Raw genomic sequence first — 43,015 nt, 5'->3', positions numbered from 1 at the left:
TCACGGGGCCGACATCGCCGGATCTGGGCGCCCGCCGCGTGCCGATGCCAACCGCACGGGTTCCGCTCGCCCGCGCGCCAGTGCCCGCCGCGACCCGCTAGTTGCTCACGGGGCCGACATCGCCGGATCTGGGCGCCCGCCGCGTGCCGATGCCAACCGCACGGGTTCCGCTCGCCCGCGCGCCAGTGCCCGCCGCGACCGCTAGTTGCTCACGGGGCCGGCACCACCGGATCTGGGCGCCCGCCGCCCGCCGCATGCCGACCGCACGGGTTCCACTCGCCCACGCGCCAGTGCCCGCCGCGACCCGCTAGTTGCTCACGGGGCCGACATCGCCGGATCTGGGCGCCCGCCGCATGCCGACCGCACGGGTTCCGCTCGCCCGCGCGCCAGTGCTCGCCGCGACCCGCTAGTTGCTCACGGGGCCGACATCGCCGGATCTGGGCGACGCCCTCAGACTGCCCCGGAACCAGCCCCGCGCCGACGACCCCGCACCCACCGCGGACCGGCTCGGCGTCCCCGGCGACGAGCCGCCGGACCGCGGCCCACACCTCGGCGCGGCCGTGCGGGTTCAGCAGCAGCCACGGCACCATCCCCGTGTGCAGTGCCCGCCGCGTGCCGACGCCGGCCGCATGCGTCCCGCTCGGCCGCGTGCCAGTGCTCGCCGCAACCCGCTCGCCGGCTTCAGACGCCCGCCGCGTGCGTCCCGCTCGCCCGCAAGCATGTGCGCGGGACCGGCACCGCCGGATCTGGGCGCCCGCCGCATGCCGACCGCGCCGGTTCCACTGGCCCGCGTGGCAGTGCTCGCCGCGAGCCGATCGGCCTGCCGGCGGCCCAGCGGGGTTGCGCACCGCCTATGCCCCGGTCGCGGTGATGCTTCCTTGCTCCACCCTCACCTGATCCACCGCGTCGAGGGCATCGTTCGGTGTTTCCACGCCGCCGCTGGTCGAAGCCGCAATCGACCACGTCCATGAAGCGCGGCGGCGGTCAGCGGAGGCGCCAGATGGTGGTGCGCATGGCGCACTGGTCTTCGAGCTTCACGCGGACCGGGACCTCGTACGTGGCGAGCGCTTCGAACAAGCGGGTGGGCAGGTAGCCGCGGCCGGGGTCGCCGACCAGGACCTCGGCGCCGCTGCGGCGCAGGAAGCCGAGGACCCGCTCGGCCACGGGGCCGCTGTAGAAGACGTCGCCGGCGACGATGACCTCAGCGTCGACCGGGACCGCCGACGTGATGATGTCGACGCCGTTGGCTCGGGCGTTGCGGGCGCAGGCCGCCAGGGCCGCCGGGTCGGTGTCGACGGCGGTGACCGTGCAGGCGCCGGCGCGGGCCGCGGCGATGCCGACCAGCCCCGAGCCGGCGCCCAGGTCCATGACGCTGCGGCCGGCCACGTACAGCGGCTGGTCCAGCAGGAAGCGGCCCAGGGCCATCCCGCCGGGCCACGCGAAGGACCAGAAGGGCGGCGGATCGTCGCTGCGGTACGAACCGCCGGTCGCGTCGAACAGGCCCGTGTCCTCGTCGGCCAGGTCGAGGGTGAGCTCGGGCAGCAGCGGAAGGATCATGCTGCCGCCGCCGGGAAGCGGTGGATGTTGGACTCGACCCAGGTCCGCAGGTGCGCGAGCGGCGCACAGGCGTCCCTGCCGAGCGGGGTCAGCTCGTACTCGACCCGCAGCGGCACCTCGGCGAACACCTTCCGGGTGATCAACCCGTGCTCCTCCAGCTTGCGCAGGGTGACGGTGAGGACTTTCGGGCTGATGCCCTGCAGTCGGGTCCGTAGGCTACCGAAGCGCCGCGGCCCGTCCTCCAGCGCGCCGAGGGCGAGCGCGCTCCACTTGTTCGCGAGCAGGTCGAGCATGTCGCGGCACGGGCAGCAGGCCGCGTAGACGTCGTCGGGCACGCGGCAACAGTACCCAACGGAAACTCATCACCCTTGCGGGTAACTAGGGCGCTCTGGATAGCGTCGCCGGCATGAGTACGAACATGCGAGCCGTGATCAGCACGGCCGACGGCCTCAAGGACGTCGAACTGCCCAGGCCCACACCCGGTCCGCGGGATCTGCTCGTACAGGTGAAGGCGGTCTCGGTCAATCCGGTGGACTACAAGGTCCGCAAGAGCGGCGGGGACAGGGTGCTCGGCTGGGACGCGGCCGGCGTGGTCGTGGCCGTGGGTGACGAGGTGACGCTCTTCGCGCCGGGCGACGAGGTGTACTACGCGGGCAGCATCGACCGCCCGGGCAGCAACTCGGCGCTGCACCTGGTCGACGAGCGGATCGTGGGGCGCAAGCCGCGCTCGCTGGACTTCGCGTCGGCGGCCGCACTGCCGCTGACGACGATCACGGCCTGGGAGACGCTGTTCGACCGGTTCCGGCTGTCGGAGGAGTCGACGGGCACGCTGCTGGTGCTCGGCGCCGCGGGCGGGGTCGGCTCGATGATGATCCAGCTGGCGAGGGCGCTGACCGGCCTGACCGTGATCGGCACCGCGTCACGTGACGAGTCTCGCAGCTGGGCCCTGTCGCTCGGCGCGCACGACGTCGTACACCATGACAACCTCCCCTCAGAGGTGGACTACATCTTCTCGCCGAGCACGGGCCGGCCCGGCCTGATCGAGCGGTTCGCCGAGATCCTCCGGCCCGGCGGCGCGATCACCGCGATCGACGAGCCCGAAGGGCTGGACCTGCTGCCGCTCAAGGCGAAGAGCATCACCTTCCACTGGGAGCTGATGTTCACCCGGCCGCTGTTCCAGACCCCGGACATGATCGCCCAGCACGAGCTGCTGAACCGGGTCGCCTCGCTGGTCGACGCCGGCACCATCCGCTCCACGCTGACGACCCGCCTGGACGGCCTGAACGCGGCGTCGCTCACACGCGCCCACGAGATGGTGGAAAGCGGACATATGGTCGGCAAGGTAGTGGTGGCTGAGCCGCTAGAGTGATGGCATCTCCCCATCCCCCGTGGGAAGGATCATCGTGGACTGGCCACCGTTCCTCGAGTTCAGCGTGCCCGTCTCGCTGGCCGTCTGGGTCGCCGTGCTGGCGGTGACCCTTTGGCGCTCCCGGCCCCGGCTGCCCGAGCCCGGTCCGGCGCGCACCGACCTGCCTGGCCAGGAGCCGCCGGCGGTGGTCAGCCTGATGGTCAACCGGGGGCGCTCCGACGAGGACGCGATCGACAGCACGCTGCTCGACCTGGCCGCGCGGGGCTTCCTGGAGCTGCGCGAGACCGGCGACGACCCGGTGCAGACGACGGCCCGCCTGCGCAAGGGTGACGGGCGGAGTTTGACACCGTACGAGCAGCAGATCCTCGACCGGGTCCACCGCTTGTCGGTCAACGGGGAGACGACGCTGACCAGCCTGGCGTTCGACAGCTGGACAGAGGCCCGCAAGTGGCGCCGCACCTTCTACCGCGCCGTGGTGGCGGAGGCCCGCACGCGCGGCCTCTCCAGCCCCCGCCTGACCCCGAGGACCCGCCGCACCCTGCTCCTCGCCGCGATCCTGCCGGCGGTCCTGATGTTCGTCACCTGGTGGTGGGTCGACAGCGAACTCAGCGCCAAGGTCCCCGACCAGGTCACCGGCGCGATCATCGGCGCCGCCGCGGTCTACCTGGCGCAGTACTTCGTGGTCGACTTCAACTGGGCCGACCAGACCACCCCCGAGGGCGTGGCAGCGACGGAGAGCTGGCTCGGCCTTCGCGAACACCTGACAACCATCGAGGGCGTGGCGGACCTGGCCCCGGCCGACGTCGCTTCCTGGGGCCGCGAGATGGCGTACGCCTCAGCCCTGGGCGCCCTCTCCGCGGACAAGGCCCTGGTCCGCCTCACCCCCGGAGCCCGCTCGCGCTGATCCTGCCCTGATTCTGCTCTGATCCTGCCCTGATTCTGCTCGCGCTGAGCCCGCTCGCGCCGCCCTGGAGCCTGCTCGCCCTACTCCGGAGCCCGCTCGCACTGACACACCCGCGGCCCGCCCGCACTGCCCAGGAACGGCTCGCGCTGTCCCGGAGCCTGGTCACTCTGCCCAGTGGCGCGCTCGCCCTGACACCTGCTGCCCGCTCGCCTTGCCCCGGAGCCGCTCACGCGCTGAGCCCACTCGCCCTGCCCAGGAACGGCTCACGTTGACACCTGAGGCCCGCCCGCGCTGACATGCCCCCCTCACGAACGGCCTCACACCGCCAACGCGAACAGCGCCTCAACCCCCGGCGTCCTGCCTGCTTGACGGACGGCCTCACTTGACGGACGGCCTCATTGGCGACGTGACCAGCGGCCCGGACCAGCCGGCACCGGCAAGCCGATCGCACACCGTAGACCGGCCCGCCCCGTCACGACCAGCCCTGCAGCACCGCCACCCGTGCCCGCGGGTCGCTAGTGCCCCCCACCGGCAGGCACGTCAGCGACCACGGACAGCCTCGCTACGACGCAACCAGCGACCCAGCCGAGAACCTGGCGCCAGCCTTCTTCACGGATGGCCTCGCTCCGGCGATGCAATCAGCGACGCGACCAAGGACGCGGCGCCCGTTCCCCTCACGGACGACGGGTCAGCCGGTGGAGGACGAAGAGTCGTCGAAGGACGTGACCGGCGTCACGGACGACCAAGGACACGGCGCCCGCTCCCCTCACGGACGACCTCGTGCTGGCGACGCGAACGGCGATCGCCCCGAGGACCCGGCGTCCTGGCCTGCTCATGGCCGCCTCGCGGCACCATTGCCGCGCTGCGGGTTGCTGCTGCCCCTCGCCGACGGCACGGCGGCGCCCACGGATGGCGGCGTCGGCGACGATGGCCTCGGCGACCACGGATGGCCGCGCCGCGACGCAACCAGGCGACACCGGCCGAGGACGCGGCGCCTGGTCCTTCACAGAGGCCGAGGACGCGGCGCCCGTGCTCCCCCTCACGGGGACGCGGCGCCCGTGCTCCCCCTCACGGGGACGCGGCGCCCGTGCTTCCCCTCACGGACGGCCCTCGTGCTGGCTGGCGACGCGAACAGAGGCCCGGGCCGCGAACACAGGCCTGGCCGCGACATGAGGCCCGTGCGCGAACAGAGGCCCGTGCTGGCGACGTGGCGGACGACGCCACGACAGAGGTCTCGAGCGCACCTACCGCTGGCAGATCGTGAAGGCTCCGGCGGCGGCGTCCTGCATACCTAACGCTACACCCCGCGAAAAAATTGATCTTTGCATCGTGAGCGTGCCATCACCTTCCGTAACGACAGGGTCAGGTGGCGTTGCCGCGCAGGAGCATGGTCAGGAACTCGGCGTTGGACTGTGTCTTGGTGAGACGGTCCAGCAGCTGCTCGGTCGCGCCGCCGTTGGACGCGGCCAGGGCCTTGCGCAGGCGGGAGACCGCCAGGAGCTCGTCGGGGTGCAGGATGACGTCGTCGCGGCGGGTGCTGGAGGCGTCGATGTCGATCGCGGGGAAGACGCGGCGGTCGGCGAGCTTGCGGTCGAGCTTCAGCTCGGCGTTGCCGGTGCCCTTGAACTCCTCGAAGATGACCGTGTCGCCGGTCGAGCCGGTCTCGACCAGCGCGGACGCGATGATCGTGAGGGACCCGCCGTTCTCGATGTTGCGGGCTGCGCCCAGCAGGCGCTTCGGCGGGTAGAGCGCGTTGGCGTCGATGCCGCCGGTGAGGATGCGGCCGGAGGCAGGGGCGGAGTTGTTGTACGCGCGACCCAGCCGGGTGATCGAGTCGAGCAGGAGCACCACGTCGTGGCCCAGCTCCACGAGGCGCTTGGCGCGCTCGGCGGCGAGTTCGGCGATGCCGGTGTGCTCCGACGGCGGCCGGTCGAACGTCGAGGCGATGACCTCGCCCTGCACGGACCGCTGCATCTCGGTGACCTCTTCGGGCCGCTCGTCGATGAGCAGGACCATGAGGTGAACTTCGGGGTTGTTCTGCGCGATCGCGTTGGCGATCGACTGCAGGACCATCGTCTTGCCGGCCTTGGGCGGCGACACGATGAGCGCGCGCTGGCCCTTGCCGATCGGCATGACCAGGTCGATGAGCCGGTTGGTGAGCTGCCGTGGTCCGGTCTCCAGCCGCAGCCGCTCCTGCGGGAAGAGCGCGGTCAGCTTGCTGAACTCGGGCCTACTGCGGGCCCATTCGGGGTCGTTGCCGTGGACGGTGTCGAGCCTGGTGAGCGTCGACCCGTTGGCGCTGCCGGTGATCGCGTCGCCGTGGCGCAGTCCGTACCGGCGGACCATCGCCGCTGGAATGGAGACGTCGTCAGGGCCTGGGCTGTAGCTGTCGACCCGCAGGACCATCTTGTCGCGGACGATGTCGGCGATGCCGGCGACGTCCCGCGCCTCGCCCGACTCGGGCGGTTGGGGCTGACCTCCGGGCCGGCTGTGATCCCGGTTGCGCTGTGCCGCTCTGGTACGGCGAGGCTTCGTTGCGTAATTTTGCTTGGCGGATCGATCCAACACTTCGGTTGGGGCCATGGGCGTCCTCCTCAGGACTGGCGTGTGAGGTGGCTTGTGTCCCTGAGAACACTGGCCGAAACGCGTGTGATCTTGGCTTCCTGCGAGAGGGCGTGACACGCGTTTGAGAAAGGTGGTCCCCGGGCGACAGACTGCCGACTTCCGCGGGACTGGCTTGACCGTAGCTCGTCAAGCCCTCCAGGGCAAGTATCTTTCCGTAGTCGACACGCTACCTTCCGGCAACCGGCCAGGGGACCAAGCCGCACCATCCCGGCGAAACGCTGTGTGAAGTCAGGAAGCACAGCAGCCGGGGGTCGCCATGAACAGCACGTTTGACACGGTCCGCGCCGAGGCCCTCTTCGCCTCCGCCCTGCAGGCCTCACAGGAGCCGTCGCCGGTCCAGATCCGCTCGGCGGTCACCGCCACCCTGCGCCGCTTCGGCATCAAGGGCTGCGCCGCCCGCGTGGCCGGCGAGTTCGGCGAGTACCCGGAGACCGCCGCCGCCCGCATGAACTGGGCGCTGAACATGATCAGCACTGCCTACCAGGAGCTGGCCGCCCGCGAATTCGCGTACGCCGGCTGACCTGCGAAGCGTTTCCGATCACCGCTGAGCGGTAACACTGCGATTGTGGACCTGCGCCTGACCGTCGACCTGCCGCGCGACCTCGATCGCATGAACACCCTGAGGCACGTCTTGGACGGCGCGCTCGCCGGCCTCGGCGTCGACGAGCAGAAGCGCACCGACATCGGCCTGATCGTGTCCGAGACCTGGGCCAACGTGATCACCCATGTCCGGGTGGGCGTCGCCTTCCAGGTCCGCGCTACTGTCAATGAAGAGGTGTGCGTGATTGAGGTCACGTCGCCGCCGGATGCCCCTGACGCACTCCTGCCATCGCAACCGTCCCTCCAGGTCGTATCGAGCCTGGCCGACACGGTCGACGTCGGCGGCGACGGCCTGCTGCTCAGGGTGGTGAAGCATCTGTGACCGCATTCGCCGCACTGGCCTCCCCCGCAGCCGACGGCGCGGTCATCGTGACCGCCACCGGCGAGCTCGACATGACGAGCGCACCCACCCTCATCGAGTCACTGCGCGACGCCATCCGCGCGTACGCGCCTTCCCGGGTCGATCTCGACCTCACCGGCGTGCCCTTCATGGACTCGACCGGCATTCAGGTGCTCGTCGCCGCCCAGAAGGACGTCGACGGGGACCTGCGCATCATCGGCACCAGCCCCGCAGTGCACCGGCTACTGCAGCTCACCGGCCTACTGGAGACGTTCGGACTCACCGATTAGCAACCGAACTCGACCATTCCGACACCCGGTCAAGAGTTAGCTGGACCACAGCAGGGAGCAACAGAGCAGGAGGTCACCACCATGGAGTCGACGTTCGAAGCGGTCCGCGCTGAAGCACTCTTCGCCTCCACGCTGCAGATGTCCCAGGTTCCTGAGGATGCTGACGTTCGCGCGGCGGTGACGGTCACGCTCCGGCGGATCGGTGTGCAGGGCTGCCTCGCGACGGTCGCCACAGAGTTCGGTGATCACCCGGAGACGGCCTCACCCAGGATGAACTGGGCGCTGCGGATGATCCGGCACGCTTACGCCCACTCGTGCACCCCAGAGGTCTTCGCCCGACCGACCGCGCTGGCCTGAGGTTGCCTGAAACTTTCATCACACCAACCGCAAAGCCCCCGCCGGATGTACCGGACGGGGGCTTGCATACTCCTTCGGCCGTGAAGCGGGTCTCGGCCTACGACTAAGGGTGTGTCAGACCGGACGGATGTTGTCGGCCTGCGGACCCTTCTGGCCCTGAGTGATCTCGAACTCGACCTTCTGACCCTCGGTCAGCTCGCGGTAGCCGGTGGCCTGGATCGCCGAGTAGTGCGCGAACACATCGGGTCCACCGTTGTCCTGCGAGATGAAGCCGTAGCCCTTCTCCGAGTTGAACCACTTCACCGTGCCTGATGCCACGTGTAACTCCTTAGCGACGACACCCCGACCCGCACCTCACGGATCAATGTTGAATCAGGTGCACGCCACGGGTGAGACGGTAGCTTGCGCGCTGCAAAAACGCAGCCCCGGTATCGGCATACGGACCTGATCGACTACCGAATTGAAATGCACAACCATTCCTTCTGTACACACAGCGTATTGAGACGTTCAACAGTCAGTGATAATTCGGCCTGTCTACCTCTTCTGGGAGCGCCCATCTCGCATTTGGCGCATCGCTCTAGTACAGTCGGCCTCGGTCGCCTCGTCCGAACGGACGATTTAGGGCTCCGTCCAGCAGCGGCGGAACCGGCCCTCCGGCTGACCGCGCAGGTCTTGCACCGGCACTCAAACAACGGGTGTCGAGAGCGATTCCCGACCGGCGCCGGCTTCAGTGCGCTCAGCGCCTGCCCGGCACGGTGACGCAACCCCTTCCCGCACGGCTATGACGACCGTGCCGTCACCGCAGTTCCGGTCAAACGCCCCGAAAGGTCCTCCCGATGACGATCTCTGTCTCCACCGCCGCCGTGTCCGCGCCGTCCGTCCCCGCCTCCCGGGACGTCAGCCGCGCCATCGCCAAGAGCCACGAGACCCCGACCGAGAGCAGCAGCACGCGGGCCAACGACGCCCAGGCCAAGGCCCTGCTGTCGCTGCTCGGCGACCTGCCCGCCGGCGCTGACCGCGACCGCGTCCGGGCCCGCCTCATCGAGCTGTACATCCCCCTCGCCGAGTACCTCGCCCGGCGCTTCCGCAACCGCGGCGAGCAGTTCGACGACCTCGTCCAGGTCGCCAACCTCGGCCTCATCAAGTCGGTCGACGGCTACGACCCGAGCCGCGGCGCCGCCTTCACCAGCTACGCCATCCCGATGATCGTCGGCGAGCTCAAGCGCCACTTCCGCGACAAGGGCTGGGACGTCCGCGTGCCCCGCCGCCTGCAGGAGCTGCGCCTGGAGATCTCGAAGGTCTCCGGCGACCTCGCCCAGGACCTGGGCCGCTCCCCCACGGTCGCGGACCTCGCCGCCCGCCTCAACGTCAGCGAGGAGGAGATCATCGAGGGCCTGGACTGTGGGCAGGCGTACCGCGCGCTCTCACTGGACGCCCCCGCCGGCGACAACGCCGACACCGGCGCCACCGGCCTCGGCGACCTGCTCGGCGGCGAGGACCCCGACATGGTCAACGTCGAGAACCGCGAGGCCCTGCGCCCCATCCTGGCCAAGCTGCCCGAGCGCGAGCAGAAGATCATCGCGATGCGCTTCCACGGCAACCTGACCCAGTCGCAGATCGCCGCCCAGCTCGGCATCTCGCAGATGCACGTGTCCCGCCTCCTCGCGGGCGCGCTGCGCACCCTCCGGTCCGAACTGACCGCCGTCGCCGAGTAGCCGCCCCCGTCCACAAACGCCCAGCGGCCCGGAGGAATGCAACGTCGCATCCCTCCGGGCCGTCTCATGTACTGACGCTGGCCAATGCATCGATCCGCCGCACACGATGTCGGTATTGGCCGGGAATCGCGATAAAGTTCGGCACTCACCATGGCCGCTCTCGACCGACGCCACGGGCTCAGGAGGGTCCGAACGCCCCAACGAGCGCGACTCGGCGACAAGCGGACCCGCCACCGCGAGGAGCGGCGCGGCGGGTTTCGCGGACGCGGCGGCCTCGGTCGACGGCGTCCAGCCCGGGACGACCCTGGCGCGCTCCGGGCGGGCGCAGGCGCGGCGACGTCCAAACGCCCCGGCGCGCCACGACAGCACGGCCAGCGCGCCGATGCGGGGCACAGCGGCGCAGCACGGCGGCGGACTACAGCGGTTGAGCGGGGCACAGCGGCACGGCCAGCTCGCTCCAGTGGCACGGCGGCGCGGCGGAGGGCCACAGCACGGCCAGAGCGGCACAGCGGGGCAACGGTCGGGTGCGCTACAGCGGTGCGGCGGGTTCTGTGGACAGGCGCGGCGACGTCCAAACGCCCCGGCGCGCCACGACAGCACGGCCAGGCGCCAATGCGGGGCACGGCAGCGCAGCACGGCGGCGGACTACAGCAATTGAGCGCGCCACAGCACGGCAAGAGCGGCGCAGCGGGGCAGCGGGGCAGCGGCTGGGTGCGCTACAGCGGTGCGGCGGGTTCTGTGGACCCGGCGGGTTCGGTTGACGGCGTCTGGCCTGGGACGACCGCGGCGGGATCCGGGTGCGGGGTGGACCTGATCTCGCCGGCGAGCAGGACGAGCCAGATGGCACCGTTGGTGCCGCCGATGACCCAGTCCTCGGTCATGATGGTCGGGACGGCGGCGACCGCGGCCACGGTGAACCAGAGCGCGGGGTGGCGGGCGTCGGGGCGGCGCAGGACGACCGACTGCCAGAGGCCGCGCAGGGCGTGCCAGAGCAGCAGGGCCACGCCGATGAGGAAGCCGATCGCGCCGAGGACGCCGCCGCGGCGGAAGGCGCCGACCGCGGCGTTGTCGGTGTTCAGGTCGCGGCGTGGGCCTTCCTTGGGGGCGCCGTCGTCGACACGGTGGACGACGGCGCGGGAGGTGTGGGCGTCGCCGAAGGTCTTCTCCGCCCAGCCGGCGTGCTGCCAGTCGACCCAGACCTGGCGCCACGTGTCGGTGCGCCCGCTGGTGACGTCGTTGCCGCCGGCGGTGAACCGGTCGCGGAAGAGGAAGTCGTTGCCGCCGCCGATGGTGAAGACGGCCACCAGGACCAGGAACGGCATCGCCACCGCGAGGAGGGCGGGGCGGCCCCAGCGGTCCAGGTCGCCGTCCTGCCCGCCGGTCGTGGTCTCGCTCCGGCGCTCCTCAGAGGGCTGGGCATCGGCGGCCCGGCCGGTCCGGCCGGCGTGGCTCTTCCGGCCCGTCCAGTGGCGGAGCAGTACACCTGCCGCAAACGCGAACGCAGCGGCTGTGGCGAACACGAAGCCGGTGCGGGAGTCGCTGATCGAGAGGACCAGTGCGGCGACGGCCGCGACGCCGACGCGCTGCCAGGCGGCGAACGCGCGGTCGAACCCGACCCGCGCGGCGGCGATCACCACGAGGCCGGCGAGGGAGTTCGGGTGGTAGAAGAGGCCCGGACCGCCCCAGAAGCGGTTGCGCATCATGCGGGCCGAGGCGCTGTCGGGGATGGCGTGGAACTCGTCGAAGAGGCTGCCGGCGCCGAAGTACAGCAGCGCGCCGATGCCGACGAGGATCGCGGCGGCCATGCCGATGGACAGGTCGCGCGAGCGGTCGCGACCGGCGGTGGCCCCGAGGCGCGAGCGGTCGTGACTGGCGGTGGCCCCGAGGCGCGAGCGGTCGTGACTGGCGGTGGCCCCGAGGCGCGAGCGGTCGCGCCTGGTGGTGGCCACGACGGCGAGGACCGCGAGCGTGAAGACGCCGAGGTACGCCAGCCGCTGCGCCGCCACGGTCAGGTGCCCGGCGCGCAGGACGAACAGGGCGCCGAGCACGCCGAAGACCCAGTAGGACAGGCCGAGCCAGGCGCCGCCGAGGCCCGGCAGCTCCCGCAGGGTGCGCAGCCACGGCCGGCCCCAGACGGCGAAGACCACGACCTCGACGAACAGCACGGCCCAGATGACGATCGGGTGCTGGGTGGACGTCCAGGTGAGGATGCCGGCGAGCGTGAAGAGCCCGCCGGTGACCGCGCCACGCAGCGTGACGCCGCGCAGGCTGGCCGCGAGGCCGACGACGCCGAGCGCGATGACCGCGGCCGCGAAGGCCTCCGCCGACTCGCTGACGCTGCCGGTGCGGCCGTGCTCCACGATCGCCGCGAGGACCGCCAGGATCAGGCCGGCGACGGCGCTCGCGGCGATCGCGGCGCGTCTGCTCATCGGGCGCTGGCCTGCAGCTGCTTCTTGCCCTTGCGCCGGTTGCGGCTCAGGAAGAAGTCGCGCACGACCCGCCGCGGGCCGGCTGGGACCAGCCAGACCTGCAGGAAGGTCACGTAGTCGGTCATGCTGGGCTTGCCGTGCCGGCGGGCCTCGCCGAGCAGGTCGAAGAAGACCCGCGGGCTGCGGCTGGCGGCGGCCATCGAGCCGACCACGCTCATCGCGAGCGCCGCGTAGGCCCGGGGCGTGACCCGCGGGCGGGTCTCGCGCAGCCAGACCAGCGACTGCTTCCACGGTGCGTCGAAGCTGATCCTTGGGCGGTTCTCGTCGGCGTACCAGATGACGAGGGGCTCCTCGGCGTAGATCAGGTCGACGCCTTCCTCCTGCAGGCTGCGCAGCGTCCAGTCGAGCTCCTGCAGGCGGCGCAGCCCGTCGGCGAACGGCACCTTCCGCAGCAGTGCCGTCGGCGCCATGATCGTGGAGGTCTGGATGAACCCGTCGCCGTGGAAGAGCCCGTGCCGCACGGCCAGGTATTCGCTGATCGGCTCGCCGGGCGCCGGGACGCGGCGCGGCATGATCAGCTCGGCGCGCGGGGTGCGCATGTAGAGGCGGCTGCCCACGATCGGCAGCGGCACCCCGGACGCCTTCGCCCGGGACAGCTGGGTCTCCAGCTTCTCCGGCAGCCACTCGTCGTCGTCGTCGAGGAACGCGACCCACTCGGCAGCGGCGACGTCGACGCCGTGGTTGCGCGCCGCGGGCGCGCCGCCGGACGTCTCCCGCTCGACCCAGCGGACCCGCTCGTCGCCGATCTCGCGGAGGGCTGCAACCGTCGCGGCGTCGGGCCCGTCAATGATGACGACGACCTCGATCTCCTGCAGCGTCTGGGCCAGTGCGCTGCGCACGGCCCGGACGACCAGCTCGGGCCGGTTGCGCGTCGGAATGACAACGCTCACCACGGGTGTTTGCACGATGACCAATCCGTCTCGGCGATCCTTAAGGGTTCGCTGGCGTAGCGTACACGAGCTGCACTTTTGCCGGATACTTCGCGGCGAGCACGCGCGCTGCCTCGATGTTCGACGGTGCCGCCGGATCACCGAAGGCTACCGGCAGCGGCTGCCCGGCCCGCACCGCGGGGCGGCTCGGGTGATCCGTATCCACAACGAGCAGGCTGGCCGCCGGGTCGTGCAGGAAGAACCGCACCGGCACCGGGCTCTCGGCGACGAGACGGTCCAGGTCGGCCATCGTGCCGCCCTTGCCGCCGGGGTACAGCAGGCCGGACCACGCCGGGAAGTTCCGGTACTGGCCCTGCAGGGCGGCGGCACCGAGCGTGCCGGACCAGTTACGCCAGGGCGTGCTCATGAGGTTGACGTTCACCGCGCCACCGCCGTCGGGGAACATCCTGGCGATCAGCAGCGCGTCGCGGGCCGCCTCCGGAGAGCCACGGTCCTTGCCGAGCGCCAGCTTCACGCCCGGCGCGACCGGCGTGGTGTGCCACTGGCCGCCGGCAACCGCCATGAACAGCGCGACGGGCACGGCGACCGCGGCGGTGGTCCTGAAGCGGAGCCTGGCCAGCCCGCCGAGGGTGCACAGCGCGACGACGATCAGCAGGTGCAGGAGCTTGTCGAAGTAGTAGACCGTCGTGCCGAGGGTGGCGATCTGGTACGTGCCGAGCCCGGCCGCCATCACGCCGGCGGTGGCGAGCGCGAACCCGGCTGCCCGCAGGCGTGGGCTGCGTCTTGCAAGAACGGCGGCGGCGGCCAGGACCACCAGCAGGGCTGTCGCGGGCCGGTCGACGACCCGGGCGGTGCCGTTGAGCAGCAGCTGGCTGCCGTTGGAGGCGCGCGCCGCGGTCAGCGGGCCGATCGCGGCGAGCCCGGCGACGGCGACCGCGGCCGGCCACGCCCACCAGTGCCGCCACAGCCGGGCGCGGAGGGCCCACAGGGCGGCGATGATCCCCGCGTACGGCAGGAACAGCGGATACGTGAACGAGACGCCGACCAGCAGCAGCGCGACCGTCACGGTCTGCTCGCCGCGGCGGGTCAGCGGGCGGGCGACCAGGCCGGTGAGGACGGCGGCGCAGGTGAGGCCGGCGAGCTCGTTGGGGTAGCCGCGGGACAGCACGGTCACCGGGTCGCCGAGGACCAGCCAGGCGGCCACGAGCGCGAGGGCCGGCAGCAGGCGGGCGGTGCTCGCGCCCGGGCCGGCGATCCGGCGGGCCGCCCACAGCACCGCGAGGGCGAGCAGCAGGTACGTGCCGACGAGCAGCCACACCATGACGTCGACGGCGGTCGCGGGGGCGGCGTTGTGCCCCGACGAGCGCACGAAGCGGTCCAGGACGGCGTAGCTGAAGTGCAGGCCCTGGGGGTAGTTGGCGATGCCGTGCAGCTCGCCGTCGGGCACGAACGGGCGCAGCACCTCCGGTCGCATGAACAGGTAGCCGCCGGTGCGTCCGATGACGTCGAACAGCAGGAAGTGGCGGGCGATGTCCTCACCGGCGAGCGGGAGGCCGAGGCGCCCGCCGAGGTCGCGGACGGCGTACGGGACGAGCGCCACCACCGACACGGCGGCGACCGCGACGGCGAGCAGCACATCTTTCCGCATCGGGGGCATTTCGGGCATCCGGTCCGTGGCCGCCGCCACCAGTACCAGCACCGACAACGCCACGCCGGCGATCAATGTCGGGTGCAGATGGCCGGGCCACAGCGTGATCGCGATCCCGAAGACGCAGGCCGCGCCGAACAGCTGGCTACCGGCCGTCACCACCCGGTCGAGCAGGCTCGTCGCGCCCCGCTGGATCGCCGCCGTGCCCGCCAGGACCAGCACCGGCAGGACGAAATCCAGGTGCAGCGGGTGGGTCACCAACGGGACGAGCCAGGCGAGGGCCAGCCCCGCGGCCGTCACCACCGACTTCCGGATCACCAATACGCTCCGTATCGATCGGGGCCACCGGCGATGCAACGTCGCCGCCGGGAGGTGACGATATCGCGTTGGTTAGGTACGGTGCAGAAGGCTTCCGGGGGCCGGCCTTCATGACGGAAGGTGATTGCCGAGTACGGGGAGTGGCGGGCGTTGGCGAAAGGCGTGGCGCGGCGGAAGGGTCGCGGCCGGCGGGATCCACTGTGGGCGCGGATCCTCGTGATCGCCGGCGCGCTACTGATGATCGTCTCTGGCACGACGTTCGTGCTGAAGGACGCCGTCTTCGGCTATGCGACCCGCAGCGTCAACAAGGAAGACCTGCTGCCGGCCGACCAGGGCAAGCACGCGTCGGTCAACGGCGCGAAGAACATCCTGCTGATCGGCATCGACCCGCGGCCCAACCAGGACCCGACGGAGCCGATCCGCTCCGACTCGATCCTGATCCTGCACATCCCGGCCAGCCACGACATGGCGTTCCTGATCTCCATCCCGCGTGACACGTGGGTCGCGATCCCGAAGTACAGCAACGGCAAGCGCACGTACAACGGCGGCAAGTCGAAGATCAACGGCGCGTTCGCCGAGGGTGGCTACGGTCTCACCGGCAAGGACGCGCGCAAGCACGGCACCACGCTGCTCGCCGCCACGATCAAGCAGAACTGGGGCGTCACGTTCGACGCGGCGGCGATCGTCGACTTCGTCGGCTTCCAGGACGTCGTGCGGGTCCTCGGCGGCGTCGACATGTACGTCGACCAGCGCACCGTCTCCGTGCACATCGGCCACGACGCCAAGGGCAACACGAAGGTCCCGTTCGAGCAGAAGGACGACCCCAACGGCGGCACCATCCTGATCCCGATCAAGGGGGTCACGCCGAAGGTGTACGAGGTCGGCTACCAGCACCTGGCCGCATGGGAGGCGCTCGACTTCGTCCGGCAGCGCGAGACCCTGCCGAAGAGCGACTACGACCGCCAGCGCCACCAGCAGCAGTTCATCAAAGCGCTGCTGAAGAAGATCGCCAGCAAAGAGGTCATCGGCAACCCCAGCACCCTCAACAAGGTCCTCGAGGTCATCGGCCGCGCCATGACCATCGACACCGGCAGCATCGGCCTCGACGACTGGATCTTCGCGATGCGCAACATCGACGGCGACCGCATGCTGACACTGAAGACCAACGACGGCGGCTTCCACGCGTCCCCGGAGAACGCGGGCGCCGAGGCCCTCGACCAGACGACCCTGGACCTGCTGAGCGCTGTGCGTACCAAGACGGTGCCGGCCTTCGTCGCCGCCAACCCGAGCATCGTCAGCTCCAGCAGCTGACCCACCGCACTCTGGCCGCCAGCGCTCTCCCCGCTTGACGCGTCCGACGCTGCCGCGCCCGCCAGCCTGGCGCCCGCCAGCCTGGCGCCCGCCAGCCTGGCGTCCGTCAGCCTGGCGTCCGCCAGCCTGGTGATCCAAGGACCGAACTGGTCGCGGTGGCGACCGGAACCGTCCTTCGATCAAGCCAGCACGGCGCCGACCGAGCGGGACCAGGCGGCGGCGGTCTGCGCCGGAGTGGACGCCGACACCGACCGGCCCACGCCCATACGGCCAACCCCTGCCCCAGCCGACGAACGGGCCACCCCCTCTGCCACATCCGCCGGTCCGACGTCCAGCAGCGTGGTGATCCAAGGACCGAACTGGTCGCCATCACGACCAGAACCATCCTTCGATCAAGCCAGCACAGCGCCGACCGAGCAAGACCAGGCGGCGGCGGTTCGCGCCGGAACGGACGCCGACACCGACCGGCCCACGCCCATACGGCCAACCCCTGCCCCAGCCGACGAACGGGCCACCCCCTCTGCCACATCCGCCGGTCCGACGTCCAGCAGCGTGGTGATCCAAGGACCGAACTGGTCGCCATCACGACCAGAACCATCCTTCGATCAAGCCAGCACAGCGCCGACCGAGCGGGACCAGGCGGCGCCGGTCTGCGCCGGAGCGGACGCCGAGGCAGACCGACCCGTGCCCGTGCGGCCCGCCCCTGCGCCAGCCGGCGGGCTGGCCGCCCCTCCGCGACATCCACCGGTCTGATGTCCGTCGGCGTGGTGATCGAAGGACCGAATTGGTCGCCATGACGGCCGGAGCCGTCCTTCGATCACGCCGCTCGAAGGTCCGCATTGCCCGTGAACTGACGCCCGGGCCCGAGGCCGCATCCGCCGCTGCGGCATCCGCCGGCCCGGTGTCCAGCGGCGTGGTGATCCAAGGACCAGATTGGTCGCCATCACGACCGGAACCGTCCTTGGATCACGCCAGCACAGCGCCGACCGAGCAAGACCAGGCGGCGTCGGTTCGCGCCGGAACGGAAGCCGACACCGACCGGCCCACGCCCATACGGCCCGCCCCTGCGCCAGCCGGCGGGCGGGCCGCTGCGGCATCCGCCGGCCCGGTGTCCAGCAGCGTGGTGATCCAAGGACCGGAATGGTCGCCATGACGGCCGGAACCGTCCTTCGATCACGCCGCCCGAAGGTCGCATTGCCCGTGAACTGACGCCGAGGCCCGAGGCCGCATCCGCCGCTGCGGCATCCGCCGGTCCGACGTCCAGCGGCGTGGTGATCCAAGGACCAGATTGGTCGCCATCACGACCGCAGCCGTCCTTCGATCACGCCAGCACGGCGCCGACCGAGCGGACCAGGCTTCGACGGTTCGCGCCGGAAGCCGACGCCGACGCCGATCGGCCCACGCCCGCGCGGCCCGCCCCTGCGCCAGCCGGCGGGCGGGCCCCTGCCACGTCCACCGGCCCGACGTCCAGCAGCGTGGTGATCCAAGGACCGGAATGGTCGCCATGACGACCGGAACCGTCCTTCGATCACGCCGCCCGAAGCGTCCGCATTGCCCGTGAACTGGCGCCGAGGCCCGAGGCCGCATCCGCCGCTGCGGCATCCGCCGGTCCGACGTCCAGCGGCGTGGTGATCCAAGGATCGGAGTGGGCGGCATGGCGACCGGAGTTGGCCTTCGATCAAGCCGGCTGGGGTCGGCGTTGTGGGAGGGGACGGCCCGGGGCTGGGGCAGGTGGGTTACTGGCGGCGGACGATGACGTAGGCGACGTCGCCCTGGTGGTGGACTTCGGCGTTCTGCCAGGTGGGTGAGGTGTAGAACTCGCAGGGGCGGACCGGTTTGACGCAGAGCATGGCGTCGATGGTGGTGTTCGGCGCGGCGGGCAGGTTCGGCTGGAGCGACTGCAGCGACACGATCTCGGTGCCGGGCAGCAGGATCCACCAGGGGTACTCCCACGTGTTGTAGCCCTGCGCGAGGCCGACCCGGCGGGCGCCCGACGCGCGGACCGCGGCGGCGGCCCACTCGTAGTCGCGCTGCCACTGCGGTTCGCGGAGGAAGCGCTGCTCCAGCTGGGAGGTCGTGAAGATCGAGCCTGGGCCGACGAGGCGGCGGGGCCAGCCGTAGGCGACCGTGAAGCCGCCCGCCGCGACCCCGGCCACCAGCGCGCCGGTCGTCACCCAACTGAGAAGGCGGCGGCCGGTCAGCGAGGCGATCCAGAGGCCGGCGAGCGGAGCGCCGAGGACGAGCAGGAAGACGATGAGCCGGTTGCCCCAGGGCTGCCACTTCACGGTGACGACGTACGCGAGCAGCGCCAGCCAGAACACGCCGGCATACAGCCTGGTCCCGTTGCGGAAGGCCAGGAGCAGCGCGCCGAGCAGGATCAGCACGCCCTGTGCGGGCAGCGACACGCGGTCCTCGTCCGGTGGCCACGACGTGTACGGATACTGCTCGTTCCAGTACGTGATGTCCCGCGCCTGCGGGTCGACGCCGAGGACGCCGGCGATGCCGATGATGCCGGCCGACAGCGCGTGGTTGAGCGGTCCGATCGGCGTCTGGAGCGCCGTCTCCGCGATGCGCAGGCCGTTCACGAGGACCGACGCCGGGTCGTGCCGCTGCATGGAGATGGACTCGCGCAGGTGTGCGGGGCCGAGCGGGTTGTCGTAGGTCTCCTGTACCCGCAGCAGCGACGGCCCTGCGAGCAGCAGCATCAGCCCGCCGGTCGCCAGGGCCGCCAGCAGGCCGCGCCACCATCGCAGGCGCAGCTGCGCGACGATCCAGACGAGGAGCAGGAGCCCGGCGCCGAGCAGTCCGGTCGCCTTCGTCAGCAGCGTCAGCCCGGCGGCGACGCCGATGAGCAGGGTGTCGAGCGCGCCGGAGCGGGACCGCAGGCCGTCGAGGGTGAAGGTGGCGACGCAGGCGACCCACAGCGCGACGACGAGGTCGGTCTGGGTGCTGGTCGCCTCCAGCACGATCATCGGGGTGGTGCCGACGATGAGCGCGGTGACCAGCTGCGCCCGGGTGCCGCCGCCGAGCTGCCCGGCGATGCGGGACGCGGCGAGGACGACGCCGACGCCGGCGGCGAGCTGGACCAGGTTGTAGAAGCCGTCGCCGCCGGTGAGCAGGCGCAGGTGCAGCAGCAGGTACTCCGCGCCCGGCGCCATCGCGAGCTGCCGGTCGATGATCGTCGGGTAGAAGCCGACGTGGCCCTGCTGCACCCAGTGCTCGATCTTCGGCAGGTGGTAGGTCTGCGAGTCGTAGTTGTTGGGCGGCGCGACGAGCGCGACGAGCAGGTCGAGCAGGAAGAGCCCGCCGAGCACGACGACGATGAGCCGCTCGACCAGCGCGAGGCCGGCCCACCGGTCGCGCACGGAGCGCCACGAAGTGGCAAATGCTGATATTTCCGGTTTAGCGGGCGCGGAGCGCCTGATAAACCGGAAAGAGCGGAAAGAGCGGAAAGAGCGGAAAGAGCGGAAAGAGCGGAAAGAGCGGAAAGAGCGGCGCAACCGGAAGAAGAAGAGAACCCGCAAGAAGATCGGCAACCGGAAGGGAAGCCGGAAGGCGGAGGTCGGACGGGCACCGCGGATCGCCGCGAACGCGACCACCGCGAGCGCGACCAGCCAGGTGATGATGACAGCGGGCCGGTGCAGCATGTGAAACAACGACAGCGCCTCGACGGCCAGGCAGACGGCGGCGCCGACGAGGACCGCGGCCCGCAGCAGCGCGAGCCGCACGCCGCCCCCGAGGCGCAGGCACAGCCACGCGACGGCGACGAAAGTGAGCAGCGGCACCACGATCACCGGGTCAAGCTACCCGACGACCGCGGCGCCGCCGCGGGGTGAGAAACCCCTAGAGCCGCTCGACCGACGGGCCGTGGCAGCGGGCCCGGGTGTCGAAGATGTAGCTCGCGTGCCGTTCGACCATGTCGTAGTCGAAGTCGTCGTGGTCGGTGAGCAGCACGACGGCGTCGGCGGCGGCCAGCTCGGCCGGGGTCAGGTCGACCAGCGTCACGCCGCAGACGTTGCCGGTGTCGCGCTGCGCGGCGTGCGGCTCGACGGCGTGCACCTCGGCGCCCTGGGCGACGAGCAGTTCGGCGACGGCGCGGGCCGGTGACTCGCGCAGGTCGCCGACGTTGCTCTTGTACGCGAGGCCCAGCAACAGGATCCGGCTGCCCCTGACGGGCTTGTACCGGTCGTTGAGGCCGGCGGCGAGGCGCTGCACGACGTAGCGGGGCATGCCCTCGTTGACGTCGTTGGCCAGCTCGATGAACCGGAAGCGCTGCCCGACCTCGCGCTTGACCTGCCACGACAGGTACGACGGGTCAATCGGCAGGCAGTGCCCGCCGACGCCGGGGCCGGGGTCGAACGCCATGAACCCGAACGGTTTGGTCGCGGCCGCGCCGATCGCCTCGCGGACGTCGACGCCGAGCTGGTTGGCGACGATGGCGAGCTCGTTGACCAGCGCGATGTTGATGTGGCGGAACGTGTTCTCGAAGAGCTTCGTCAGCTCGGCCGTCCGCGGCGCGGAGACCGGCACCAGCCGCTGCACGAACCGCTGGTAGAAGCGGGCCGTGGCGGCCAGGGATGCCTCGTCGATGCCGGAGACCAGCTTCGGTGTGTTGTCCAGGTGCCAGGTGGGGTTGCCCGGGTCGATGCGTTCGGGGCTGTACCCGAGGAAGAAGTCGTCGGGCGCGCTGAGCCCGGAGGCGTGCTCCAGCAGCGGCCGCAGGACGGTCTCGGTGGTCCCCGGGTAGGTGGTGGACTCGAGGATGACTGTGCAGCCGGGCCGCAGGTGCGGTGCGAGCTGCAGCGCGGCCTGCTCGATGTGGCTGATGTCGGGCACGCCGTCGGTGAGGGGGGTCGGCACGGTGATCGCACACGTGTCGAAGCCGGCGGCGTCCGCGTAGTCCTCGGTCGGGTGGTACCGGCCGGTCTCCAGCGCCCACGCGAGCAGGTCGTCCGGGACGTCCTCGACGAAGGAGATGCCGGCACCGAGGGACTTGACCCGGTCGGTGTCGACGTCGAGCCCGACGACGTCGTCGCCCGCCTCGACCGCTCGGATGGCGAGCGGAAGGCCGACGTAGCCCTGCCCGATGATGACTGTTTTGCCCATGATCATCCTAAGGGTGGGAACACTCGACCCGCCGGCCGAAACGAGGCCGACGGGTCGAACGGATTTGCAAGTGAGTTGGAGTTGTCAGGAGGTGCGCCGGCGGCGCATGACGAAGCCGCTGCCCGCCAGCGCGGTCAGGCCGAGCAGGCCCGCCAGCAGGTCGGCACCCTGCGCGTCGTGGGTCTTCGTGGTGCCACCGGCGAGGTCGGTGGACGAAGACGTGGACGCAGCGGATGCGTCGGACGCGTCGGACGCGTCGGTCAGGCTCGTCTCGTTGGCCGACAGCCGGAACGGGCTCCAGCCGCCGAAGAACGGGCCGAAGAAGCCGGCCGGCCGGTCGCCGCCGTCCCACTTGTCACCCCCGCCGTTGTTGCGCACGCCGTTGCCGAGCGGCGTGCCGGCGAAGAAGTCGTCGCCACCGAAGCTGTAGTTGCCGCGCCAGGCGAGCACCCGCACGGTGACGGTCGCCGTTTGCTTGGACTTCTTGCCGGTGACCTTGATGGTGGCGTAGCCGGGCGAGGTGAGCCGGACGTTCGCCTCGAACTTGCCGTCGTCGTCGGTGCGGCGGTCGCCGCTCACGCGGGCCGGGAACGGGCCGTCGAAGCCACCGGAGTGCCGGGTGATGCGGTACTTGACATTGATCGAGATCGGCTCGCCGGGAAGGAACCGCTTCCCCGCGATGCAGACCACGCCGCCGGTGCTCACAGAGGCCGAGCTCACCCTGAGGACCGGCTCGGGAGCCGGATAGGCAGCAGCGGCCGCTGCTCCACCACCGTGTTCGGCGTGGGCGGCGGTCGGTGCTCCCAGCACTGCCGCCGCGACGATTGCCCCCGCGAGGGCGGTCAGTGCGGATCTTGTTCGGGGTCGCATAAACCTCACCGTAGACTTCACATCACCCCGATATGGGCATTTTTCATCATTTGCCGCATCTCTCCGCGAATTGCAACCGAAGCGTCCAGGGCGCGATGCCCGGGGTCGTCACGAGGCGGGGCGTGAACGCGGCCGTGGGCGACGGCAGCGGGCCCGTGATGAGGTTCAGCGCGAGCGTGCTGCTCTGCCCCGGCTTCAGGTCGACGGTGAAGACCGCGACGGTCCGGCCCAGCTCGAAGCCGCTGCCGTAGTCGACGGGCGCACCGTCCTGCGTGGCGTCCACGGGCGCGCCGCCGGTCGGCAGGTACACCATGACGTTGGTCCGGACCGTGTAGTCGCCGGCCAGCCCCAGCCCCAGCACGCTGCGCGGCAGCCCGCTCGCCGGCGCCGTCGAGCCGAGCTTCACGGTGAGCCGCAGGTGCCGCGAGCCGTCCTCCAGGCACTCCCCCGCGCTCAGTTCGGCCTCGCGGGTCAGGTAGTAGCCGAGCTTCGCACCGGTGCCGTCGTTGAGGAACACCCCGACCGTCGGCCGGGCGCCGTCGTCGGCGGGCAGCGTGCCGGCGAAGACGGTCGCGGCGATCTCCGCCTGCTCCTCGGGGTGCGCGCTCCACGCGAGGAGCCGCCGCTCGTCCGCGGCCTTCCGCAGCGCCGGCACCAGCTTCTCCGGCGCTGTCAGGGCGCCGGTGAGCTTGTCGAAGACGGCCTTGGCGGCGCCGGCGAAGAAGGCGTCCTGCGACTTCGTGTCGGCGATCGTCAGGTACACCTCCGACAGCAGCCGCCGGACCGCGGTCGGCGCGGTGAGCGGGGGGCCGACCGCGACGTCGACCGGGCCGGTCGCCTGCAGCAGGTAGGCGAGCGCGACCGGGTCCGTCGCGAGGACACCGTCGACCGTGCGGCCGGAGCGCAGCCGGTACATCTCGCGGTACAGGGCCGCCGCGGTCGGGAAGTCCGGGGTGAGGTTCACGTCGGCGGGGAACCGGCCGAGGCGGTCGGTGTGCAGGTTCTCCTGGTCCTCGTCCAGCGGCAGCACGGGCGTGGCGAACTCGCGGATGTCGGTGGCCGCGGCGCCCTGCTGCACGATGGAGATCGCGCCCTTGTCGACCTGCAGCACCACGAACGCGCCCGGCATCCCGCCGGTGGCCCGCACCTCGGCGAGGTTCTGGAAGAGCACCAGGTAGGTCCGGGGCGCGGTGGCGCCGAGCATGGCCGGCAGCAGGCGCGCCGCCCGGGCGACCGGTGCCAGCAGCGGGGCGACCCGGCGCAGCGCCTCGTCGAGCCGGTCGACGGCGGCGCGGACCCGCCCGTCCAACCCGCCGCGGTCGAGGGCGGCAAGCCGGGCCTGCGCCGCTCGTACCAGCGAATCCGCCGCCGCGAGGCGAGGCGCGGCACCGGTGACCGCGGCGAGGCCGTCACGCCCGGCGAGCGTCGACTGCAGCCCGCCGGCGGCGTCCAGCATCGGCGGCAGCACGCGGGTGGCGAGGTCGTCGACGATCCGCGCGACCGCGGCGACCGCCGTCAGGTCGTCGCCGGCCATCGGCGCCGAGCGGCCCACGCCCCACGTCAGTCCGGAGGTGTCGGACCGGGCCGCCGCCGTCTGCCGGCGCAGGTCGGCGGTGGTGCGCCGGGCGGCGGCGAGGTCACCGGCGCGCAGCGCGGTCTCCAGCGAGCCGACCAGGGAGGCCGCGCGCCGCAGGTGCCCGGCGGCGGACTCGGCGACGATCAGCAGCCGCACCCCGGCGCCGGCGAGCAGCAGCAGCACGACCGCCGCGGCGAGCACCGCCTTGCGCCGCCGGGTGCGCAGCAGCGTCGTGAGGTGGGCACGGACACCGGTGATCTCAGTCGAGCTGCCGTGCACCGCCGACGACCTCCTTGACCTTCTCTGGTTGGGTGATGACGCGCAGCGCGCGGTAGAAGTCGGCGCGGCGCCGGCCGAGGGTGTCGGCGGCGTAGTTGCGGGCCCGGGCGAGGTTGCGCGCCGACGTGGCGGCGAGCGCCTCCGGGTCGGCGACCAGCGCGGTGATGGCGTAGGCGAGGGCGACCGGGTCGTCGGGCGGCACCAGGTGCGCCCGGTCGAGCAGCTCGGGGGTGCCGCCGACGGTGGTGCCGACGGCGGGCAGCGCCCTGGCCATCGCCTCGATCAGCGCCCGGGGCAGCCCCTCGGTGCGCGACGGCAGCACGAAGAGGTCGGCGTCGTCGAGGAACAGCCGCACCGCCGCGCCGGGCGGGACGGCGCCGGCGAACGCGACCCGCCCGCCGACGCGCCGCTCCCGCACGAGCCGTTCCAGGTCGCGGCGGCAGCGCCCGTCGCCGAGGTGCACCAGGTGCGCCTCCAGGCCGGCCTTCACCAGCAGCGGCAGCGCCTCGATGAGGGTGTCGATCCCCTTGTACGGCTGCTCGAGCGAGCCGACGGAGATCAGCCGGACCGCGACCTTGGGTGAGCCCTCGCCCCGGGGCCTGTCGACGAACGCGGCCTCGTCGAGCTGGATGCTGGAGTACGCGGCGGTCACCGCGCCGGGCCCGGCCGGGTAGCGCGACTGCAGCGCCCGCTCGGTGACGTAGGCGACGGCGACGGCGCTGCGGCACTGCGCCCGCAGCCGGGCGGTGAACCAGGCGCGCAGCAGCGGGCGCAGCGGGTGGCGGATCACGCCGGGCGCGAACACGTCGTGGGGGTCGCCGACGACCTCCAACCCGAACGGCCGGCCCGCACGGCGCAGCACGCGGTGCAGCAGCGTCCCGATCGCGGACGGCACCCGCAGCAGGACGGCGTCGCCGGGCTCGACGGCGGTGCGGACGGCGGCCCGCACGGCGCGCAGGCGCCGCAGGTACTGCAGCGGGCCGACGTAGTAGGGCACCGGGTGCACGGTGACGTGCTCACCGTCGACGCGCTCGGCGTCCGGCGGGCGGCCGGCGCTGTCGGCGACCCTGGCCACGACCCGGACCTCGTCGAAGACGGCGAGGTAGCGCTGCCAGAAGTCGTACGCGGCACCGGTCGTGCTCCACACCCGCCCGTCGGGGGTACGCAGGTACCGCTGTTCACAGCTCACGACGACACGCATACGGGCACCGCCTTCGGTTCCTCACTGGTCGGTTCCTCCACCCGGACCGAGACCAGGCGGAGCGCGCCGTAGAACAGCAGCCCGTACACGCAGGTCTTGAGCAGGCTGCCGCTCTCGCCGCGGAAGCCGTACATCCACGCGACGGTGAAGAGCACGCTGGCGTACGCGTAGACCGGCGCCCGGTCGAGGCGGTTGATCAGCAGCCGGTGCACGACGGTGAGCCCGGCGAACAGCACCGGAATCCCCCACAGCCCGAAGTTGAGGTACGCCTCGCCGGTGAGGGAGAACCCGTACCCGGAGGCGCTGCCGGGCGCGTACCGGTCGACGAGCCACTGCGCCAGCGCCGGCTGCGCGTGCCCGGGCAGGAGGTTGACGAGCGCGTGCAGGTAGGTGGCGCCGCGCGCGAACGGCTCGACCGACGGCACGTGCGTCATCACCCACGTGTCGACGAAGAGCACCGAGCCCTGGTTGAGCACCTGCGAGGTGTCCGCGGGGCCGTCGCCGCGCAGGCTGAAGATCAGGGTCGCGCCGAGCAGCAGCAGCGCCCCGTAGCCGACCGGCCGGGCGAACGAGCCGCCGCGGGTCAGTTCGCGGTGCAGGATGAGGCTGAAGAGCACGAAGACGAAGTCGCGCTCGCCGGTGCTGAGGCAGTAGGCGACGTAGACGGCGAAGTTCAGCCGGTACGTGAAGCGCCCGGCGCCGCTGCCGTCGGCCATGTAGTACAGCGCGCAGGCGAACATCTCGAACAGCAGGTAGTCGTAGTGGCCGGGCCCGGCGACGTCGATGCGGTCGAGCTTGGTGCCGGCGAGGAAGCTGGTGCCGCCGAGCACGAGGACGGTCGTCGCGTAGAGCGTGAGCAGGGCGAGGACGACGGGCAGCAGCGGGAAGCGGTGGGTGGTCACGGGCGCGGTGATGCCGTCGCGCTGGCGCACCAGCAGGCCGGCGGCCAGCAGCCCGGCGAAGGCGAGCAGCAGGCCCAGCGCCGCCCGGCCGATCAGGGCGGTGTTGGTGCCGAAGTAGATCGTCCCGCCGAGCAGGTAGCTGACGACGGGCCCGAAGCCGAAGAGGAAGAAGTACGCGGCGACGTAGGCGAGCACGTCGCGGACCCCGCCGACGAGCAGCAGCACCGGGAGCGCCAGCCCGGCGAGCAGCACCGCGTACCAGGGATCAAAGGTCACGCCGCAGCAGCTCCCACTTGAGGCCGGCGTGGACGGCGGCGGCAGCGACGGTCGCCCAGGCGGCGCCGGCGATGCCGTAGCGGGGCACGAGCGCGAGCGCGGCGAGGACGGCGGCGACGAGGACGGCGGCGTTCACGGCGAGCTGGCCGGTGAATCGGCGCACCGCGGACAGGGCCGCGTCGAGGACGAAGCAGCTCGCGGCGACGGCGGTGGCGATGGTGAGGACGGTGAGGGTGCCGGCCTCGTCGGCGTACTCCTCGCCGTAGACGGCGCGCAGCACCTTCGCGCCGAAGAGCTCCGCGGCCCAGACGGCGACGACCCCGGCGACGGTGATGCCGATGAGCGACTGCCGCACGAGCGCGGCGAAGCGTTCCCGGGCGCCGGCGGCGCGCAGCTCGACGAGGCGCGGCAGGAGGGTCTGCGCGACGGCGGAGACGAGCAGGTTGCCGGTGAGGACGAGGTAGCCGGCGGCGGCGAACGCGCCGAGGGCGGCCGCGCCGAGGCGGTCCTGCAGCGCGTACCGGGGGACGTTGGCGGTCAGGGAGGTGATCCCGGAGGCGAGGCCGAGCGGCAGCGCCGTCCACACGAGCGCCCCCGGCCCGGGCGGGCTGACCCGGTGCGTGTGCCGCTTCGGCGGGCCGGCCTTCAGGTTCGCCTTGACCGTGGCGTCCAGCAGCCGGGAGGCGAGCGGCGCGCAGAACCCGAGCCAGGCGATCAGCGAGCCCATCGCGGAGCCGGCGGCGGCCCAGGCGACGCTGCCGGTCGCGGCGAGCAGGACGCCGGTGAGCGCGATGGTGAGCACGCCGTTGGCGAGCTGGGCGACGGCGATGCCCCGCTGGTCGTGGTGGCGCTGCAGCAGGCCGAGGTAGATGTCGCCGACGCCGTCGAACGCCTTGGCCAGGCCGACGAGGATCACGACCGCCGGGGGCAGGTCGAAGGCCCACACGACGGCGCAGATCGCGGCCGTCGCGGCGGCCATCCCGGCGAGCCGGACCCGCAGGTACCGGCGGAACGGGTGCTCGTGGAAGGTGTCGGTGACCAGGACGGTGCGCAGCGACAGGTTCGCCAGCAGCACCACCGGGGCGCCGACGGCGAGGCCGAGGGCGTAGTCGCCGACCATGGACTCGGTGCCGAGCCGGGCGACGACGACCAGGACCAGCCACTGGCACAGGGCGTAGCCGGCGTTGCCGACCACCCCCCAGCCGACGTTGCCCGCGAACGACGGCCGGCGCCTGGCCGGCGCCGCGTGCCGGACCGGCGTCTTCGGTGATCGCAGCTGCGTCATCCCCGGACGACCCGTTCCAGCACGTCGGCGACGGCCGAGGCGGCCGGCCCCTCCGCGAACCGGGCGACCATCAGCTCCCGGCTCAGCGCTCCGCGGCGGCGCAGGGTGCCGGCGCGGAACTCCGCGTGCGCCTCGTGCAGCGCGGCGACGAGCGCGTCGACGTCGTCGCGGGGCACCAGCCAGCCGGACGCGGGGTCGACGGTCTCGGGCAGGGCGCCGGCGTCGGAGACGATGCTCGGCACGCCCATCGCGCCGGCCTCGCGGGCGGCGCCGTGGTTCTCCGACAGCGACGGGCTGACGCTGACGTCGGCGGCGGCGTAGCAGTCACGGACGTCGAGGGTGGACTCCTGCCAGTCGACGCCCGGGTCCTTGGCGACGCCGAAGCGGCTGATCAGCTGCCGCCGGTAGGTCTCGCCGGCGGCGTCGAACCCGCCGCCGAGCAGGATCAACCTGGAGTCGGGGGCGTCGCGGCGGAAGCGCCGCCACGCGGTGAGCAGGATGTCGTGGCCCTTGATGCCGCGGCCGCGGTGGGTGAGCCGCTTCGGCGGGTACACGTAGGCGACCATGCAGGCGGTGAACGTCGTGTCGCGGAGGCCGAACGCGGCCCGGCACGCGGCGCGGTAGGCGTCCGACGGCGGCGAGAAGTGCTCCATGTCGGTGCCGTAGTGGATCGGCACGACCCGCGAGTCCGGCATGCCGATGGCGCGGTAGAGGGTCGCGGTGTGCTCGCTGCCGCTGATGACGACCTCGTCGCGGCGGCACAGGACCCGCTCGACGGTGCGGATCAGCGGCGACTCGAGGAACAGCGGGCCGGGCACCATGTGCACGCGCCGGGCGGGCAGGCCGAGGCTGGCGATCCGGGCGGCGAGCGCGGACGCGTACAGGTGGTAGTGCAGCACGTCCGGGTCGAGCGCGCGCAGCTGCTCGCGCAGCCGCAGCAGCCCGGCGGCGGTGGCGGGCGTGGGGCGGAACCGGAAGTCGAACGCGGACTGCACGACGTCGATCCCCCGGTCGTGCAGCGCCTTGCGCAGCTGCCCCTCGCTGCCGGGCGGCAGCACCGCGACGACCTCGTGGCCGCGTCGGCGCAGCTCGTCGAGCTGCGGCACGGTCCACCGGCCGCCGTCGTCCGTCTTGATGATCATCGCGACCTTCACCGCGCCGGAACCCCTTTCACGGTCGCCTTCGGCTCGACGTCGCGGGTGACGCACGCGCCCGCGCCGACGGTGGCGCCCTCGCCGACCTGCAGGCCCTGCAGCACGCAGGCGGTCGTGCCGATCAGCACCTCGGGCCCGATCCGGCAGTCGCCGGAGATCGCCGCGAGGGGGTTGACCTGGACGAAGTCGGCGAGCTCGGTGTCGTGGCCGACGGTGCAGTTCTGGTTGAGGTGCACGTGCCGGCCGATGCGCACGTCGGTCGTGACGCGGGCGCCGGCGAACGCGACGAACCCCTCGCCGATGCACGCGTCCGGCCCGATCGTCGCGGCCGGGTGGATCAGGGTGGCCGCGGCGAGGCCGTGCAGCCGCAGCCGCTCGTCGAGCCGGGCCCGGATCCGCGGGTCGCCGATGCCGATCACGTAGCCGATCGAGGGGCGCTCGTCGCCGAGGCGGGTGCTGGGGCCGAGGAACGGCACGCCGAGCGCGGACACCCGGTCGAGGTTGCGCTGGGTCGGGTTGTCGTCGACGAAGCCGCGCACGGGCAGGCCGGCGGCCCGGGCGATGGTCAGGACCTCCCGGCCGTGGCCGCCGATGCCGACGATGACGAGGCCGTTCTTCACGACTGCCGCCCTTCCGGCACGGCGCGCAGCTCGTGGTTGGTCGCGGAGCCGGTCGCGGTGACGCCGTCGCGGCGCACGACCGTGCGGATCGTCGCGGCGAGGATCCACAGGTCCATCCGCAGCGTCCGGGCCTGCACGTAGTGCAGGTCGTGGGCGAACTTCTGCTCCCACGTGAGGTTGTTGCGGCCGAGGACCTGGGCCAGGCCGGTGATGCCGGGCCGCACGTCGTGCCGGTGCGCCTCCTGCTCGGTGTACCGGCCGAGGTACGCCACCGGCAGCGGGCGCGGGCCGACGAGGCTCATGTCGCCGCGGAAGACGTTCCACAGCGCGGGCAGCTCGTCGAGGCTGGTGGCGCGCAGGAAGCGGCCGGCGGCGGTGAGCCGCTCCGCGTCGCTGCCCGGGTCGAAGCCGCGCGGGGACGGGCGCATCGTGCGGAACTTGACGAACGTGAACGGCCGCCCGTGCAGGCCGGTCCGCTCCTGCCGGAACAGCACCGGCGACCCCATCGTGCAGCGGACGAAGACGGCGGTGGCGGCGATGACCGGGGCGAGGACGACCGTGGCGACGGCGGCGCCGGCGAGGTCCAGGGCGCGGTTCACAGGAACTCGTCGATCGCGTCGAAGACGCGCCGCTGGGCGGCGTCGCCGAGCTGCGAGCCGCTGGGCAGCGCCAGGCCGGTCGCGTAGAGGTGGTCGGCGGCGCCGGTCAGCCAGCTGCGGGCCTGGCGGTACACCGGCTGCTGATGCATCGGCTTCCACACCGGGCGCGTCTCGATGTCGTGCTCGGCGAGGTGCGCCCCGAGCGCCGCGGCGGACCAGCCGGACTCGCGCTCGTCGACCGTGACGACGGTCAGCCAGCAGTTGGATCCGTGCTCGCCGTCGCCGACGATCCGCACCCCGGGCACGCCGGCGAAGGTCTTGGCGTACCGCTCGCGCAGCTGCCGCCGCCGGGCCAGCATCCCGTCGAGGCGGGACAGCTGCGCGCGGCCGACCGCGGCGAGCAGGTTGCTGAGCCGGTAGTTGTAGCCGACGTCGGCGTGCTCGTAGTGCGGCACCGGCTGGCGGGCCTGGGTGGACAGGTAGCGGCAGCGCTCGGCGAGGGCCGCGTCGCCGGTGACGAGCATGCCGCCGCCGGACGTGGTGATGATCTTGTTGCCGTTGAACGACAGCGCGGCAGCCCGCCCGAAGGAGCCCGCCGGCCGCCCGTCCCGGGTCGCGCCGAGCGCTTCGGCCGCGTCCTCCAGCAGCGGTACGTCCAGTTCCTGCAACTTCTGGTGGTCGGCGCAGGCGCCGAAGAGATCCACCGGGATGACGGCGCCGACGTGCCTGCCTTCCCTGCGCAGGTCGGCGACCGCCTGTTCGGCGAGGGCGGCGTCGATGTTGCCGGTGTCGGGCTCGCTGTCGACGAAGACAGGCTCGGCGCCGGTGTAGACGACGGCGTTGGCGGTGGCCGCGAAGGTCAGCGTCGGCACGATCACCGTGTCGCCGGGCCCGACGCCCATCGCGAGCAGCGCCAGGTGCAGCGCGGCGGTGCCGGAGCTGACGCCGACGGCGTGCGCGGTGCCGCACCGCTGGGCGATCTCGGCCTCGAACGCGTCGAGATCCGGCCCGACGGGCGCGACCCAACCGGAGCGTAAGGCGTTGACGAGGTAGCGCTCCTCGGTGCCCGAGATGTCGGGCGCGGACAGGTAGATGCGTGAGTTCATCGGGGGCTTTCCATGCTGTTCGTCTGCCGGGCCAACCTGTGCCGTTCGGCCATGGCCGAGCGGCTGGCCCGGGCCGGTGGCCTGGACGCCGCGAGCGCCGGCACGCACGCGATGCCCGGCCTGGACATGCCGCCGGAGGCGAGGGCGGTGCTGCTGGAGCGGGGCGCGGATGCCGCGGGCTTCGCCAGCCGGCGGGTCGAGGCCAGGATGCTGGCCGGCGCCGACCTGGTGCTGACCGCGACGCGGGCGGAGCGGGCGCACTGCGTGACCCTCGCCCCGGCGACGGCGGCGAAGACGTTCACGCTGCGCCAGTTCGGCCGGTACCTGGCGGCACTGCCACCGGAGCCGACGACGCTGCGCGACATCGCCCGGGTGCGGGGGCGGCTGCGGGCCGGCTCACCGCTCGACGACGACCTGCCCGACCCGTTCGGCGGCCCGATCGAGGGGTTCCGCGTCTGCGCCGAGACGATTGCGGACATCATCACCCTCCTGGCCGACCGGCCGCGTCGAGATCCCGGGTGACCGGCGCCGGCTTGCCGGCGGTGGCCTTCAGCATCGGCGCGCCGGCCCTGGTGCCGTAGTAGGCGTAGGAGTAGGCGTCGTCGCCGCCGGACTTCGCGCCGTTGAGCACGCAGCCGAAGAGCCGGGCGGAGACCGCGTCGATGGCGAGGACCGCGGAGCGCACCTGGGTGACGGTGGTCTTGCCGGCCCGGGTGACCAGCACGGCACCGTCGGCGCGGCTGGCCACGACCGCGGCGTCGGTGACGACGAGCAGCGGTGAGGTGTCGACGACGACGTAGTCGAAGTCCTCGCCGGCGGCGGCGAGCAGGCGGGCCATCTGCTGCGAGCCGAGCAGTTCGCTCGGGTTCGGCGGGATCGAGCCGCTGGCGAGCACCCACAGGTCGCGGTCGCCCCACGGCTGCACGGCGGTGTCCAGGTCGACCTGGCCGACGAGCACGTTGGTGAGGCCGACGGCGCCCTCCAGGTCCAGGTACTCGGCCAGCTTCGGCCGCCGCACGTCGGCGTCGATCAGCAGGACCCGGTGCCCGTTCTCGGCGAGGACGATCGCGAGGTTGCAGGCGATCGTCGACTTGCCCTCGTCGGGCAGCGCGCTGGTCACGACGATGCAGCGGGCCCGCCGGTCGGGGTCGACGAACTGCAGGTTGGTGCGCAGGTGGCGCATCGCCTCGCCACGCGGCGACCAGGTGGCGTCCTCCAGCAGAAGCGGCTCCTGGCGGGCCCGCGGGTCGAGCGGCACGGTGGCCAGCACGGCCTTGCCGCCGGCCTGCCGCAGCGCGGCCGTGGTGCGGACGCTGCTGTCCAGGATCTCCCGCAGGACGGCGCCGGCGGCGCCGACGAGCAGCCCCATCAGCAGCGCGACGGCGAAGTTGCGGGCGGGCTGCGGCGACACGGGGTCGGTGCCGACGCGGGGGCCGGTCACCACATCGACGCGGACGGTCGGGCTGTCGCCACCCGGCGGGGTCTCCAGGACCGCGACGAGGGCGGCGAACTGCGTCGCGACGGACTCGGCGATGCGCAGGGCACGGTCGCTGCGGGTGTCCAGCACGGTGATGTCCAGCAGCACGGTGTCGGGCACGGTCCGCGCGCTGATGCGCTCCTTGACCCCGTCGGCGTTCAGGCCGACGCCCGGGTCCGCGGCGACGGCGCGGGCGAGGCGGTCGCTGGTGACGAGGTTGACGTAGGACCGGGCGCGCTGCTGCGAGAACAGGCCGCCCTGGTACGCGTCGGTCACGCCGCTGCTCGGGGTGCTGACGAAGAACGTCACCGAGGCGGCATACGTCGGCGCGGTGCGCGCGGTGATCACGACCGCGGCGACCAGGGCCAGGCAGGCGGTCGTGGCCACCAGCCACCAGCGTTTCCGGACCGCGCCGACATAGTCGCGCAGCTCCATACGCCATGACCTCCCGTGTTCGCTTCTTCACGAAGAGTGACATGTTGTCATGGCGGAAGAGGTGAAACGGTCTAATTTCCCCTATCCGGTTTTAGCGGGATCTCATCCATCAAATCGTGAAGAATGGTCGCAGTGTCGAAGGGGGAACCGATGGACGACCACAGACCCTCCGGGCGCAATGACATGCGGCCCTCCGGGCCCGTCGACATGAGGCCCTCCGGGCCCGTTGACATGCGGCCCTCCGGGCCTGTCGACTGGCCCGCCGACCTCTGCGCCTGGGCCGGTGGCCTGGCGCTGGCGTTCACGATCGGGCCGGACCGGCCGTCGCTGATCTCCGCCGGCGCCGCGATCGTCCTCGCCGCCGCGGCGCACACGGCGATCGCGTGGCCGGTCCACCTGTACCGGCGCCGCTACGGCCACGGGACGCTGCCCGAGCTGCGGGCGCTCGCGTTCACGGTCGCCGCGGCCGGCGGGCTGCTGTGGATCGCCGGCGTCGCCCCGGCGGCGGTCGCCGGGGTCGGCGCGATGGCCACCCTGCTGGCGATGGTCACCGGCCGTGCGGCCGGCCGGCTGCGGCGCGAGCGGCGGCTGCGGGTCACCCCCGCCGGGCAGGCCGTGCCGGTGCTCGTCTACGGCGCCGGCGCCGCCGGTCACCGGCTGCTGCGCTCGATGGCGCACGACCCGCACTGCCGCTACCGGCCGGTCGGCATCGTCGACGACGACCCAGCGAAGCAGAACCTGCGGGTCGAAGGCGTCGCCGTGCTCGGCGGGCGGGCGTCGCTCGCCGACGCGATCGCGCGGACCGGCGCCGAGGTCGTCATCTTCGCCATCCGGGCCGACGACGGCGCGCTGCTGCGCGACGTCCGGGCCGTGACGACCGCCGCCCGCCGCGACCTCAAGATCCTGCCGTCCATCGACGAGAGCCTTGACGGCCCCGTGGGCGTCGCGGAGATCCGCGACGTGCAGCTGTCGGACCTGCTCGGCCGCCGCCAGATCGACACCGACCTGGCCGCGATCGGCGACTACCTGGCCGGCCGGAGGGTCCTCGTGACCGGCGCCGGCGGCTCGATCGGCTCCGAGCTGTGCCGGCAGCTGCACCGCTTCGGGCCGGCCGAGCTGATGATGCTCGACCGCGACGAGTCGGCGCTGCACGCGGTGCAGCTGTCGATCCACGGCCGAGCCCTGCTGGACAGCCCCGAGCTGATCCTCGCCGACCTGCGCGACGCCGAGTCCATCGCCGCGGTCTTCGCCGAGCGCCGGCCGGAGGTGGTGTTCCACGCCGCCGCGCTCAAGCACCTCACGCTGCTGGAGCGGCACCCGGCCGAGGCCCTGCAGACCAACGTCCTCGGCACGCTCAACGTCCTGTCGGCGGCCGCCGCGGCGGGGGTCGAGCGCTTCGTGAACATCTCCACCGACAAGGCCGCGAACCCGATCAGCGTCCTGGGCTACACGAAGCGGATCACCGAACGGCTCACCGCGCACCGCTCGACCGTCGCGGCCGGCACGTATCTCAACGTCCGGTTCGGCAACGTGCTCGGCAGCCGTGGGTCCGTGGTGACGGCCTTCCAGGCGCAGATCGCCGCCGGTGGGCCGGTCACCGTCACCCACCCGGATGTCACCCGCTTCATGATGACCGTCCAGGAGGCGGTGCAGCTGGTGATCCAGGCGGCCGCGCTCGGCGCCGGCGGCGAGGCGCTCGTGCTGGACATGGGCACCCCCGTGCGGATCGACGACCTGGCGCACCAGCTCGCCGCGCAGGCCGAGCGGCCGGTCGACTTCGTCTACACCGGCCTGCGGCACGGGGAGAAGCTGCACGAGGAGCTCTTCGGCGCCGGCGAGATCGACCTGCGGCCGCTGCACCCGCTCATCTCGCACGTCTCGGTGCCGCCGCTGGACCCGTCGCTGGCCCTCGCGCTGGACGTGCGGTCCTCGCCGGCGGCCCTGGTCGGCCAGCTCGCCGACCTGTGCGTGGTGCCGTTCGTCGAGCCCGCGGCGGTGCCGCCGGCACCGGCCGCAGGCCCTACCGCGATGCCGACGCTATCTGCTGCTCGTACCAGCTGACCGTCTCGGCGAGTCCCTGGTCGAGCGGGACCGGCCCGTGGCCGGGGAAGAGCTCCCGCAGCCGGGACGACTCCGCCTGCGAGTCGCGCACGTCGCCGGGCCGGGCGGGGTCGAAGACCACCTCGACCGGCCGGCCGACCAGCCCGCGGATCTTGTCGATCAGGTCGACCAGCGACGTGCGGGTGCCGAACGCCAGGTTCACCGGGGTCGGGCTGGTCACCCGGCGCACCGCGGCGTCCGTGAGCAGCCGCGCCACCGACCCGACGAACGTGAAGTCGCGCGTCTGCCGGCCGTCGCCGTGGACGTGCAGCGGCTGCCCGCGCAGCGCCGCGTCGGCGAACGTCGGGATGACCGCGGCGTAGGCGTGACCGACGGACTGCAGCGGCCCGTACACGTTGAAGAACCGCAGCGCGAGCACCGGCAGCCCATAGGTGGCGCCGTAGGCCAGCACCGACGACTCGGCCGCGAGCTTGCTCGCCGCGTACGGGCTCTGCGGGCGGGTCGGCAGCTCCTCGTGCTTCGGCAGGACCTTCGTCGGCCCGTACACCGAGGACGAGGACGCCGTGATGATCGGCGTGCCCCCGCGCCGGCACGCCTCCAGCACGTGCATGGTGCCGGTGGCGTTGACCAGGTGGCTGCGCAGCGGATCCGCGACGGACCGCGGCACCGACGGCCGGGCGGCCAGGTGGATGACGACGTCGGCCCGCTCGACCGCGGCGTCGATCGCGGGCCGGTCCAGGATGCTGCCGGTGATCAGCGTCGCGCCGACGCCGTCGAGGTTGCCCTCACTGCCGGTGCTCAGGTCGTCGAACGCCACGACCTCGTCGACGGCAGGGTGGGTGACCAGCTCCCGGCACAGGTTTCCCCCGATGAACCCCGCGCCGCCGGTGACAAGAATTCTCATCAACGGGTTGAACGGCGGGCGGACGGGTCGGGTGACGCCACGGACGAGTTCACCTCTTTTCCGGATGAACCGGTCCTTTCGGATAGCATCGAGGACGGCGAATCACGGAAATCCGTGCGACGTTGGTGGGCATGACCTCCGAACAGCAGCTCGCCGGTGGCGGCGTCAACAGCGTCGTCCGGGTCGGCGCGACGGTCCGGCGCCCGGCGGGCGCCTGGAGCCCGCGGATCCATCAGCTCTTCGAGCACCTGCAGACCCGCGGCTTCACCGGCGCGCCCCGCTCCTACGGCACCGACCCGCTGGGCCGCGACGTCTTCAGCTACCTGCCCGGCGACGTCGGCCACGACCCGTGGACCCCCGCCGTCGCGAGCGACCCCGCCCTGACCAGCGCCGCCCGCCTGTTGCGCGCCTACCACGACGCCACCGCCGACGTCGCCGCGAGCTGGCGCGACGGCTGGCAGCTGCCCGCCCGCGAGCCCGCCGAGGTCGTCTGCCACAACGACGCCGCCCCGTACAACTGCGTCTACGACGGCGACCGCGCCATCGGCCTGATCGACTTCGACGTGGCCGCCCCCGGCCCGCGCGCGTGGGACCTGGCGTACGCGGTCTACCGCTTCATCCCGCTCGGCTCCGCCGCCGGCGAACGCACAGAGGAGCGCCTCGACCTGTTCTTCGACGCCTACGGCGCCGACCCCGCGCTGCGCGCGGCCGCGCTGGCGTCGGTCGCGCCCCGCCTGCGCGAGCTCACGGACCACATACGCGCCGAGGCCGCCGCCGGCAACGAGGCGTTCGCCGCCCACATCGCCCGCGGCGACCTCGACCACTACCTGCGCGACATCGCCCTGCTCAGCTGAGGTCCATCCGGGGGAGGATCTCCTTGGCGAGGGCGGTGGCGAACTCGACCGGGTGGCGGTCGGGCATGGTCATGACCTCGGTGGCGCCGAGACGGCCGTACGCCTCGACGTCGCGGAGCCAGGCGTCCGGGTCCTCCAGCGGGGGCCGCATGACGAGCACGGTCTTGACGATCTCGTCGTAGTCGCGGCCCTCGGCGTCGCAGTGGGCGCGCAGCACGTCGAGCTTCGCGGCGACCTCCTCCGGCGTGGAGCCGAAGAGGTTGCAGGCGTCGGCGTACTTCGCGACCAGGCGCAGCGTCTTCTTCTCGCCACCGCCACCGATCATGATCATCGGACGGGCGCGGCCGAGCGGCGGCGGGGAGTTGAGCGTCTCCGTCAGTTGGTAGTGGGTGCCCTCGAAGGGGCCGTTGTCGTCGCTCCACATCTGCAGGCAGATCCGCAGCGTCTCCTCGAGGCGCTCGAAACGCTCCGCCACCGGCACGACGGGCACGCCCAGGCCGCGTTGTTCGCGCTCGTACCAGGAGGCGCCGATCCCGAGCCGGGCCCGGCCCGCCGACAGCACGTCGAGCGTGGTGACGATCTTCGCCAGGAGGCCCGGATGGCGGTACATCACGCCGGTCACCAGCAGGCCCAGCGTCATCCGCTCGGTGACGGCGGCGAGGTAGCCCAGCGTGGTGTAGCCCTCCAGCATCGGCTCCTCGGCGGGCGCCATGGCCTCCATCTGGAAGTAATGATCCATGACCGTGAAGGACGCGACCCCCGCCTGCTCGGCGATGACGGCCGTCTCCTTCAGCGTCGGTGCGATGGCCGCCGGGTCGGCGGGCGTCGAGAAGTTCCAGTAGTGCAGCCCCAGCTTCATGGGTCCATCATTGCCCCGGATCGCCGGGGGTGCGGCGATCCGGGGCGATGACCTACAACAAACCGCGCGCGACGAACGCGGCCCGGGTCGCCTGGGCGGCCGGGGCGCCGTAGAGGCGTTGTGCAGCGTCCACGGTGGCCTGGGCTGCCGCCGCGAACGTGGTGTCGACCGTGAAGGCGAACTGCGCCTCCACGATCAGGGTGCTGGCTCGGGTGTCACCGAGCGCCGCCCGGATGTCCCACAGGGCGCGGGACCAGATCTCGCCGTCGGCGTGGACCTCGCCGACGACGCTCTCCGGGTAGTGCTTGGTGCCGTCGAGCCGGCGCAGGCAGTGCGGCACGGTGCTGGTATAGGAGACGGAGTCCCAGTCCGCGACGCATGCCTCCGGGGTGTGGACAGGCACCCCGGCCGCCCAGCTGCTGACCGCAACGGCCAGGTAGTCGCCGAACGCCTCACCGATCGCACCCGACTCGAGGGTCGTGCCGAAGCCGGGCACCTGGCCGTCCTGCACCGAGTGGCCGTACTCGTGCACGATGACCTCGGCGTCCTCCGCGTCGTCGACCCCGCCCTTGCCGAGGGTGATGTTGGCCTTGTCGTCGCGGAAGAATGAGTTGTCGCCGCCGTACTGGTCGATGCGGACCTCGATCCGGCGCTGGTTGACCGGCCTGAGCGTCGAGCCGAAGCCCAGGTGCTGCAGGTACCGCTGCGCGGTGGTCACCCAGTGGTAGGCCATCACCTGCTCGAACTGGTCGGCGTCGCGATGCCAGGCGGGGAACGCGCCGTCGACGGCGAGGGCCGCCTTGCCGGTGGAGCTCTTCACGACCACGTACCGGCCGGACAGCTTGCCGGAGCCGTCGAGGTCGGTGAGCGTGACCCGACGGTAGGCCGGTGCGAACGCCGGGCTGTCGGCGTCCTTCGCATCGACCAGGCTCTGCAGTCCGAGGGCCTGCACCGGATTCGGGTAGAACACGGTCGCGGTCGCCGAGTCGCCGGTCGGCGTGGCGTGCGCCGGTCCGGCCGCCCCGACGGACACGACCGTGGCCACCGCCGCGGTCAGTGCGAGGATCCTGTCCTTCATGCGCGAAGGAGCGGCGGACGCGCCGCGGGCGTTACCGGACGGCCTGGTGGACCAGGCGGACGGTCGGCTCCTTGTAGACGGCGAAGCCGCCCTTGGTGCCCTGTTTCACCTGGTACATCGCCATGTCGGCGTCGCGGAGCAGCTGCCCGCCGTCGCGGCCGCCGCCGCTGATCGCGACGCCCACGCTGGCGCCGACGCGGACCTCGGTGCCGGCGATCTCGAACGGCTCGCCGACAGCGGCGACGATGCGCTCGGCGACGCGGACGGCGACGCCGGCGTCGCCGCCGGCGATGACGACCGCGAACTCGTCGCCGCCGAGGCGGACCACGGTGTCGTCGCCGCGGACCGCGGCGAGCAGCCGGCCGGCGACGCCGATGAGGAGATCGTCGCCGGCGGCGTGGCCGAGCTGGTCGTTGACGGGCTTGAAGTTGTCCAGGTCGACCAGGAGCAGCGCCTGGTCGGCGAGCTCGCCGTCCTCGCCGGCCTCCAGCAGCTCGGTGAGCATGCGGCGGTTCGGCAGGCCGGTCAGCGGGTCGTGGGACGCCTGGTGGCGGATCAGCGCCTCGTGCTCGGCGAGCGTGTCGAGGGCGATCTGCTGCTGCTCCAGCATCTCCTCGTTGGCCTTGGTGGTGAGGCGGTGCTCGCGCTCGAAGCGGTAGAGCAGCCAGCCGATCGTGGTGACGGCGAGGGTCATGGCGACGGCGAGCGACAGGTCGGCGATGGTGTTGGCCAGCGCGGCGGCGTCGGCCGCCTGCTGCTCGATGCTGCGCAGCTGGGCGTTCAGCCGGCCGAACTGCGGCTCGGTCTGCCGCTTCTCCAGCGCCCGCGCCTCGGCGATCTTGCCGACGCCGAGCATGCCGAGCTCGGTGTCCAGCACGGCGTGGTAGGCGCTGACGCTGTCCTCGATCTGCTGCACGGTGGCGGCGTCGAGGTCGCCGAGCGCGTCGACGATGTCGCGTTCGCGGCTGCGGATCTCGCCGAGCTCGCGGGCGACCGTCACTGGCGTGTTGCGGTCGGCGACGGTCTTCCACTGCAGCGAGCTCTCCTCGTGCAGGAGCATGTTGAGCTCGCTGAGGTGTGAGCGGGTCGCCTCCTGGGACTGGCTCCTGCCGTGCAGGTACACGTTGGCGAACGTGACCCCGCCCAGGAGCACGACCGCGAGCGCCAGCACCCGCGGCCAGCGCCACCCGAGCTTCCCGACCTTCCGCATGGCATGGCTATCGGCACGCGCGCGCCGACCTTCGAGTTTTGCGCCAGAGATTCTCAGCACCAGGGGCCTCGGGACGATTGGCCCTTCATGAGGGGCTCTCCAGTGCACCGCAGCCTGAGCCGTCGCCGGCTGATCATGACCGCGGCGGCCGCCGCCGCGTCGCTCCTGCCCGCCGCGGCGTGCGGGAAGAAGGACGGCGAGGGTACGGGTGGTGTCGGGTACGCCGCCGGCCGCCCGCCCGTCACGATCGAGTTCTGGTACATGCCGTACGGCGGGCCGGTGCAGGACCAGGCGGTGATCACCGAGACCGAGGAGTTCCACAAGGCGCACCCCAACATCACGGTCAAGGCGGTCCGGGTGCCGTGGGACGAGGCGCTCACCCGGCTCAGCACCGCGTCGACCAGCGGCGAGGGCCCCGACGTGACGGTCCTGGGCACGACCTGGGTGGCGGGCTTCAGCTCGATCGGCGCGCTGCGCCCGTACAGCGCCGAGGAGATCGCGGCGGTCGGCGGCGAGGACGTCTTCGCCAAGGCGAGCTGGAGCTCCAGCCACCTGATCACGTCGCCCGACATCACGGCGCTGCCGTGGCTGATCGACATCCGCGCCCTGTTCTACCGCACGGACGTGCTGCGCAAGCTCGGCCTGGACCCGAAGGAGGCGTTCGCGACCTGGGACTCCTTCGAGGAGACCCTGCAGAAGATCAAGGCGTCCGACGCGGGGGTCGCGCCGCTCGCCATCGGCCTGCAGAACAACTTCGGCATCATCCACAACGTGGCCCCGTTCATCTGGGGCGCCGGCGGCGACCTGATCAAGGACGACGGCACGAAGTCGATGCTCGCCGAGCCCGCCGCGGTCGACGGCGTCACGTACTACCAGCGGCTCATCGGGCTCTACGACGACCCGAAGGCGATGGCGCTGTCCTCCAGCGACGTGCCGCGCGCGTTCGCCGAAGGTACCGGCGCCATCACCATCGACAACTCCCAGTCGGTCGCCGAGTTCGCCTCCGACACCTCCCGCGCCGGTCTGAAGGCGGGCTGGTCGACGGCGCCGATGCCGGCCGGGAAGGCGGGCCGGTTCGGCTTCCTGGGCGGCTCCAACCTGGGCATCCTCAAGGAGGCGAAGCACCCCGAGGCGGCGTTCGAGTTCGTCCGGTACCTGACGGGCAAGGCGAGCCAGCAGCGCTACAGCGTCAACTCGGGGCTGTGGCCGGCGCGCACCGAGGCGATCGAGGGCACCAAGCTGGCGACCGAGCCGGAGTACGCCGCGTTCCGGGAGATGATCCCGCACGGCAAGATGTACCCGTCGGTCTCGGCCTGGATCATCGTCGAGTCGGTGATCGCGAAGGACCTGCGGGAGCTGTGGAGCGCGCCCGGGGCCCTGGGCCGCAGCCAGGTCCAGGCGATCATGGCCAGGACGACCGCGGACATCGATGAAGCGCTGCGTGACCCGACGAACACGGGGATCACACCGTAACGCTTTCGGGGGTCTCGCCGCTCCTTCTCCCGTGGATGTGGTCGACCCGGTCTTCGTGGACCGCAGCGGCCGGCGCCGGAGGCTCTTCACGATCCTCGGGGCCGGCCTCGGCGTGCTGCTCGTGGCCGGTTGCGCGCTGCTGATCGCGGGGCTGCTGGGCGCCTCGCCGGTGCCGCTGCCCGGTTTGCCGGAAAACGGCCAGATGGGCCGCCACCAGGCAGGACTCGGGACGGCACCGACCAGCGGCACGCCGGCTCGGCCTTCCGCGAAGCCCACCTCGGCGCGCCCCGCCGCCGCGCCCGTGACCGGTGGCGGCGCGTCGCCCAGCCCGTCGGCGAGCGCCAGCGAGCCGCACGACAACCGCAAGACGGCGCACCCTGGCAATCCGCGACCGAGCCGGACGAAGTAACCGTGGCCCGACGCGTGTCCCACCGGGCGTCCAGGGCGCCCAGAGCGCACTGGCTGCTGCTCCTGCTCGTCATGGCGGTCCTGCTCGCCGAGCTGTGCCTCGACGGCTGGGTGCGGGGCGTGCCCGGCGCCGAGCCGTCGGCCGCCCCCGGCGAGCTGGGACCGGTGCTGCAGGTCCAGACGGACGGCACCGTGCGCTCCGCCGGGATGCCGGCCGGCGCGGTCGCGCTCACGTTCGACGACGGGCCCGACCCGCGGTGGACGCCGCTGGTCCTCGACGCGCTGCGCCGCCACCACGCGCGGGCCACGTTCTTCGTGGTCGGCTCGCGGGTGAACCGGCATCCGGAGCTGGTGCGGCGCATCGTCGCCGAAGGGCACGAGCTCGGCGTGCACACCTTCACCCACGCCGACCTGGCCGCGCTGCCCGCCTGGCGGCAGCGGCTCGAGCTCGACCTCACCCGCACCGCGATCGCCGCGGCGACCGGGCGGACCGTGCGGCTGCTGCGCCCGCCGTACCTGTCGACGCCGGAGCGGCTGCCCGCCGGGTTCCTCACCGTCATGACCGACCGCGACACGCAGGACTGGCAGCGGCCGGGCGTGGACGCCATCGTCGCCGCGGCCGCACCGGGCGGGGTCGTGCTGCTGCACGACGGCGGCGGCGACCGCACGCAGACGGTGGCCGCGGTCGAGCGGATCGCCGCCACCCCCGGGCGCCGCTTCGTCACGGTCTCCGAAGGGCTCGGCCTGCCGCCGGACGCGGCGGCCGGCACCGCAGACGTCGCCCGCGGCCACGCGCTGCGCTGGGCGCAGACCGCCGGCGGCTGGATCAGCGGCGCGATGTGGTGGCTGATCGTCGTCGCCACCGTGCT

38 protein-coding genes and 1 pseudogene (1 of these 39 running past the window's edge) are annotated in these 43,015 nt (G+C 72.3%); 16 read left to right on the top strand and 23 right to left on the bottom strand.

Features of this window, described 5'->3' with window-relative positions; genetic code table 11:
* Window positions 1-984: 984 nt before the first annotated feature.
* Together ACFY3L_RS30010 and ACFY3L_RS30005 are read right to left on the bottom strand one after the other, a co-directional pair.
* Entirely contained in the window at window positions 985-1,557 is a 573-nt protein-coding gene (locus tag ACFY3L_RS30010; RefSeq protein WP_389331253.1) for a class I SAM-dependent methyltransferase, read from the bottom strand.
* Window positions 1,554-1,892 (bottom strand): helix-turn-helix domain-containing protein, encoded by a 339-nt coding sequence (locus ACFY3L_RS30005; protein ID WP_344515169.1) that lies wholly within the window; start codon window positions 1,890-1,892, stop codon window positions 1,554-1,556. Before ACFY3L_RS30005 ends, ACFY3L_RS30010 begins: the two co-directional genes overlap by 4 nt.
* Before the next feature lie 71 nt (window positions 1,893-1,963).
* Between ACFY3L_RS30005 and ACFY3L_RS30000 the strand changes: the two genes are divergently transcribed.
* Both ACFY3L_RS30000 and ACFY3L_RS29995 read left to right on the top strand, forming a co-directional pair.
* Window positions 1,964-2,926, top strand: a complete 963-nt coding sequence (locus ACFY3L_RS30000; protein WP_389331250.1) for a zinc-binding alcohol dehydrogenase family protein — start codon at window positions 1,964-1,966, stop codon at window positions 2,924-2,926.
* 34 nt (window positions 2,927-2,960) lie between these two features.
* Window positions 2,961-3,830 (top strand): DUF2207 family protein, encoded by an 870-nt coding sequence (locus ACFY3L_RS29995; protein WP_389331247.1) that lies wholly within the window; start codon window positions 2,961-2,963, stop codon window positions 3,828-3,830.
* 1,362 nt (window positions 3,831-5,192) lie between these two features.
* Here the strand turns inward: ACFY3L_RS29995 and rho are convergent.
* Window positions 5,193-6,356, bottom strand: a pseudogene (rho, locus tag ACFY3L_RS29990) (transcription termination factor Rho); the annotation flags it as partial.
* 355 nt (window positions 6,357-6,711) lie between these two features.
* Here rho and ACFY3L_RS29985 point away from each other — a divergent pair.
* From ACFY3L_RS29985 to ACFY3L_RS29970, 4 genes are all read left to right on the top strand, one after another.
* Entirely contained in the window at window positions 6,712-6,975 is a 264-nt protein-coding gene (locus ACFY3L_RS29985) for a hypothetical protein (RefSeq protein WP_389331244.1), read from the top strand.
* A 45-nt stretch (window positions 6,976-7,020) separates the two neighbouring features.
* Window positions 7,021-7,377, top strand: coding sequence for an ATP-binding protein (locus tag ACFY3L_RS29980; RefSeq protein ID WP_389331241.1), 357 nt, complete (start codon window positions 7,021-7,023; stop codon window positions 7,375-7,377).
* Entirely contained in the window at window positions 7,374-7,685 is a 312-nt protein-coding gene (locus ACFY3L_RS29975) for an STAS domain-containing protein (RefSeq protein WP_389331238.1), read from the top strand. The genes ACFY3L_RS29980 and ACFY3L_RS29975 overlap by 4 nt, the downstream gene beginning before the upstream one ends.
* Window positions 7,686-7,766: 81 nt before the next feature.
* On the top strand, window positions 7,767-8,042 hold the full coding sequence (locus ACFY3L_RS29970; RefSeq protein ID WP_389331235.1) for a hypothetical protein: 276 nt from the start codon (window positions 7,767-7,769) through the stop codon (window positions 8,040-8,042).
* A gap of 114 nt (window positions 8,043-8,156) precedes the next feature.
* On the opposite strand, the gene ACFY3L_RS29965 is transcribed toward ACFY3L_RS29970, so the two are convergent.
* Window positions 8,157-8,360 (bottom strand): cold-shock protein, encoded by a 204-nt coding sequence (locus ACFY3L_RS29965; RefSeq protein WP_033363591.1) that lies wholly within the window; start codon window positions 8,358-8,360, stop codon window positions 8,157-8,159.
* Window positions 8,361-8,878: 518 nt separating this feature from the next.
* Here ACFY3L_RS29965 and ACFY3L_RS29960 point away from each other — a divergent pair.
* Window positions 8,879-9,757, top strand: coding sequence for an RNA polymerase sigma factor SigF (locus tag ACFY3L_RS29960; RefSeq protein ID WP_389331232.1), 879 nt, complete (start codon window positions 8,879-8,881; stop codon window positions 9,755-9,757).
* A gap of 716 nt (window positions 9,758-10,473) precedes the next feature.
* Here ACFY3L_RS29960 and ACFY3L_RS29955 read toward each other — a convergent pair.
* Genes ACFY3L_RS29955 through ACFY3L_RS29945 form a run of 3 tightly spaced genes read right to left on the bottom strand, consistent with a single transcriptional unit; the run spans window position 10,474 to window position 15,102 of the window.
* Window positions 10,474-12,186 (bottom strand): hypothetical protein, encoded by a 1,713-nt coding sequence (locus tag ACFY3L_RS29955; RefSeq protein WP_389331230.1) that lies wholly within the window; start codon window positions 12,184-12,186, stop codon window positions 10,474-10,476.
* Window positions 12,183-13,136 carry a glycosyltransferase family 2 protein gene (locus ACFY3L_RS29950; RefSeq protein WP_389331227.1) on the bottom strand — a complete coding sequence of 318 codons (954 nt, stop codon included), beginning with the start codon at window positions 13,134-13,136 and terminating at the stop codon, window positions 12,183-12,185. Before ACFY3L_RS29950 ends, ACFY3L_RS29955 begins: the two co-directional genes overlap by 4 nt.
* A 40-nt stretch (window positions 13,137-13,176) precedes the next feature.
* The gene (locus ACFY3L_RS29945) at window positions 13,177-15,102 is read right to left on the bottom strand and encodes a hypothetical protein (RefSeq protein ID WP_389331224.1); all 1,926 of its coding nucleotides are present in this window, start codon (window positions 15,100-15,102) and stop codon (window positions 13,177-13,179) included.
* Window positions 15,103-15,222: 120 nt separating this feature from the next.
* Between ACFY3L_RS29945 and ACFY3L_RS29940 the strand changes: the two genes are divergently transcribed.
* Window positions 15,223-16,413: an LCP family protein gene (locus ACFY3L_RS29940; protein WP_389331221.1), complete on the top strand. Its 1,191-nt coding sequence runs from the start codon at window positions 15,223-15,225 to the stop codon at window positions 16,411-16,413.
* 1,736 nt (window positions 16,414-18,149) lie between these two features.
* On the opposite strand, the gene ACFY3L_RS29935 is transcribed toward ACFY3L_RS29940, so the two are convergent.
* Window positions 18,150-19,778 (bottom strand): ArnT family glycosyltransferase, encoded by a 1,629-nt coding sequence (locus tag ACFY3L_RS29935; RefSeq protein ID WP_389331218.1) that lies wholly within the window; start codon window positions 19,776-19,778, stop codon window positions 18,150-18,152.
* A 13-nt stretch (window positions 19,779-19,791) separates the two neighbouring features.
* On the opposite strand from ACFY3L_RS29935, the gene ACFY3L_RS29930 reads away from it, so the two are divergent.
* The gene (locus ACFY3L_RS29930) at window positions 19,792-20,064 is read left to right on the top strand and encodes a hypothetical protein (RefSeq protein WP_389331215.1); all 273 of its coding nucleotides are present in this window, start codon (window positions 19,792-19,794) and stop codon (window positions 20,062-20,064) included.
* On the top strand, window positions 20,061-20,249 hold the full coding sequence (locus ACFY3L_RS29925; RefSeq protein WP_389331212.1) for a hypothetical protein: 189 nt from the start codon (window positions 20,061-20,063) through the stop codon (window positions 20,247-20,249). Before ACFY3L_RS29930 ends, ACFY3L_RS29925 begins: the two co-directional genes overlap by 4 nt.
* A gap of 7 nt (window positions 20,250-20,256) precedes the next feature.
* Here ACFY3L_RS29925 and ACFY3L_RS29920 read toward each other — a convergent pair whose 3' ends face one another.
* From ACFY3L_RS29920 to ACFY3L_RS29875, 10 genes are all read right to left on the bottom strand, one after another.
* Window positions 20,257-21,519, bottom strand: a complete 1,263-nt coding sequence (locus ACFY3L_RS29920) for a nucleotide sugar dehydrogenase (RefSeq protein WP_389331209.1) — start codon at window positions 21,517-21,519, stop codon at window positions 20,257-20,259.
* An 84-nt stretch (window positions 21,520-21,603) separates the two neighbouring features.
* Complete coding sequence (locus ACFY3L_RS29915; RefSeq protein WP_389331206.1) at window positions 21,604-22,239, bottom strand: hypothetical protein; 636 nt, start codon at window positions 22,237-22,239, stop codon at window positions 21,604-21,606.
* A gap of 196 nt (window positions 22,240-22,435) precedes the next feature.
* Entirely contained in the window at window positions 22,436-24,244 is a 1,809-nt protein-coding gene (locus tag ACFY3L_RS29910; protein ID WP_389331203.1) for a DUF4012 domain-containing protein, read from the bottom strand.
* A complete protein-coding gene (locus ACFY3L_RS29905) occupies window positions 24,225-25,433 on the bottom strand; it encodes a glycosyltransferase family 4 protein (protein ID WP_389331200.1) in 1,209 nt (402 codons plus the stop codon). The genes ACFY3L_RS29910 and ACFY3L_RS29905 overlap by 20 nt, the downstream gene beginning before the upstream one ends.
* Complete coding sequence (gene wzy, locus ACFY3L_RS29900) at window positions 25,430-26,623, bottom strand: O-antigen polysaccharide polymerase Wzy (protein ID WP_389331197.1); 1,194 nt, start codon at window positions 26,621-26,623, stop codon at window positions 25,430-25,432. The genes ACFY3L_RS29905 and wzy overlap by 4 nt, the downstream gene beginning before the upstream one ends.
* Entirely contained in the window at window positions 26,613-27,908 is a 1,296-nt protein-coding gene (locus ACFY3L_RS29895) for a lipopolysaccharide biosynthesis protein (protein WP_389331193.1), read from the bottom strand. The genes wzy and ACFY3L_RS29895 overlap by 11 nt, the downstream gene beginning before the upstream one ends.
* Complete coding sequence (locus ACFY3L_RS29890) at window positions 27,905-29,050, bottom strand: glycosyltransferase (protein WP_389331190.1); 1,146 nt, start codon at window positions 29,048-29,050, stop codon at window positions 27,905-27,907. The genes ACFY3L_RS29895 and ACFY3L_RS29890 overlap by 4 nt, the downstream gene beginning before the upstream one ends.
* A gap of 8 nt (window positions 29,051-29,058) precedes the next feature.
* Window positions 29,059-29,682, bottom strand: a complete 624-nt coding sequence (locus tag ACFY3L_RS29885) for an acetyltransferase (RefSeq protein WP_389331187.1) — start codon at window positions 29,680-29,682, stop codon at window positions 29,059-29,061.
* Window positions 29,679-30,281 (bottom strand): sugar transferase, encoded by a 603-nt coding sequence (locus tag ACFY3L_RS29880; RefSeq protein WP_389331184.1) that lies wholly within the window; start codon window positions 30,279-30,281, stop codon window positions 29,679-29,681. Before ACFY3L_RS29880 ends, ACFY3L_RS29885 begins: the two co-directional genes overlap by 4 nt.
* On the bottom strand, window positions 30,278-31,387 hold the full coding sequence (locus ACFY3L_RS29875) for a DegT/DnrJ/EryC1/StrS family aminotransferase (RefSeq protein ID WP_389331181.1): 1,110 nt from the start codon (window positions 31,385-31,387) through the stop codon (window positions 30,278-30,280). Before ACFY3L_RS29875 ends, ACFY3L_RS29880 begins: the two co-directional genes overlap by 4 nt.
* A gap of 51 nt (window positions 31,388-31,438) precedes the next feature.
* Between ACFY3L_RS29875 and ACFY3L_RS29870 the strand changes: the two genes are divergently transcribed.
* The gene (locus ACFY3L_RS29870; protein WP_389331178.1) at window positions 31,439-31,909 is read left to right on the top strand and encodes a low molecular weight phosphatase family protein; all 471 of its coding nucleotides are present in this window, start codon (window positions 31,439-31,441) and stop codon (window positions 31,907-31,909) included.
* Here the strand turns inward: ACFY3L_RS29870 and ACFY3L_RS29865 are convergent.
* Window positions 31,869-33,299, bottom strand: coding sequence for a polysaccharide biosynthesis tyrosine autokinase (locus tag ACFY3L_RS29865; RefSeq protein ID WP_389331175.1), 1,431 nt, complete (start codon window positions 33,297-33,299; stop codon window positions 31,869-31,871). The two genes, ACFY3L_RS29870 and ACFY3L_RS29865, sit on opposite strands and share 41 nt — an antisense overlap.
* Before the next feature lie 231 nt (window positions 33,300-33,530).
* On the opposite strand from ACFY3L_RS29865, the gene ACFY3L_RS29860 reads away from it, so the two are divergent.
* A complete protein-coding gene (locus ACFY3L_RS29860; RefSeq protein WP_389331173.1) occupies window positions 33,531-35,360 on the top strand; it encodes a polysaccharide biosynthesis protein in 1,830 nt (609 codons plus the stop codon).
* On the opposite strand, the gene ACFY3L_RS29855 is transcribed toward ACFY3L_RS29860, so the two are convergent.
* On the bottom strand, window positions 35,320-36,264 hold the full coding sequence (locus tag ACFY3L_RS29855) for an NAD-dependent epimerase/dehydratase family protein (RefSeq protein WP_389331170.1): 945 nt from the start codon (window positions 36,262-36,264) through the stop codon (window positions 35,320-35,322). The two genes, ACFY3L_RS29860 and ACFY3L_RS29855, sit on opposite strands and share 41 nt — an antisense overlap.
* A 131-nt stretch (window positions 36,265-36,395) precedes the next feature.
* Here ACFY3L_RS29855 and ACFY3L_RS29850 point away from each other — a divergent pair, with 131 nt between their 5' ends.
* Complete coding sequence (locus ACFY3L_RS29850) at window positions 36,396-37,118, top strand: phosphotransferase (RefSeq protein ID WP_389331167.1); 723 nt, start codon at window positions 36,396-36,398, stop codon at window positions 37,116-37,118.
* On the opposite strand, the gene ACFY3L_RS29845 is transcribed toward ACFY3L_RS29850, so the two are convergent.
* From ACFY3L_RS29845 to ACFY3L_RS29835, 3 genes are read right to left on the bottom strand one after another with little or no spacing between them, the layout of a single operon-like run.
* Window positions 37,111-37,977, bottom strand: coding sequence for an LLM class F420-dependent oxidoreductase (locus ACFY3L_RS29845; protein WP_389331165.1), 867 nt, complete (start codon window positions 37,975-37,977; stop codon window positions 37,111-37,113). The two genes, ACFY3L_RS29850 and ACFY3L_RS29845, sit on opposite strands and share 8 nt — an antisense overlap.
* 52 nt (window positions 37,978-38,029) lie before the next feature.
* Complete coding sequence (locus ACFY3L_RS29840; RefSeq protein ID WP_389331162.1) at window positions 38,030-39,055, bottom strand: M4 family metallopeptidase; 1,026 nt, start codon at window positions 39,053-39,055, stop codon at window positions 38,030-38,032.
* Window positions 39,056-39,086: 31 nt separating this feature from the next.
* Window positions 39,087-40,265 carry a diguanylate cyclase domain-containing protein gene (locus tag ACFY3L_RS29835; protein ID WP_389331159.1) on the bottom strand — a complete coding sequence of 393 codons (1,179 nt, stop codon included), beginning with the start codon at window positions 40,263-40,265 and terminating at the stop codon, window positions 39,087-39,089.
* 87 nt (window positions 40,266-40,352) lie between these two features.
* Between ACFY3L_RS29835 and ACFY3L_RS29830 the strand changes: the two genes are divergently transcribed.
* The 3 genes in view from ACFY3L_RS29830 to ACFY3L_RS29820 are tightly spaced (at most 31 nt apart) and all read left to right on the top strand, a layout consistent with a single transcriptional unit that may run on beyond the window.
* Window positions 40,353-41,738 (top strand): extracellular solute-binding protein, encoded by a 1,386-nt coding sequence (locus tag ACFY3L_RS29830; RefSeq protein ID WP_389331156.1) that lies wholly within the window; start codon window positions 40,353-40,355, stop codon window positions 41,736-41,738.
* Window positions 41,739-41,769: 31 nt separating this feature from the next.
* Window positions 41,770-42,147 (top strand): hypothetical protein, encoded by a 378-nt coding sequence (locus ACFY3L_RS29825; RefSeq protein ID WP_389331153.1) that lies wholly within the window; start codon window positions 41,770-41,772, stop codon window positions 42,145-42,147.
* A gap of 2 nt (window positions 42,148-42,149) precedes the next feature.
* Window positions 42,150-43,015, top strand: partial view of a glycosyltransferase gene (locus tag ACFY3L_RS29820; RefSeq protein WP_389331150.1) — the start only. The gene runs 1,459 nt beyond the window's last position; 866 of the gene's 2,325 nt are visible here — the first part of the coding sequence; it begins with the start codon at window positions 42,150-42,152; its stop codon lies beyond the right edge, outside the window.

Origin of the sequence: Dactylosporangium sp. NPDC000521 (assembly GCF_042898305.1) — a bacterium.
Taxonomy (GTDB): domain Bacteria; phylum Actinomycetota; class Actinomycetes; order Mycobacteriales; family Micromonosporaceae; genus Dactylosporangium.
Note: the sequence above shows the minus strand (reverse complement) of the source record. Positions and strands in the feature narration are given on the sequence as shown.

Bases quoted from the DNA above. Each gene is read 5' to 3' on its own strand.
- ACFY3L_RS30010 (WP_389331253.1), bottom strand. From the start codon at position 1,557: ATGATCCTTCCGCTGCTGCCCGAGCTCACCCTCGACCTGGCCGACGAG.
- ACFY3L_RS30000 (WP_389331250.1), top strand. From the start codon at position 1,964: ATGAGTACGAACATGCGAGCCGTGATCAGCACGGCCGACGGCCTCAAG.
- ACFY3L_RS29985 (WP_389331244.1), top strand. From the start codon at position 6,712: ATGAACAGCACGTTTGACACGGTCCGCGCCGAGGCCCTCTTCGCCTCC.
- ACFY3L_RS29970 (WP_389331235.1), top strand. From the start codon at position 7,767: ATGGAGTCGACGTTCGAAGCGGTCCGCGCTGAAGCACTCTTCGCCTCC.
- ACFY3L_RS29960 (WP_389331232.1), top strand. From the start codon at position 8,879: ATGACGATCTCTGTCTCCACCGCCGCCGTGTCCGCGCCGTCCGTCCCC.
- ACFY3L_RS29955 (WP_389331230.1), bottom strand. From the start codon at position 12,186: ATGAGCAGACGCGCCGCGATCGCCGCGAGCGCCGTCGCCGGCCTGATC.
- ACFY3L_RS29920 (WP_389331209.1), bottom strand. From the start codon at position 21,519: ATGGGCAAAACAGTCATCATCGGGCAGGGCTACGTCGGCCTTCCGCTC.
- ACFY3L_RS29895 (WP_389331193.1), bottom strand. From the start codon at position 27,908: ATGACGCAGCTGCGATCACCGAAGACGCCGGTCCGGCACGCGGCGCCG.
- ACFY3L_RS29890 (WP_389331190.1), bottom strand. From the start codon at position 29,050: ATGATCATCAAGACGGACGACGGCGGCCGGTGGACCGTGCCGCAGCTC.
- ACFY3L_RS29875 (WP_389331181.1), bottom strand. From the start codon at position 31,387: ATGAACTCACGCATCTACCTGTCCGCGCCCGACATCTCGGGCACCGAG.
- ACFY3L_RS29870 (WP_389331178.1), top strand. From the start codon at position 31,439: ATGGCCGAGCGGCTGGCCCGGGCCGGTGGCCTGGACGCCGCGAGCGCC.
- ACFY3L_RS29865 (WP_389331175.1), bottom strand. From the start codon at position 33,299: ATGGAGCTGCGCGACTATGTCGGCGCGGTCCGGAAACGCTGGTGGCTG.
- ACFY3L_RS29860 (WP_389331173.1), top strand. From the start codon at position 33,531: ATGCGGCCCTCCGGGCCTGTCGACTGGCCCGCCGACCTCTGCGCCTGG.
- ACFY3L_RS29855 (WP_389331170.1), bottom strand. From the start codon at position 36,264: ATGAGAATTCTTGTCACCGGCGGCGCGGGGTTCATCGGGGGAAACCTG.
- ACFY3L_RS29850 (WP_389331167.1), top strand. From the start codon at position 36,396: ATGACCTCCGAACAGCAGCTCGCCGGTGGCGGCGTCAACAGCGTCGTC.
- ACFY3L_RS29845 (WP_389331165.1), bottom strand. From the start codon at position 37,977: ATGAAGCTGGGGCTGCACTACTGGAACTTCTCGACGCCCGCCGACCCG.
- ACFY3L_RS29840 (WP_389331162.1), bottom strand. From the start codon at position 39,055: ATGAAGGACAGGATCCTCGCACTGACCGCGGCGGTGGCCACGGTCGTG.
- ACFY3L_RS29835 (WP_389331159.1), bottom strand. From the start codon at position 40,265: ATGCGGAAGGTCGGGAAGCTCGGGTGGCGCTGGCCGCGGGTGCTGGCG.
- ACFY3L_RS29830 (WP_389331156.1), top strand. From the start codon at position 40,353: ATGAGGGGCTCTCCAGTGCACCGCAGCCTGAGCCGTCGCCGGCTGATC.